At 44.4% G+C, this 57,671-nt stretch carries 42 protein-coding genes, 3 tRNA genes and 1 pseudogene (1 of these 46 running past the window's edge); 26 read left to right on the forward strand and 20 right to left on the reverse strand.

The window, feature by feature from the left end; all coding sequences use genetic code 11:
• Window positions 1-96: 96 nt before the first annotated feature.
• Window positions 97-170, reverse strand: a tRNA-Arg gene (locus tag ACU52_RS06030).
• A gap of 493 nt (window positions 171-663) precedes the next feature.
• On the opposite strand from ACU52_RS06030, the gene ACU52_RS15045 reads away from it, so the two are divergent.
• A tRNA-Cys gene (locus ACU52_RS15045) sits at window positions 664-734 on the forward strand.
• Window positions 735-1,043: 309 nt separating this feature from the next.
• On the opposite strand, the gene ACU52_RS06035 is transcribed toward ACU52_RS15045, so the two are convergent.
• From ACU52_RS06035 to sppA, 6 genes are all read right to left on the reverse strand, one after another.
• Window positions 1,044-1,116, reverse strand: a tRNA-Phe gene (locus ACU52_RS06035).
• A 235-nt stretch (window positions 1,117-1,351) separates the two neighbouring features.
• On the reverse strand, window positions 1,352-2,062 hold the full coding sequence (locus tag ACU52_RS06040) for a porin family protein (protein WP_053398125.1): 711 nt from the start codon (window positions 2,060-2,062) through the stop codon (window positions 1,352-1,354).
• Between the two features lie 692 nt (window positions 2,063-2,754).
• Entirely contained in the window at window positions 2,755-3,825 is a 1,071-nt protein-coding gene (gene thiL / locus ACU52_RS06045) for a thiamine-phosphate kinase (protein ID WP_021854020.1), read from the reverse strand.
• Window positions 3,826-3,930: 105 nt separating this feature from the next.
• Entirely contained in the window at window positions 3,931-4,740 is an 810-nt protein-coding gene (locus ACU52_RS06050) for a purine-nucleoside phosphorylase (protein WP_082335186.1), read from the reverse strand.
• Complete coding sequence (gene lpxK / locus ACU52_RS06055) at window positions 4,625-5,800, reverse strand: tetraacyldisaccharide 4'-kinase (RefSeq protein WP_021854018.1); 1,176 nt, start codon at window positions 5,798-5,800, stop codon at window positions 4,625-4,627. The genes ACU52_RS06050 and lpxK overlap by 116 nt, the downstream gene beginning before the upstream one ends.
• Window positions 5,801-5,880: 80 nt before the next feature.
• On the reverse strand, window positions 5,881-7,653 hold the full coding sequence (gene sppA / locus ACU52_RS06060; protein WP_053398127.1) for a signal peptide peptidase SppA: 1,773 nt from the start codon (window positions 7,651-7,653) through the stop codon (window positions 5,881-5,883).
• A 196-nt stretch (window positions 7,654-7,849) separates the two neighbouring features.
• Between sppA and ACU52_RS06065 the strand changes: the two genes are divergently transcribed.
• From ACU52_RS06065 to guaA, 8 genes are all read left to right on the forward strand, one after another.
• Window positions 7,850-8,587, forward strand: coding sequence for an SDR family NAD(P)-dependent oxidoreductase (locus tag ACU52_RS06065; protein WP_053398128.1), 738 nt, complete (start codon window positions 7,850-7,852; stop codon window positions 8,585-8,587).
• 6 nt (window positions 8,588-8,593) lie between these two features.
• Complete coding sequence (locus ACU52_RS06070) at window positions 8,594-9,922, forward strand: rhamnogalacturonidase (RefSeq protein ID WP_053398129.1); 1,329 nt, start codon at window positions 8,594-8,596, stop codon at window positions 9,920-9,922.
• 847 nt (window positions 9,923-10,769) lie between these two features.
• Window positions 10,770-11,042, forward strand: coding sequence for a co-chaperone GroES (locus ACU52_RS06080; protein ID WP_021854014.1), 273 nt, complete (start codon window positions 10,770-10,772; stop codon window positions 11,040-11,042).
• A 115-nt stretch (window positions 11,043-11,157) separates the two neighbouring features.
• Window positions 11,158-12,786, forward strand: coding sequence for a chaperonin GroEL (gene groL / locus ACU52_RS06085; protein ID WP_021854013.1), 1,629 nt, complete (start codon window positions 11,158-11,160; stop codon window positions 12,784-12,786).
• Between the two features lie 499 nt (window positions 12,787-13,285).
• The gene (locus tag ACU52_RS15050; RefSeq protein ID WP_021854012.1) at window positions 13,286-13,477 is read left to right on the forward strand and encodes a hypothetical protein; all 192 of its coding nucleotides are present in this window, start codon (window positions 13,286-13,288) and stop codon (window positions 13,475-13,477) included.
• Window positions 13,478-13,481: 4 nt separating this feature from the next.
• On the forward strand, window positions 13,482-15,020 hold the full coding sequence (locus tag ACU52_RS06095; protein ID WP_053398184.1) for a RapZ C-terminal domain-containing protein: 1,539 nt from the start codon (window positions 13,482-13,484) through the stop codon (window positions 15,018-15,020).
• 27 nt (window positions 15,021-15,047) lie between these two features.
• On the forward strand, window positions 15,048-15,776 hold the full coding sequence (locus tag ACU52_RS06100; protein ID WP_053398185.1) for a nucleotidyltransferase family protein: 729 nt from the start codon (window positions 15,048-15,050) through the stop codon (window positions 15,774-15,776).
• Window positions 15,777-15,780: 4 nt separating this feature from the next.
• A complete protein-coding gene (gene guaA, locus ACU52_RS06105) occupies window positions 15,781-17,325 on the forward strand; it encodes a glutamine-hydrolyzing GMP synthase (protein ID WP_053398132.1) in 1,545 nt (514 codons plus the stop codon).
• Between the two features lie 701 nt (window positions 17,326-18,026).
• Here guaA and ACU52_RS06110 read toward each other — a convergent pair.
• Window positions 18,027-19,325: an alpha/beta hydrolase-fold protein gene (locus ACU52_RS06110; RefSeq protein ID WP_053398133.1), complete on the reverse strand. Its 1,299-nt coding sequence runs from the start codon at window positions 19,323-19,325 to the stop codon at window positions 18,027-18,029.
• 1,003 nt (window positions 19,326-20,328) lie between these two features.
• On the opposite strand from ACU52_RS06110, the gene ACU52_RS14715 reads away from it, so the two are divergent.
• The 7 genes from ACU52_RS14715 to ACU52_RS06145 all read left to right on the forward strand — a co-directional run bounded on the left by ACU52_RS14715 (window position 20,329) and on the right by ACU52_RS06145 (window position 27,635).
• Window positions 20,329-20,637, forward strand: a complete 309-nt coding sequence (locus ACU52_RS14715; RefSeq protein ID WP_239684881.1) for a hypothetical protein — start codon at window positions 20,329-20,331, stop codon at window positions 20,635-20,637.
• A gap of 512 nt (window positions 20,638-21,149) precedes the next feature.
• Window positions 21,150-21,908 carry a hypothetical protein gene (locus ACU52_RS06115; protein WP_147630790.1) on the forward strand — a complete coding sequence of 253 codons (759 nt, stop codon included), beginning with the start codon at window positions 21,150-21,152 and terminating at the stop codon, window positions 21,906-21,908.
• Window positions 21,909-22,201: 293 nt separating this feature from the next.
• Window positions 22,202-23,083, forward strand: coding sequence for an SH3 domain-containing protein (locus tag ACU52_RS06120; RefSeq protein ID WP_053398135.1), 882 nt, complete (start codon window positions 22,202-22,204; stop codon window positions 23,081-23,083).
• 61 nt (window positions 23,084-23,144) lie between these two features.
• Complete coding sequence (locus ACU52_RS06125) at window positions 23,145-23,621, forward strand: DUF4112 domain-containing protein (RefSeq protein ID WP_053398136.1); 477 nt, start codon at window positions 23,145-23,147, stop codon at window positions 23,619-23,621.
• A 127-nt stretch (window positions 23,622-23,748) separates the two neighbouring features.
• Entirely contained in the window at window positions 23,749-24,510 is a 762-nt protein-coding gene (locus ACU52_RS06130) for a hypothetical protein (RefSeq protein WP_053398137.1), read from the forward strand.
• Between the two features lie 446 nt (window positions 24,511-24,956).
• Entirely contained in the window at window positions 24,957-26,693 is a 1,737-nt protein-coding gene (locus tag ACU52_RS06140) for an ATP-binding protein (RefSeq protein ID WP_162207752.1), read from the forward strand.
• Between the two features lie 30 nt (window positions 26,694-26,723).
• Entirely contained in the window at window positions 26,724-27,635 is a 912-nt protein-coding gene (locus tag ACU52_RS06145; RefSeq protein WP_053398140.1) for a helix-turn-helix transcriptional regulator, read from the forward strand.
• 157 nt (window positions 27,636-27,792) lie between these two features.
• Here ACU52_RS06145 and ACU52_RS06150 read toward each other — a convergent pair whose 3' ends face one another.
• The 3 genes from ACU52_RS06150 to ACU52_RS06160 all read right to left on the reverse strand — a co-directional run bounded on the left by ACU52_RS06150 (window position 27,793) and on the right by ACU52_RS06160 (window position 32,186).
• Entirely contained in the window at window positions 27,793-28,230 is a 438-nt protein-coding gene (locus ACU52_RS06150; RefSeq protein WP_021853998.1) for a DUF6515 family protein, read from the reverse strand.
• A gap of 718 nt (window positions 28,231-28,948) precedes the next feature.
• A complete protein-coding gene (locus tag ACU52_RS06155; RefSeq protein WP_053398142.1) occupies window positions 28,949-30,610 on the reverse strand; it encodes a putative transporter in 1,662 nt (553 codons plus the stop codon).
• A 130-nt stretch (window positions 30,611-30,740) separates the two neighbouring features.
• Window positions 30,741-32,186, reverse strand: coding sequence for a sodium:solute symporter (locus ACU52_RS06160; RefSeq protein WP_053398143.1), 1,446 nt, complete (start codon window positions 32,184-32,186; stop codon window positions 30,741-30,743).
• A 536-nt stretch (window positions 32,187-32,722) separates the two neighbouring features.
• On the opposite strand from ACU52_RS06160, the pseudogene ACU52_RS15560 reads away from it, so the two are divergent.
• A pseudogene (locus ACU52_RS15560) lies at window positions 32,723-32,936 on the forward strand (TrpB-like pyridoxal phosphate-dependent enzyme); the annotation flags it as partial.
• 782 nt (window positions 32,937-33,718) lie between these two features.
• Here ACU52_RS15560 and ACU52_RS06165 read toward each other — a convergent pair.
• The 5 genes from ACU52_RS06165 to ACU52_RS06185 all read right to left on the reverse strand — a co-directional run bounded on the left by ACU52_RS06165 (window position 33,719) and on the right by ACU52_RS06185 (window position 40,302).
• Complete coding sequence (locus ACU52_RS06165) at window positions 33,719-34,666, reverse strand: DNA/RNA non-specific endonuclease (RefSeq protein ID WP_053398144.1); 948 nt, start codon at window positions 34,664-34,666, stop codon at window positions 33,719-33,721.
• Between the two features lie 164 nt (window positions 34,667-34,830).
• Complete coding sequence (locus ACU52_RS06170; RefSeq protein WP_021851667.1) at window positions 34,831-35,082, reverse strand: type B 50S ribosomal protein L31; 252 nt, start codon at window positions 35,080-35,082, stop codon at window positions 34,831-34,833.
• 105 nt (window positions 35,083-35,187) lie between these two features.
• On the reverse strand, window positions 35,188-36,840 hold the full coding sequence (locus tag ACU52_RS06175) for a choice-of-anchor J domain-containing protein (RefSeq protein WP_053398145.1): 1,653 nt from the start codon (window positions 36,838-36,840) through the stop codon (window positions 35,188-35,190).
• Between the two features lie 35 nt (window positions 36,841-36,875).
• Complete coding sequence (locus ACU52_RS06180) at window positions 36,876-37,739, reverse strand: DUF5689 domain-containing protein (protein WP_053398146.1); 864 nt, start codon at window positions 37,737-37,739, stop codon at window positions 36,876-36,878.
• A gap of 13 nt (window positions 37,740-37,752) precedes the next feature.
• On the reverse strand, window positions 37,753-40,302 hold the full coding sequence (locus tag ACU52_RS06185) for a TonB-dependent receptor (RefSeq protein ID WP_021853989.1): 2,550 nt from the start codon (window positions 40,300-40,302) through the stop codon (window positions 37,753-37,755).
• Between the two features lie 914 nt (window positions 40,303-41,216).
• Between ACU52_RS06185 and ACU52_RS06190 the strand changes: the two genes are divergently transcribed.
• The 3 genes from ACU52_RS06190 to udk all read left to right on the forward strand — a co-directional run bounded on the left by ACU52_RS06190 (window position 41,217) and on the right by udk (window position 43,541).
• The gene (locus ACU52_RS06190) at window positions 41,217-42,266 is read left to right on the forward strand and encodes an endonuclease/exonuclease/phosphatase family protein (RefSeq protein ID WP_053398147.1); all 1,050 of its coding nucleotides are present in this window, start codon (window positions 41,217-41,219) and stop codon (window positions 42,264-42,266) included.
• The gene (locus ACU52_RS06195) at window positions 42,263-42,841 is read left to right on the forward strand and encodes a uracil-DNA glycosylase family protein (protein WP_053398148.1); all 579 of its coding nucleotides are present in this window, start codon (window positions 42,263-42,265) and stop codon (window positions 42,839-42,841) included. Before ACU52_RS06190 ends, ACU52_RS06195 begins: the two co-directional genes overlap by 4 nt.
• An 88-nt stretch (window positions 42,842-42,929) precedes the next feature.
• Window positions 42,930-43,541 carry a uridine kinase gene (udk, locus tag ACU52_RS06200; protein WP_021853986.1) on the forward strand — a complete coding sequence of 204 codons (612 nt, stop codon included), beginning with the start codon at window positions 42,930-42,932 and terminating at the stop codon, window positions 43,539-43,541.
• Window positions 43,542-43,635: 94 nt separating this feature from the next.
• Here udk and ACU52_RS06205 read toward each other — a convergent pair whose 3' ends face one another.
• Window positions 43,636-44,235 (reverse strand): DUF308 domain-containing protein, encoded by a 600-nt coding sequence (locus ACU52_RS06205; RefSeq protein WP_053398149.1) that lies wholly within the window; start codon window positions 44,233-44,235, stop codon window positions 43,636-43,638.
• Between the two features lie 393 nt (window positions 44,236-44,628).
• Here ACU52_RS06205 and ACU52_RS06210 point away from each other — a divergent pair, with 393 nt between their 5' ends.
• Window positions 44,629-45,135, forward strand: coding sequence for a histidine phosphatase family protein (locus tag ACU52_RS06210; protein WP_053398150.1), 507 nt, complete (start codon window positions 44,629-44,631; stop codon window positions 45,133-45,135).
• Between the two features lie 418 nt (window positions 45,136-45,553).
• Here the strand turns inward: ACU52_RS06210 and ACU52_RS06215 are convergent, their stop codons facing one another.
• Window positions 45,554-46,507, reverse strand: a complete 954-nt coding sequence (locus tag ACU52_RS06215) for a hypothetical protein (protein ID WP_053398151.1) — start codon at window positions 46,505-46,507, stop codon at window positions 45,554-45,556.
• Between the two features lie 269 nt (window positions 46,508-46,776).
• Here ACU52_RS06215 and ACU52_RS06220 point away from each other — a divergent pair, with 269 nt between their 5' ends.
• Window positions 46,777-48,348: a capsule assembly Wzi family protein gene (locus ACU52_RS06220; protein ID WP_053398152.1), complete on the forward strand. Its 1,572-nt coding sequence runs from the start codon at window positions 46,777-46,779 to the stop codon at window positions 48,346-48,348.
• Window positions 48,349-48,407: 59 nt separating this feature from the next.
• Entirely contained in the window at window positions 48,408-48,806 is a 399-nt protein-coding gene (locus tag ACU52_RS06225) for a lipocalin-like domain-containing protein (protein WP_162207753.1), read from the forward strand.
• Between the two features lie 398 nt (window positions 48,807-49,204).
• On the opposite strand, the gene ACU52_RS06230 is transcribed toward ACU52_RS06225, so the two are convergent.
• Window positions 49,205-50,332, reverse strand: coding sequence for an MraY family glycosyltransferase (locus tag ACU52_RS06230; protein WP_053398154.1), 1,128 nt, complete (start codon window positions 50,330-50,332; stop codon window positions 49,205-49,207).
• 307 nt (window positions 50,333-50,639) lie between these two features.
• On the opposite strand from ACU52_RS06230, the gene ACU52_RS06235 reads away from it, so the two are divergent.
• Complete coding sequence (locus tag ACU52_RS06235) at window positions 50,640-51,929, forward strand: T9SS type A sorting domain-containing protein (RefSeq protein ID WP_147630792.1); 1,290 nt, start codon at window positions 50,640-50,642, stop codon at window positions 51,927-51,929.
• Between the two features lie 1,062 nt (window positions 51,930-52,991).
• The gene (locus ACU52_RS15270) at window positions 52,992-53,468 is read left to right on the forward strand and encodes a carboxypeptidase-like regulatory domain-containing protein (protein ID WP_262503054.1); all 477 of its coding nucleotides are present in this window, start codon (window positions 52,992-52,994) and stop codon (window positions 53,466-53,468) included.
• A 73-nt stretch (window positions 53,469-53,541) separates the two neighbouring features.
• Here ACU52_RS15270 and ACU52_RS06245 read toward each other — a convergent pair whose 3' ends face one another.
• Window positions 53,542-54,222, reverse strand: coding sequence for a hypothetical protein (locus ACU52_RS06245; protein WP_021853976.1), 681 nt, complete (start codon window positions 54,220-54,222; stop codon window positions 53,542-53,544).
• A 331-nt stretch (window positions 54,223-54,553) separates the two neighbouring features.
• Here ACU52_RS06245 and ACU52_RS06250 point away from each other — a divergent pair, with 331 nt between their 5' ends.
• Window positions 54,554-57,671, forward strand: partial view of a pectinesterase family protein gene (locus ACU52_RS06250; protein WP_147630794.1) — the 5' portion only. The gene runs 71 nt beyond the window's last position; 3,118 of the gene's 3,189 nt are visible here — the first part of the coding sequence; the start codon lies at window positions 54,554-54,556; its stop codon lies off the right edge, out of view.

The raw sequence follows: 57,671 nt of genomic DNA on the forward strand, positions 1-57,671 counted from the left end.
TAAATTTCTACTGCCTCGGGCTTTGTGATTTCTGTGGTCCGGTTTTAAAGTTTGGATACAAATAAAAAAGTCATCTCAGTATTGAGATGACTTTTGTGATCCCGACAGGATTCAAACCTGTAACCTTCTGATCCGTAGTCAGATGCTCTATTCAGTTGAGCCACGGGACCATTTCTTAAATGCGATGCAAAGGTACGCATATTTTTTAATACAGCAAAATTTTTTCGGATTTTTTTATCAGATTGTTTTGATTTTATTGAATATTGCCTTTATAATGCAGAAAAGATGATTTAAAACAATAAAATATGATGACTTGTTTGCTTAGTTTGCCAGACAATGAAATGTGTGGAGTGTGGATTTATGGAGTGTTATATATTAATAAGTGTTATATATTAATAATATTGTACCATTTACTTCATATTTGTTTTTTAATATAAAATTATGTTGAAAGTGTTTTTTGCTTTTTTAGTTATGTGGTATACATACTAAAATGGTGTTCCTTCTTTGTTGTAATTTATAGCTTCTATTGATTCGCCTTGCCGTATTATGGAAGAGCGGAATTGGATAAATTATGGTATATGATATTTTTTTTAAAGAAATATTCTTGAAAATTTGCACGTATAAGAAAAAAGTATTACCTTTGCAGCGCAAAAAGCGAGAAATGGTACCTTGGCCGATCGGTTAGGTAACGGTCTGCAAAACCGTGTAGAGCAGTTCGACTCTGCTAGGTACCTCTTAAAAGGCAACATTCATGTGAATGTTGCTTTTTTTATATATTTACGATTTGTTTGGTGCTGCCGAAATTTCTACTGCCCCATAAAAAGCTTTTTCTCTTTAGAATCGCAAAGCTCTACGGATACCCCCATTAAATTTCTACTGCCCCATGATGCCAATGTTGATTGTTACGTGTTGTAATTGTTTTTCGTTAAATATTTGAGTCTGTGAGAATCGTGCTAATTTAATTTTGCTGTATATAATAAGGTGTGGGGTATATAAAAGAAAAACCCTGACGCTTAAACGTACAGGGCTAATGAAAGGAGGAGTGGTACCACCAGGAATCGAACCGGGGACACAAGGATTTTCAGTCCTTTGCTCTACCAACTGAGCTATGGCACCATCGTTGTTCTTTTTTGCGATGCAAAGGTACGCAAAAGTTTTAAAATAAAAGATTCATTACGTGATAAAAGTATTCTTTTTAACTTATTTTTGGAAATTAGCTTATAAAAACGAATAAAACATGCATAATTGTGCAGAATACACCTTTATGCATGTTTTATTTTGCGTATTTATTGCATTAAAGCAGTTGTGCGCTGTGTGATGATTTTATTTGTTTAGCTGCACTTTTTCTGTATTATAAAGTGAAACCATAGCCTACTGTCAGCGAGAAACTGCGGTTGCATATGTTATCATCGTAATATTTATATGGGTTTTTCAGGCCGAACAAGTATCTCAGGTCGATGCTTATATTGTTGTATTCGTAGGCAACTCCTACAGGGATGCCGATGTCGAAACGTTTGAATATTCCGGTTGTGGTGTTGCTTGCCTCTCCTGATTGTTCCGCGTCAGGTATATATTGGCCGTTTTCAATAGTTCCGTTCTCGTAGTCACCGCTTCCTTTTGCCGACAGAAGGTATCCCGCCTGCACTCCGGCTTTTATCGAGAAGCCGCTGTTGCCGAAATAGCAGATGGCCATTACGGGTATTGTGAGATAGTGGAGTGTCTGCTTCGAATCGGTTATCTTGTTATAGTATTGCTCATTGCTATAAGTATAGTCTGAATATTTGGTGCCGTACATCGCGTAGAGCAGACCTGCGCTGAAGCCAAAGTCATTGTTTTTAAATCTGTGTCTTACCTCGGCTCCTGCCGTTATGCCAAATTTATATTTTGGCTTAAGCTCATCGCCCTGTCCGTTTCCTGCGTCAGTGAGGATTATGTCGTTGTTCATCTTAGATAAGGTGAGTCCGAACATAGGGAAAATCTTTGTTTCGCCTCCTGCTGTTTGTGCTGTTGAGTTTTGTGTCATCGTCAACAGCACGAGCATTATTATTACCAGTTTTTTCATGTTATTATGTTTTTTCTGATATAACGTTTTTTGCATTTTTTTATTGTTACTTTCCGTTCATATTTAAATATGTGCTTTCAGTCTATGAATATGTTGCTGTCTGTGTCCTTGTTTTGTTGATGTTGGCTGAAAAGTTTTTTGTAGAAACTCATCACTCGTCACATTCGCATGTAATTTGTTGATATTCAGTTGCTTGCGGTGTGATGAGTTGTCGTGCAAACTCATCACACAAAGATTTAGCCGTTCTTTTTTGTCCTGATTTTGGTTGATTTATGCCTGATGTGATGAGTTCGCATGACAACTCGTCACGCCATAATGCTTTGATTTGCAGTGCCTTATGCCGTGTTGTGACGAGTGATGAGTTTCTTCGAAAAACTTTTTTGTTCATTCATTCCGTTATGGATTTCTTTTCATCTTTCTTTTTGCTTTGTGTCGGATGCATGTCAATATCCGTCTGAAAGCATATCTTTTGCATCATGAAAGGCCTTGTTTTGTCATGTAAAAGCATGCCTTTCGAAAAGCTATTTGATGCCTTCTGCTGGGGCTTAACGTGATGGAGCATGCTGGTTATGTGATTAGATGCCATCACTGATCTTAGCTTTTGTGTTAGTCTTCAGTAGTAACTGTTTTAACAAAAAATGTTCAGACTGCCGGCAGCCTGAACATTCCTGTATGATGAATAATTTATTGTCTTAGTCTTTTAAGGGATTCCAGCCCTGAGCTTTCAGCTCAAACTCGTTGTTGTCGCGGCTTACGAGCATGTGGCCCAGTTCTTTCTTTGTGATATGCCCTATGAGCTTCACGTCTTTCATGTCCTCAATCTTCTCATGGTCGCCTATGGGCACGGTGAACAGCAGCTCGTAGTCTTCGCCGCCGTTGAGCGCACACGTAGTTACGTTCATGTTCATCTCCTCAGCCATCACAGCCGTCTGATAGTCAATGGGGATGTTCTTTTCGTAAATTCGGCACCCGCAGTTGCTCTGGTTGCAGATGTGCAGCAGTTCGCTGCTCAGTCCGTCGCTTATGTCCATCATGGCCGTGGGGTGTATGTTGCGCTCGCGCAGTGCTTGCAGAATGTCGCCTCTTGCCTCCGGCTTTAGCTGGCGCTGCAGCAGATATTCCTTTCCGGCAAAGTCAGGCTGAAAGTGGGCCAGCTCTTCGAGCGCACGCTTGTCGTTCTTCTTCCTTGCCTCGTTCACCTGCTGATAGTAGACGCTCTTTTCGCGCTCTAGCAGTTGCAGGCCCATGTATGCCGCGCCGAGGTCGCCGCTGACGCATATCAGGTCGGTGTCCTTAGCGCCGTTTCTGTATACGATATCCTCCTTTGCACATTCGCCGATGCACGTTATGCTTATGGCCAGTCCGGTGTACGACGACGTCGTGTCGCCGCCCACAATGTCTACGTTCCATTTTTCGCAGGCCATGCGCAGGCCGCTGTAGAACATCTCCATGTCCTCAACCGTGAAGCGTTTGCTCAGCGCAATGCTTACAATGAGCTGGCGCGGTGTGCCGTTCATGGCGAATATGTCGCTTATGTTCACCATTGCCGACTTGTAGCCAAGGTGCTGCAGGTCGATGTATGTAAGGTCGAAGTGGACGCCTTCCATAAGCATGTCTGTCGTAACGAGCACTTCCTTGTCGGGATAGTGCATCACGGCGCAGTCGTCGCCTACGCCGTATATTGTCGATTCGTTTTTGGGGGCATGTCCGTCTGTGAGGTGACGGATAAGTCCGAATTCGCCAAGTTTCGCAATGTCTGTCATTCTGCTTTTAGTTTTTTCTTTGTTATATTTCGATTTAAGGAGCTAAGAATACGCCTTTAGGCAACATTCTTAACTCCTTGTATCCTATAATCCGGCCGGCACAGGTTATGCACGGTTGATCATCTCTCTCATTATTTCAGTCATCAGCGGCTGAGCCTTGTTGGCTGCAATCTGCACCTCCTCATGGCTTACCTCAACCGGTGTGTCCTCGAGTCCGAGGTCGGTGATGATGCTTATACCGAATGTCTTTATGCCGCAGTGATGTGCCACGATAACCTCAGGCACCGTGCTCATGCCTACGGCGTCTCCGCCAAGGCGGTGATACATCTTATATTCTGCCGGAGTCTCAAACGTAGGACCCTGCACGCCCACATAAACGCCGTGAACCACGCGTATGCCCTTTTCGGCGGCAATGGCGTCGGCCTCTGCTATGAGCTTCTTGTCGTAAGTCTCGTGCATGTCTGGGAAGCGCGGGCCTGTGGGGAAGTTCTTTCCGCGCAGCGGATGCTCCGGGAAGAAGTTGATGTGGTCTGTGATTATCATCAGGTCGCCGATCTTGAACTCAGGGTTCATGCCTCCCGAAGCGTTGCTTACGAAGAGAGTCTTTATGCCGAGTTCGTACATTATGCGTATCGGGAACGTAACTTCCTTCATGTTGTAGCCTTCATAATAGTGGAAGCGTCCTTCCATAGCCATTATGTCAACGTTGCCGAGCTTGCCGAAAATCAGTTTGCCGGCGTGTCCCTCTACTGTAGAAACGGGGAAGTTAGGTATTTCAGAGTAAGGAAACTCGTAGCTGTCAGTGATTTCTGAAGCTAATTGTCCTAGGCCTGTTCCCAGAATTATTGCCGTTTTTGGGCTTGTTGTCATCCTTTGCTTTAGCCAGGATGCTGTTTCTTGAATTTTTTCGTACATAACCAATTATTTTTTCGTTAAATTCCTCTTCCTGACCGAGCATGAACTTTATCCTTATGGGCAGCATGTATAGATTTTGCCTTACCTCTTCAGAAAGTCCGTCCATTCCGGCCAGTCTCGAGTTGTCTTTTTCTGTAGTGATTATTATTTTGGGCGACGGCATCTTGTCGAACGCCTCGTTTATCCGTTCAATGTCCCTTCCGGTAAACTGATGGTGGTCGCCGAATGTCAGCGGCACAACGTTGCCGGCGTAAGGCTTCAGGTCGTAAATCATCTGTTTTGGCGACGCTATGCCTGTGAGCAGCAACACGTTCTCCTTATTCTTTCTGATGCTGTCGAGCGTCTTTGTCCTGCTGCCGAACACGGCCTTAAGGTCTTCATACTCGAGAGTGGAGAAGAACAGCTGCTGATATGGAAACAGGTTCATTGCCTTTATTATCACGCGATACTCCATGGGCTTTAGGTCCTTGGGGCATTTTGTTATAATAACGATGTCGGCCCTTGCCTTTCCGCTTAGCGGTTCGCGCAGTCGGCCGGCAGGCAGCAGCTTGTCGTAGATGATGAGCCTGTGATAGTCAACGAGCAGAATGTTGATTCCCGGTTTGACATATCTGTGCTGAAAGGCGTCGTCGAGCAGTATCACGTCGGTGTCTTTCGTCTCTTCGTCGCCGGTTATGCGGTCAATGCCGTGACATCTGTTTTTGTCTACAGCCACGTATATGTCCTTGAATTTCTGCTTCATCTGGTAGGGCTCGTCGCCAATCTTTCTCATCTCAGTGTCGTCCTTAGCCAACACGTAGCCCTTGCTCTTGCGCTTGTATCCGCGGCTCAGCACGGCCACCTTGCCCTTGTCTTTGAGCAGGCGGATGAGATATTCCACGTGGGGCGTCTTGCCCGAGCCGCCCACGGTGATGTTTCCTACCGATATTACCGGAATGTCGAAGCTGCGGCTTTTAAGAATGCCGAGCTCAAAAAGCTGGTTGCGCAGCCTTACGCCCAGGCCGTAGAGCCAGCTCAGCGGAAGCATCCATTCGTTTATCTTTATAAAGTCGCCTTCCATTCCTTTACTGAATTCATTATATTGTTTGTCGTTATATGCAGCAGGCGCGCCGGCAGCTGTGCCTGTGGCGCCTGCTTTGTTTATCTGATGTTAAGTATGAACGGCACACGTGCCTGCACGGCGTTCTGTCTGTTCATGCTTCTGATGAGCATGAACGGCTCGTAGTATTCGCCAAGTGTGAGGCGCAGCTGATTGTCGATGTAGCTGCCCTGCGATGCCTTGTTGAGCAGTTGCTCCATCCAGTCGCTTTTTCCGGGATAAGGAGCCGTGTGATATTCCTTCAGGTTAGCCAGACTTGCAGCCTTTGCCACAGCCTCGTTGAGGCCTCCGAGCTGGTCTACCAGCTTATGCTTGTATGCATCCTGTCCGAGCCATACATGGCCCTGAGCCACTTTCTCTACCTGTGCAATGCTCAGCTTGCGGCCTTCTGCCACACGTGAGCGGAACAGCTTGTAGCCGCGGTCGATATAGTTCTCGATGTATGCCATCTCCTCTTCGTTGAAAGGACGTGCAGGCGTGCCCAGACCGCTGTTCTTGTTGGTCTTCACCTCGTCGAACTTAACGCCGAGTTTCTGCGTGAGCAGTCCGCTGAAGTCGGGGAACATGCCGAATATGCCGATGCTGCCGGTCAGTGTTGTGGGCTCAGCCACAATCCAGTTGGCGCCGCTGCTGATATAGTAGCCGCCCGATGCAGCCATGCCGCCCATAGACACAACCACGGGTTTCTTCTTTTTCAGCATTTCAACATAGTGCCATATCTGTTCTGAGGCATAAGCGCTTCCGCCTCCCGAGTTGATGCGCAGCACCACGGCCTTTACGTTATCGTCGTCGGCCAGAGCCTGCAGGTCTTCGCAAACCTTCTTGCCCACGATGTTGTGGCCTTGGCTCATCATGCCAGTCTCCTCGCTGTCAACAATGTTTCCGTAAGCATAGTATACAGCAATCTCGTCTCCTTTGCTGCTGTTGTCAGCCAGAAGCTTCATCTCTGCCAGTCCTGCCGTGTTGATGTTGTCGTCGGCATCCTTTTTCATGAGCTTGTTTATTTCGGCCTTTATGCCGTCAGTGTATATAAGCTTGTCCACCATCTTGCGCTTGACAAACTCTTTCGGATCGTCGAAGGTTATCAGTCTGTCGGCATATGCGTTAAGCGAGTCGACGCTGATCTTTCTGCTTTCAGACACATCCTTGCAGATGGTCTGCCATATTCCGCTAATATAAGCCGTAACCTGTTCGCGGTTGGCGTCGCTCATCTTGTCGGCAGTGAACATTTCGGGAGCGCTCTTGTATGTGCCCACTTTAGCCAGCTGCATCTTAACGCCAAACTTTGCCAGCATGTCTTTAAGGAATATCGGCTGCGAAGCCAGACCATGCCAGTCTATCTGTCCGCTCGGATTCAGGAATATTTTGTCGGCAACCGATGCGATATAGTAGGTGCCCTGTGTGTATACGTCGCCGTAAGCCACAATCCATTTTCCGCTCTTCTTGAAGTCTTTCAGCGCGTTGCGTATGGCCTGCATCGACGCATAAGAGTCGGCGCCGAACATTCCTGCCTCAATATATATACCTTTAATCTTGTCGTTGTTCTTGGCTTTTTTAATGGCATCGAGTATGTCGTCGAGTCCCATGTTTCCAACCGTACTTCCGCTCAGCTGGTCCATGATGCTTTCTTCAGAGCGTTCGTTGAGCACTCCCGACAGGTTGAGCACCATTACCGTGTTGTCGCTCACGTCCTTTGCCGAACTTTCAGAGGCAATCATGCCTGCGATACACATCACTCCGAGCACGCCTGTTAGCAGGGTGAAAACTATCAAGCCGACAACCGTGGCGGCCATGTATTTAAAAAAGTCCTTCATAAAATATGCTTTACGTTTAAAAATTTCAGAAAAATGTTTTTATTCAATGTCGTGAGGCATGCTCCATGGCGGAATATGTTGCGCCGTGTGCCGCATTGCCACTTACCAACTGCAAATATAAGCAATTTTATTTTATTTTGTCTGAAAACGTATGCAAAGTTTGACAGAATCGTCAAATATTATTATTTTCGCACTGATGAAACGAGCTGTTATTATAGGTGCTTCTTCGGGCATAGGGCGCGAAGTTAGCAAGATATTGCTGGCAGAAGGCTGGATTATCGGCATTGCCGCAAGGCGTGAAGACAAGTTGCTTGAGATTAAAGAGCTTAATCCTGCCATGGTGGAGGTGTGCGCCATGGACGTTACCGACAAGGAGGCGCCGCGCAGGTTGCTCGACCTTGTGGGGCGCATGGGCGGAGTGAATCTTTTTGTCTACTGCTCAGGTGTAGGACATCAGAATCCGCGGCTTGACGCAGACACCGAGCTTGACACGGTAGGCGTCAACGTGTTCGGATTTACGCAGATGGTCGACACGATGTTTAACTATATGGCTGACAATCTTGGCGGCGACATAGCCGTGGTGTCTTCAATAGCCGGCACAAAGGGACTTGGCGCGGCGCCGTCGTACAGCGCGTCGAAGGCATATCAGAACACTTATATCCAGGCGCTCGAACAGTTGTCCAACATGCGCCGTCTGCATATAAGATTTACTGACATCAGGCCGGGATTTGTCGACACCCCGCTGCTGTCGGGCAGCGGCAGCTATCCAATGCTGATGGACAAGACGTACGTTGCACGTGAGATAGTGAAGGCCGTAACGGCCCACAGGCATGTTAAGATTATCGACTGGCGCTACAGCATTCTCGTGTTCTTCTGGCGGCTGATACCGCGCAGGTTGTGGCGGAGGATGGATGTCACCAACAAGAAATTATAATTAGTCATGAAGTTTTCTCAGCAGATATTGACAGTAGTGTTTGCCCTTATGGCCTTTACTGCCAGCGCAGGAGCGTCGGGCGGCAGCTTTCCCGACGGAACGGACATTCCGGCATGGTTTAACGATACGTCGCGTATAGACATTGATACACTCGGACGCAAGTATGTCATCACGTCCTATGGCGTGAAAAACGACTCGACTCTGTTGCAGACAGAGGCAATACAGCGCGTCATCGACCTTGCTGCTGCAGAGGGCGGGGGAGTGATAGTGGTGCCCGAAGGCACGTTTCTCAGTGGTTCGCTGTTTTTCAAGCAGGGCACTCATTTGCATATTTGCCGTGGCGGAGTGATTAAAGGGGTTGATGCAATAAAATATTATCCGCTAGTCAAGACTCGAATGGAGGGGCAGACGCTCAACTATTTTGCAGCTCTGATAAACGCCGATGGGTTAAACGGCTTCACCATCACTGGCCCGGGAACGATAAACGGCAACGGACTGCGCTTCTGGGAGGAGTTTTGGATCAGGCGGAAGTTTAATCCCGACTGCACCAATCTTGAGGCTCTGCGTCCGCGTCTTGTATATCTGTCGCATTGCACTAACGTTCAGGTGCAGGACGTAAGACTGATAAACAGTGCTTTCTGGACAAATCATCTTTACCGCTGTCACCATGTTAAATACATCGGGTGCTATATCTTTGCGCCTACTTCGGGCGTAAAGGCGCCAAGCAGCGACGCCGTTGACATAGACAACTGTCACGACATACTGATAAGCGGATGCTATATGAGCGTAAACGACGATGCCGTAGTGCTGAAGGGAGGCAAGGGAACGTTTGCCGATAAAGACCCTGACAATGGTCCTAACTATAACGTCATCGTGCAGGACTGCACTTATGGCAAGGTGCACGGCTGCCTGACGCTCGGCAGCGAGAGCCTGCACAACCGCAACATCGTTATGCGACGCTGCATATTCAATGATGCCAACCGTGTTCTGTGGCTAAAGATGCGCCCCGACACGCCGCAACATTATGAGTATGTAAGCCTTGAAACGTTGAGCGGACGTTGCGGAAGTTTCCTTGTCGTTCGTCCTTGGACACAATTCTATAAGCCCGAACAGCGCGACGACATGCCGATGTCTGTTTGCAACAATATATCAGTAAGCAATGTTGACGCTACGTGTGACAACTTTTTTGACGTAGGAATGTCAGATAAATACCGGCTGACAGACTTCTCGTTTGTCAACTGCAATATCACTGACAGCGCCAATTCTTTTGATAAAAGCGTGATAGAAAATACCAGGATAAAGAATCTTGTTATAAACGGAAAAAAGCAGAAATGACGTCTGGCTTATTTCGTTATGTTGAAATACAACATGTAAGTAGTTAACCGAAATTGCTTACATGTTGATTTTGTATAACCTCACAGAATCGCGTTGCTCAAAAAGATAAAATATTTTCGGCTGAAAATTACGGCTTTTTGTGTGCAGCCGTAATGTCCTGAATAGCTATGTGTTATGAGAGATTTCCGATAAATGTGCATCGCTTATGTCTTAAAACTGCCGTAATTTAAGGCTTTTCGGCCTTATGAATAAGTGTGTTTTGTATTGTAAAAGCATAGCTTTGGCAATGTAAAAGACTAGCTTTTGAAATACAAGTGCATGTCTTTTGCAGTGAAATCCTTGTTTTGTTGCCGTTTTGATGCCTGTATGTGCCGCCTGAATTTCTATTTCATTAAATTTTACTGACATTTTCTTTATGTCATAATGTCGCCTGTTAGACAATAATTCAAGCATTTTGAATGTTCGTCAGGCGGCATGTCTTGTAGCTGGATATAAGTCAGAAACGGCATAAGTTGAAAATATCGTGTGCATAAAGATATATTCAGAGATAATCTCTGTGGTATTGACGGCAAAACACCTTTGCCTTTTTTCTAACGGCTGCGCCTTCCGTGTAGCGTAATTTTAAAGCACGTTATACATATTTATATATAAGGACATATGGGCTTGTCTCTTCTTTGTGGTTTTCTTGGCAGTGTGTCATCAATGTGTTATGACTGACACGTTTGTCATACACTGACAACCAAAGACTGACATTTTGGCTTTTGGCACGCTTTTCGCTATTGTGTTTGCGGATGCTCAAAGCATCGGTAATATAAAACGTATAAATAACAGTTTAAATATAAAGATTATGAACATTAAACCATTAGCAGACAGAGTGCTGGTACTTCCTGCACCGGCAGAAGAGAAAATCGGTGGTATCATTATTCCTGATACAGCAAAAGAAAAACCTTTGCACGGCACTATCGTTGCTGCTGGCACAGGCACTAAGGATGAGGAAATGATTCTTAAAGAAGGTGATGAGGTTCTTTACGGCAAGTATTCAGGCACAGAGCTTGAGTATGACGGCGTTAAGTATCTTATGATGCGCCAGAGCGACGTTCTCGCTGTTATAGTAAAATAATATATTCAGATCAATAATTTAAAAACAACCCTATGAGGCCACCGGCACGCAGGTAGGCATTATGACTACGGACAATGTGCCCTAAATGTGGCCTTCATATAAAAATAAAATCATCATGGCTAAAGAAATAAAATTCGATACAGACGCCCGCGAACTCTTGAAGAGAGGCGTTGACCAGTTGGCAAATGCAGTGAAAGTAACACTCGGTCCTAAAGGCCGCAACGTTGTTATTGAGAAAAAATTCGGTGCTCCGCAGATAACAAAAGACGGTGTAACCGTAGCAAAGGAAGTTGAGCTTGAGGACCGCTTTGAGAACACAGGCGCACAGCTTGTTAAGAGCGTTGCAAGCAAGACTGGCGACGATGCAGGTGACGGTACAACAACAGCAACAATCCTTACACAGGCTATTGTTACTGAAGGACTGAAGAACGTTACAGCAGGTGCAAACCCGATGGACCTGAAGCGTGGTATAGACAAGGCCGTTGCTGCCGTTGTTGAATATATCAAGAACAACGCTGAGAAGGTTGACGACAACTATGACAAGATTGAGCAGGTTGCTACTGTCAGCGCAAACAACGATCCTGAAATAGGTAAACTGCTGGCTGACGCTATGCGTAAGGTTTCTAAGGACGGCGTTATCACTATCGAGGAGAGCAAGAGCCGCGACACACACATCGGTGTTGTTGAGGGTATGCAGTTCGACCGTGGTTATCTGAGCGGATATTTCGTAACAGACGCTGACAAGATGGAGTGTGTAATGGAGAATCCTTACATCCTTATCTACGACAAGAAGATCAGCAACCTGAAAGATTTCTTGCCTATCCTGCAGCCTGCAGCTGAGAGCGGACGTCCGTTGCTCGTTATTGCAGAAGATGTTGACTCAGAGGCTCTTACAACATTGGTTGTAAACCGTCTGCGCAGCAACCTGAAGATTTGTGCTGTTAAGGCTCCTGGCTTTGGCGACCGCCGCAAGGCTATGCTCGAGGATATCGCTGTACTGACAGGCGGACTCGTAATCAGCGAGGACAAGGGCTTGAAGCTTGAGCAGGCTACTCTCGAAATGCTTGGTACTTGCGACAAGATCGTAGTTTCTAAGGACAACACAACTATCGTAAACGGTGCAGGCGAGAAGCAGCTCATAGCTGACCGCGTTGCTCAGATAAAGAACGAGATAGCAAACACAACAAGCAGCTACGACAAAGAGAAACTGCAGGAGCGTCTGGCTAAGTTGGCAGGTGGTGTGGCAGTGCTCTACGTTGGTGCAAACAGCGAGGTTGAGATGAAAGAGAAGAAAGACCGCGTTGACGATGCTCTCTGCGCTACACGTGCAGCTATCGAGGAAGGTGTTGTTGCCGGAGGTGGTACAACATACATCCGCGCTCTTGAAGGTCTGAAGAACCTGAAGGGTGACAACGCAGACGAGCAGACAGGTATCAACATCGTTGAGCGTGCAATCGAGGAGCCTCTCCGTCAGATTGTTGCCAACGCAGGCGGCGAAGGTGCTGTTGTTGTTCAGAAGGTTAAGGAAGGCGAAGGCGACTTCGGTTACAACGCACGTACAGATGTTTATGAGGATATGCGTAAGGCCGGTGTCATCGATCCTGCCAAGGTTGCCCGCGTAGCTCTTGAGAACGCAGCTTCAATAGCAGGCATGTTCCTCACAACAGAGTGCCTGATCGTTGACAAACCTGAGGATAAGCCTCAGATGCCTATGGGCGCTCCCGGAATGGGCGGAATGATGTAATTTGTAAACTACAAATAACAAAATGGGAGGCTGCTTAACGGGCAGCCTCTTTTTTTTGCGGTATAGATGTTTTTTTGCGCAATTTTTTTTGAAAATGTTTTGTCACGAATTATAAAATGTCTATATTTGCATGTCAACAGATAGATACGTTATGGATAAAGATCCTAAAGTAGATATTTTTTTGATTTGTTTTAGTAGATTAGTTTTTAAGTAGTTTGTTTTTTGAAAATCGCTTGTCGTGAGGACATGCGATTTTTTTTATGTCCTTACGTTTGTCAAAAATAAACACCATTATTTCATATTGTCTTTGATTTTGCTTATCTTTGCACCGAATGTTATTCGGCTATAGCATCTTAGCCCCGTTTGTTGAGGCTGCGTGATGGTTGTCGGGCAAGTTTTCGCCGTTGGGCGGGCCGATGTCCTGCTGCACTTTCAGCCCTGTAGATTAGTTTGGCATAAGCTGATGGCCGGGTTAGTTTCGAGTCAAGAAAAATACTTTATGGACATTAAGGATTTTAAAATAAAGAAGTCGCAGTGGCTTATTTTCATCGTACTTTCTGCCGGACTGATGTATATTACGGAGTCGTGGCTGATGTCTCTTGGCATAATACTGCTGCTCATGGTGCTGGATTTTGTCCTGGCCGAGTTTATAGGAAAGAAACGGGGCAAGAAGGATGATAAAATGTTTTGACGTCATGCAGAAACTTATAGAACTATATAGACAATGGCACGGCTCTGAGCCGGTGAGCACAGAGAAGCTGCCGCAGGCCGGAAGCAACCGCGAATATTACAGAATGACAGGCGACGACGGCAGTTCGGTGATAGGTGCAATAGGCACAAGCCGCGACGAGAATCACGCCTTTATATATCTTTCGGGCCATTTCCGCAAGCGCCAGCTGCCCGTCCCCCGTATATTGTCAGTGTCAGACGATGAGTTGAGATATCTGCAGGAAGACCTCGGACGTGTGTCGCTGTTCAGTGCAATAAGCGGCGGACGCGAAGCCGGAGGACGATACAACCAAAAGGAGAAGCAGTTGCTGATAAACACGATAAAGGAACTGCCGAACATACAGATACGCGGCGCCCGCGGCCTCGACTGGTCTAACTGTTATCCGCAGCCGGAGTTTGACGAGAACAGCGTGCTCTTCGACCTCAATTATTTTAAGTATTGTTTCTTAAAGCCTGCCGAGCTCGATTTCCACGAACTTAAGCTTGAAGCCAATTTCAGGCTTTTTGCAAAAGACCTCGTTGCAGAAAAGACAGACAGCTTTATGTATCGCGACTTTCAGGCGCGCAACATAATGCTCGACGCTTCAGGACGTCCGTATTTTATCGACTATCAGGGCGGACGCAAGGGACCTTTCTATTACGATCTTGCCTCATTCCTTTGGCAGGCTTCGGCAAAATACCCTCATAAGTTGCGCCGCGAGCTGATATACGAATATTATAATTCTCTGAAAAATTATACCGAAGTGCCTTCTGTCAGACACTTTGCCGAGCGCCTTAGCCTGTTCGTGCTTTTCCGTACGCTTCAGGTGCTTGGTGCATACGGCTTCAGAGGATTCTTTGAGCGCAAGAAGCATTTCATTGACAGCATACCGCCTGCAATGCAGAATCTGCGCGAGCTGCTTAAGCTTAACGTGTTTACATATCCTTATCTTATGGATGTGCTGAAGAGGCTCACGGAGCTTCCGCGTTTTGCAACTCTCGAAGAGCCGGCATTGAGCCGTGCAGACGGGTTTAAGATATCAGACAGCAAGGTGTTTGCGGCACATCCTTCAGATGGTCCGGCCACATTCTCAAAATATGACAACAAAGGTCCGCTTGTGGTACGCGTCTACAGTTTCTCTTATCACAAGGGAATACCTGAAGATGAGTCGGGCAACGGCGGTGGTTATGTGTTCGACTGCCGCAGCACTCATAATCCCGGGCGGTATGAGCCGTACAAGAAACTTACGGGACTTGACGAACCTGTTATACGTTTCCTTGAGGACGACGGAGAGATACTGACATTCCTCGACAGCGTGTATAAACTTGCCGATGCTCATGTGCGCCGCTATATCCAGCGCGGATTCACGAGCCTGATGTTCTGTTTTGGATGTACGGGCGGACAGCACCGCAGCGTCTATTCGGCACAGCATCTGGCAGAACATATCAACAAGAAGTTCGGCATAGAGGTACACATCATTCACAGAGAACAAAACATAACACAGACGCTTGAGGCGTTGAAATGAAATAAAAGCTCAAAAAATATGCTGAAGATGCAGGCTATGATATTTGCAGCCGGACTGGGCACAAGGCTCAAACCGCTTACCGACGCAATGCCGAAGGCACTTGTAAAGGTAGGTGGCAAGCCGCTGATAGAGCGCGTTATTGAAAAGCTGAAAGATGCCGGAGCCGACCGCATTGTGGTTAACGTTCATCATTTTGCGTCGCAGATTGTCGGTTATCTTAAAGACAACGATAACTTCGGCACAGACATCAGAGTGTCTGACGAGACAGACAAGCTGCTCGACACGGGCGGAGGCATAAAGAAAGCCGCGCCGCTGTTCGACAGCGACAAACCAGTGCTGATACATAATGTAGACATATTGAGCAACGTTGACCTCACACATCTGTACGCCATGCACGGCGACAGCGCCGCGACGCTCGTGGTAAGCAGCCGTAAGACAAAGCGCTATCTGCTCTTTGACGACGACATGAGGCTGAAAGGATGGACAAACATTGAGACGGGCGAGGTAAGAAGTCCATACCCAGACTTGAATGTTGCCGACTGCCGCATGCTGGCGTTCTCGGGCATACATGTCATCTCGCCGTCTATGTTCGGCCTTATGGACGAATTCCCCGACAAGTTCGGCATAATAGACTTTTATCTAAAAGTGTGTGACAAAGTGGTGATAAAGGGATACGACAAAACCGACCTGAGGCTTATGGACGTAGGAAAACTTGACACACTTGCAGAAGCAGAAAATTTTATAAACCAATTATAATAATATGCAACAGAAAATTATTATTCTCGATTTTGGTTCACAAACCACACAGCTGATAGGCCGTAGAGTGCGTGAGCTCGACACGTTTTGCGAAATCTTGCCTTACAACAAGTTTCCGAAAGACGACAGCGACGTTATCGGTGTGATTCTGAGCGGATCGCCTTATTCTGTTCATGATGAAGAGGCTTTCAAGGTAGACCTCAGTCAGTTTGTAGGCAAATATCCGGTGCTCGGCATCTGCTACGGAGCGCAGTTTATTGCCAACTCTAACGGCGGAAAGGTTGAAAAGACCGGCACACGCGAGTATGGACGTGCCAACTTGAGGACATTCGATGCCGACAATGCTCTGTTTAAAGGCTTCGAAGAGAACTCTCAGGTATGGATGAGCCACGGCGACACCATCACCGCAATACCGGCCGACTGCCATGTGATAGCTTCAACAGCCGACGTTAAGTATGCCGCTTATGCAAGCGACACCAACCCATTGTGGGCTGTTCAGTTCCACCCTGAGGTGTTCCACACAACACAGGGCAAGCTCTTGCTGAAGAACTTCGTTGTTGACATTTGCGGAAGCAAGCAGCAGTGGAGCCCCGCTTCGTTCGTTGACTCTACGGTGAGCGAACTTAAGGAGCAGCTGGGCAACGACCGCGTAATTCTCGGTCTGAGCGGCGGCGTCGACTCTTCAGTTTGTGCTACATTGCTTAACCGTGCCATCGGAAAGAACCTTACATGTATCTTCGTTGACCACGGAATGTTGCGCAAGAATGAGTTCCAGAAGGTTATGGAGGCATATCAGGGACTCGGACTCAACGTTATCGGCGTTGATGCAAGCGAGAAGTTCTTCAAAGATCTTGAAGGCGTTACCGACCCTGAGCAGAAGCGCAAGATTATAGGCCGCGACTTTGTTGAGGTGTTCAATGCTGAGGCAAAGAAGATTACTGATGCAAAATGGCTTGCACAGGGCACAATCTATCCTGACCGCATTGAGAGTCTGAGCATAACAGGTATGGTTATCAAGAGCCATCACAACGTTGGCGGACTGCCGGAGGAGATGCATCTGCAGCTCTGCGAGCCGCTGAAGTGGCTGTTTAAGGACGAAGTGCGCCGCGTAGGCTACGAGCTTGGCATGCCCGAGCGCCTCATCAAGCGTCATCCGTTCCCCGGACCGGGTCTTGCTGTTCGTATTCTCGGTGACATCACACGCGAGAAGGTGCGCATACTTCAGGATGCCGACGACATCTATATTGAGGCAATGCACAACTATATCTGTGAAGACGGCGAATGTCTTTACGACAAGGTTTGGCAGGCAGGAACGGTGCTTCTCTCTACGATACGCAGCGTGGGAGTCATGGGCGACGAGCGCACTTACGAGCATCCTGTGGCTTTGCGTGCCGTAACGAGCACAGACGCCATGACAGCCGACTGGGCACATCTGCCTTACGACTTTATGGCTAAGGTTTCTAACGAGATTATCAATAAGGTGAAAGGCGTCAACCGCGTTTGCTATGACATCTCGTCAAAGCCGCCTTCGACAATCGAGTGGGAGTAAGTCTGGCTGACAGAATAGGCTCTTTGCGCGGCATCGTCTGCGCATCATTATAGTTAACCTGCAAGGGCAAATGCATCATATAGCATTTGCCCTTGTTGCGTAATATAGGCAGGCCTGTGATATTGGTGCTAACATGCATGGTTATTCGTTTTGTCTGGCAATGTCAAAAGTCTGTTTATATTATTATAAACCATATAATTTTTTTGCAAGAAACTCATCACTCGTCACATTGCGGTTTAACACGCTGATTGTCAATGAGATATGGCGTGATGAGTTGACTCTATCATTCATCACGCTTGGCTGTTTGGGGTTTAATGTGCCTTTTCCTGATTTAGGTTGACCCTGAATGTGATGAGTTATAAATGTAACTCATCACAGCGTAAACATCTTATTATCAGTAGCTTATGTGTAGATGTGACGAGTGATGAGTTTTTATGAAAAATATTTCCATTGTTTTTCCATGTTATGATAAATGCATTTGGCTTATGCCACGTCAGCTACAGGTTTTTCTCCTCATTCCATGCAAAAGCATACCTTTTGTGTGCCGAAAGGCGTCCTTTTGATACCCGAAAGATGGCCTTTTATAAGGTAAGATGCCGTTAGCTGTTGATAAAAGATTATTGGTATCTTCATTTGTGTTTGACAAATCAGATTGAGAATACCGTTTCATGACAGCCAATAGACAGTTTTTTCTGTAGCCGCTATTTATGCTGTTCGAAGAGCCAGTCCTGCACGCCCTTTATTCCGTAAGCCACGAACCATGTAGCGCGGTGGTTGCCGCCTGTGAGATGTGTGAAGAGCAGATGGTTGCCTTCGGCCCTCATTTTGTCGGCTTCGTCAGAGAGCGCTTCTGGTGTCTGTGTCATGTCCCATGTAGCTTCAGACACTTTGCTTCCCTTATTTCGCCATATCTCAACAGCCTGTCCTTGCAGTGAGTTGGACGAGCTGTCGCCCTCACATGATATAATCCATATATTCTGTTTGTCAAGGGGTGCCATGATAGACGGAAGCCATTTGCCGGCAACAAGCAGGGCTCCGGCAAACATGTCGGGTTCTTTGAGCATCATCACGATAGACGACATGCAGCCCATCGACTGGCCCGTGGTGTATATCCGGCTGCTGTCTACAGAATAGCGTGTCTGCAGGTCTTTCAGCAATGCTATTGTCGCGTCGAGATGGTGACTGTAGTTCCAGTTGTCGTCTACTGTTATATAAGGATATTCGGGTGCAACCACAATGCATCTGTGCCGTGCCTGCGCCTCAGGCTCAGCCCATGACGTGGCGCCGTTGCCTTGATATAGAGGCTGCTTTACCTGAGAACTTGCCACTCCGGCATCGTGAATGAACAAGACAAGAGGATATTTTTTTGCGGGGTCGTAGTCTTCGGGCAAATATATGTTATATGGCAGCACCTGTCCTGTATACGGGCTGACGAATTCTTCTTGCCTGAAGTCGTCTGCTACAAGGCACTTCTCTTCAGTGCTGTTTATCTGTGTGTCGCTGGCCTTATAGGTTTTTCCTCCGGCAGTTTTTATATCCTTTATCTGCACCACGACAGCATTGCCGGGGTATTCGTCGTCTCCTCCAGTGCTCCATCCGGCCCTCAGTCTAGGGCCACCCTGCATCAGGTCGCGCTCTTTTTTCTTTTCCAAGTCAGCATTTGTGGGCTGTTTTGGCTGTGCGTATAAGTCAACTTCAGCTTTCACCTCAATGACGACATATTTTCCGTCTGTGCCTTTCTCTGTCTTTTCCGGCACATTATTGGCATATACGTCTGTAACCTCCTTGCCGACGACTGCATAGCTGCCGGCCGACAGGCTCTTGTTGCTTATAGGAGTGTCGTATTCCAGAATTACTGTTGCCACCTTGCGTCCGTCACCAAGCACTTTGCTTACAGCTGTTACAGATTTTATATGCTCTAAAGATGTGGAGTTGTTTTGGGCTTGTGCCAAGCCAAGGAATCCTGCCAGAACCATTGTGAAAATTGCTTTTTTGTTCATAACAATACAAATTGAAATGATATTTGTCACATTGATTGGATTTTGCAAATATACATATATTTTGGTAAGAAAAGCTCTTGATATGTGTCATTGGTTTGTTTATTTTGTGATTTTTATCACTTTGTGTCGTATGCATTAACTTAAATTTGAATTATGAGAATGATGTTGCAATATAGTTTTATGGCCGAAGAGGCTTTATGACACTTTTATTGCCTTTGACCTCTGACTTGTCATATGATATATGTATTGGTTATTATGGCATATCTGCTACAGGCTTTTACTGCCATTCAATGTAGAAGCATTTGTTTTGATGCTCAGAAAGAATCTTCTATAAAATGAAATTGTTCATGATGTAATATTATTAATTGCCGGTTATCGGCCATAATTATGGCATTATCATCAAACATATGCTCTATGTTGGCATAACATTGCCCTATATTTGTTTGAAAAATAGAAAATGAAAGAGGACGGCACAAGTTTTCAGACAAAAGGTTTGAATGTTGATGAAAAATTAATATCTTTGCCTTTGACATATTGTGTGCAGAAAAATGCGCACAGACAGAAGTACTTGTGTACACGCACAGACAGTGACGTTCAGGGAGTAGAATCTGGCAGTTCAATCCTGATAGTAATGAATGATTGTCTGAGCGAGTTCACACCATGCTATTGGTGTGGATTCCTCTTTCATGTTTTCTTTATTATCGGGTTTTGCCAGAACCTTACTCTCAGAAAGCGTGGGGGAGTGAGTTCACACCGCTTTTTGTAAACTGAAGACGTAACTTGATGGTTGGTTGCATGGCATCTGATTATTTGTTGTAACGTGTTACATAATGCAAAAACACAAGAACACTCTTGGGTTAATAATTGTGAAGTGAACCATTGTGAACTTGATTGGCAGATTTAAAAGCTCTATTTTTGTTAAATAAATATTGAAGGACACAAATTTGATAAGATAATAATGAAAAACAAAATACCGACTATATCTATAACCGCTATATGTCTTTTGGCATTAATCGTATTGTCATCCGGTATTCAGTCGGAGAAAGGAGGAAAAATGCAGCAGAAATATTATTATTGTGAGTATTGTGGTCATCGCTTTCCGTCAGTGCGCCTGCTGACATCAGCCCCGTGTGTCCGCCATCCCGACGGCCCGAACAAAGGTCGCCACAAGCTGTATGAAGGCACGGAGAAGAGCGAATACACCTGTAAATATTGTGGTCGGAAGTTCCCGTCGATAATGATGATGACAGCAGCACCGTGCGTAAATCATCCAAAAGGTGCGAATAAGGGCAATCACTCTCCGGCGCTGTGAAAATAACATGGCTCTTTAGTTTTACTGAAATTTTCGTTCAAGTTATTGACCTTATGCTTTAGTATGGCATATCATAGGCGTATCTTTGGAATTGAAAATTAATGTATAACGTAAAAAATAAAGATTATGTTAAGAGGATTTATAAAATTTCATTGCACCGAGTGTGGTAATAACTTCATAGGTCTGGATATAGAATATGCTGCAACCATATTTTCAATGCCACTGCGATGTCCAAAATGCCAAAGTATCAGGACTTTGCCAAAAGGTTATTTAACTCAGCCTAATAATCTTAAATTTTATAAGAGTATTTGGGATAGATGGGAGAATAAGTAATTTTAAACTAAAATAAATTATTATGAATATTAAAGTTGTAACGTGCAGTAAATGTCATAAATCATTTACTATTTATAGTTCTACAGGAGTATGCCCATATTGTCAGCATGTTTATGTTGATTATGCGGATGTTGTTGTAAAGGGTGTGAAAATATTATCAAAATTTTTAAATAAGAAATATGGCAAATGAGGTGTCTATTTGGAATAAAGTCATGTCATCAGCAATGACTGTTCCTGGAGTAAAGGTGGATAGAGAGTCTTTTTTGAGAAAAGAATTTTCATTATATTGTTCTGCGGAACAATTGGATAAGGTTATTTCAATAAGACCGTCTGAAGTATTATCAAAAAATATTATTGATAGAGTTGCAAATTCTTGTATAAATAGTCATACAACAAAAGTGACAGCATTGTCTACTCTTGCAGGCATTCCTGGTGGTTTGACCATGGCAGCAACAGTCCCGGCTGATATGGCACAATATTATTGGCATGTTTTTGTGTTAGCACAGAAATTAGCATATTTATATGGTTTTCCTGATTTGAGAGATGAAAATGGTGATTTATCTGACTCAGCCTGTGATATGTTAACTATTTTTGTAGGTGTAATGATGGGGGTTGCCCAAGCAAATATGGCTATTAGGATGCTGTCTGAAAAATTTGCTAAGGAGGTAATAAAACGACTCCCTCGAATGGCATTAACAAAAACTGCAATTTATCCTCTTATAAAACAAATTGCGAAATGGATAGGAATAAGTCTGACAAAATCAAGCTTTGCTAAAGCTTTAGGTAAGGTAATACCTATAGTGGGAGGTGCTATATCTGGTGGATTAACTCTTGCAACATTCCGACCACAAGCAAAGAGATTACAAAAGAAATTGCAAGAGCAAATGTGTGTATTGAATAGTAACGCATCTGAGTATAATAAAGAAGACTTGAGATGAAGTATATTCATCGTGTCCACTAAAAAGTAAAGAGGTCACTGAAATTATTGATAATAAAATCGTTGTAGAGATTTTTCTAGTTAGTAAACTTGAATTTTGATTTTCGGTTTTATAATAAGTCACATATGTTTAAGGATACGTTTATTTGGGCTCAACTTATAGAATTTTTTGATAGAAATAGCTAGGTGGTCTTGACCAGTATGCTTGATTATGTTTCGTTAATTTTGGTATCTCCACTATTTTAGTGGACATTAGTGATAAGGTATTTAAAATAAATGTTTAATTGATATATTATGAAATTTTTAAAATTATTTTTATTGACAATTATTGGTGCTTTGTTAACATCATGTAACTCAAATGAGCGAGCTTTAAAGAAATTTGAGAGTAGATTGAATGCAGAAGAATATGCTTGTGCTTCAGTTTATATATATGATGGAGATTTACCTTCTTTTTCATTTTTTGTAAATGAAATAAAAAAGAAAAATCCTAATTTATTAATAAAATTAAAGGAAAGTGAAACCGTGGAGGTTTCTGGGAAGAAAGTTGTTATTGCAGACTTTGAATTGGTTAATTCTAGTGATCAGGTACGCAATTATTTTACAAATTTAGGCTATGATATTGTAAATGATACTTTTAAAGATACAATTTATATTAGACAATCCAATGAGGGAGAAAAGTTGTCATTTAATTGGGGCTTAAGAAGTTCAGATGAAAATCATTATTGTTTAGCAGAATTAGTAGGTAAAGATGTTAATTCTTTAAATATTAGAAATCGTCCTACAACAAGCTCTAAAGTAATAGGTACTTTAACAAAGGGGGAAGATTTATTAGTGGAAAATAATAATGACAATAAAAAATGGAAACATTGTTATATGGTAAATGATGATGGTAAAATAATAGAAGGATATATTTATAATAAAAATTTAAATTATCAAACTTCTTCTTTTTTTAGTTTGGGAGTTTTTGATTCAATGACGCTTACAGTTGCAATTATTATTTTAGTCGTAATATGCGTATTTTTTGCTTTTGGAAGTTCTATTTTTTTAATGATTTCTGCAATACCTGTTGGTGGAATAATAATTGTAGTTGGCTGTATTTTAGGATTGCTATACACGGTTTATCAATTATTGGAAAAAATTTTATTTGAAATGTTTATTATAAATTTGCCGTATTAAATTAAAAAATGATATATAAATAGTCATTAGTGTTTGATGTCGTTTTTTATACTTATATATAATGAACAAAGATTTAGTTGAAATAAAGTCATCCAAGTCATACCAACTTGCAGAAAGGATTACGCGGTTGATGGATAAATATTATCTTGATGCTGTGTTGGGCTTTTTGCTTGAAGGATTTGGCGACTTGCTCACACAGTTGCTTATGCTGCCTTACATTTATGTCAGTGCAGTTAAGATACGGTCGGTGCCGTTGACATTGGCGGTGATTTATAATGCGCTGTGCGATATTGCGATGGGACTTATTCCATTTTATATCGGTGATGTCATTGACGTGTTCAACAAGTCGTTTGTCCGAAATTTTAAACTGATTGTCGGATTTGTTGAAGGCGACAAAAAGGTTATAAGTGAGATAAACCGCAAGGCGGTGAGGATGGCTGTTCTCATAGTTATGCTGTGCGTAATTATTTATTTCCTTGTGTTGCTGACAATAAAGGTGATGACATGGTTTTGGCACGTTATTGCCGGGCTGTTTTAGTTAAACTGAAAATAGAATAAGCCATATGATTTAGAATGGAAACATGCGGAGATTTTAATATAATTTCTTTTGGCCCATTTTAATTTCAGTATGGCTCATAAGTTAATTCAAATATGATTTATAGAAAATGAATTATAAGCAATTTGAAGATAATATTTTTGCTGAATGGCTGAAGCGTTCTGTCGCCAACGGTGATGGCTGCGAACTAGCACCTGACGGACTGCTTTATCGTGGACGGTTTGTTTATAAAGACGGCTATTGGAGCCGTGAACCGGGCAATGAGAATGCTATATGGGAGCGTGCCAAGAGGCGTGTGTTGATACTGACCAAAGACCTTAATGATGAGGAAGCGTGGGACATACGTGCGGAGACAGGGCGCAGCAACTTCTCTGGCGAGAATAATGTCGTTGTTTCTGCACCGTTCTATAAGAACCTCATGCGCTGGGTTTACGGATTGCTGACGATCGACGCCAACGGACATGCCAAGAAGTTTGCAGAAATAGACAGACAAGATGTTTATCGGCCATTTTACGACCAGGCACCCGTAGCCCGTGTAAACTGCAAAAAACAAGTAGGTACGAGCAGCATTGAAACTTCTGTGTTGAAGTCGTATATGGAGCGTTATAAAGACTTGCTGGTGAAACAGATTGCTGCCTACGACGCAAATATACTTTTGTGTTGTGGCGCTTCAGGAGCAATAAAGGATTTTGTTGCAGAGAATTATCTTATAGACTTGCTAAAACTGAATAACTGGATATATTATTCTCCACGAACCCGTAAGATGGTTATTGACAGCTGGCATCCAACCTATACAGGCGATACGCACGAAAAAATGTATTCAGACATGATGTCGGACGTTGAAGAAGCGTGGAGCCGGATTAAGCTTTAAGTTATAAAAGTAATATTATCATGAGACTTGTCTGTCAGTGTTTCAGATTGTATGTTGTTGACAGTGTGTACAACACCTTACTTTCCGAAATGCTGACAGATTTTTTTGATGCCGAACTACGGCATTATGTAAATTACGACAGAGATTTTTGAAATAAGAAAATCTTGAAAGACAATATGTTACAATATAGCAAATTCTTTAGGTATCACTGCCAGCATGTTGATGTAATCTTGGTGATATCGAGCATGTAAAAGTAGAAAAATATTTTGGTTGTGCTTTATTTTGGCATAGCTAATGGCAATCTTTGCATCCGTAAAACATAACTGTGTGGCTTGGATGTACACGGAAAGGCTGCTAAATAGGTAGCTTTGTCTGAAAAAGGCGGAACAGACACCAGGCTTATACAGTTTGGAGATGATAAAGTAAAAACATAAAGGATGCATAAGATGGGAGAATTAAAAGTGAAAACAGAAACAGGCGAACAGACAGAAAAGACAGAGAAGAAAGAAAAGCTGACATTGATGACGGCCATGGATAATATCGTAGAACTCTCTGAAGGTTCAAACCTGAGCGATGAGTTTTATGAGAAGGCAAAACGTTATATCAGTTATGTGTGCCGTAAATTGTCCGTGAACAAAGTACAAGCCGTGCTGCTGTCGCTGTTTGTAGACAACTGCTGGGACAGAGATGTCGAACTCCGAACTTTGGCAGAATATCTGAAATGCCGTATGGTAAGGATGATAAACTACAGCACTGAGATTGACGAGCTTTTAAAAAGAAAGATGATACGCATAAAAAACAGACGTGGTGAAACAACATACGCCATGGGGCCTGATGTGATAGATGCGTTTAAGCATAATGAGGCATTTGTGCCGGCTGAGCCCAAGCTTCTTACTTGCGATGAGTTGTTTTGTGAAATTTATAGTCTGTTTGAATCTCGTGTTTATGATTATTTGCCGTATGAAGAATTTATTTCAGAGTTGTTCAGTTTGCTTGAAACAAACAGAAATCTCGAGTTTGTAAAGCAGTTGCGTACCTATAAACTTATCTGTGACAATATAGTTAATGACGAAGGCATAATATTTGTTTTCTGGGCAAGTCGTTTGGTTTGTGACAACGATTACAACCTGGACACGCAAAGTTTTGGAGACTTATTCAAGAATAGGGCTATTGCAAATAAGCTGAAGGGTAAGCTCTCTCGAGGCGAAAGCATGCTGCAAAAGAACGGACTGATTCAATTCTGTAATGAAGACGGATTGGCCAATCACGAGAAATATAACCTGACGGTAAAGGCTAAACAGGAGTTTCTGTCAGAGCTGAACATGAATTTGAACACTACGACCAGATTCAAAGAACTGATAAAGCATGAAGACATAACGGAGTGCAAGATGTACTATAACAAACGCGAAAGCCGTCAGGTCGAACAGCTGAAAGAGTTGCTCACCGAAGAAAGATACACCAAAGTGTGCAGCGAATTAAAGAGAGTAGGCATGCGCTCTGGCTTTACGTGCTTGTTTTATGGCGCACCTGGAACGGGAAAGACAGAAACTGTTATGCAGCTGGCTAAGGCAACACACCGTGATGTGATACAGGTGAATTATGCTGAACTGAAAAGTTGCTGGGTTGGCGAGAGCGAGAAGAATGTGAAAAACCTTTTTGACCGTTACCGCGCGTTGGTAAACTCCTCAGATGTAACACCAATCCTGCTTTTTAATGAGGCCGACGCTCTGATTGGCATCAGGCAGAAAGGTGCCGACCGGGCTGTGGAAAAGATGGAGAACTCAATACAGAACATAATTCTTCAGGAGCTTGAACAGCTCGAGGGTATATTTATAGCCACGACGAATCTTACGGAGAATCTGGACAAAGCCTTTGAGCGCCGCTTCCTTTATAAGATAGAGTTCGAAAAGCCGAGCATTGTGGCACGATGCGGCATCTGGAAGAGCATGATACCTATAATCAGTGACGAAGATATATGCTATCTGGCTTATCATTATGATTTTAGCGGCGGGCAGATTGAGAACGTTGCGCGCAAGCAGGCCATCGACCTCATTCTCTATGGAAAAGAGAAAATGAGTCTGGAATATATAAAGGAGAAATGTGACGAGGAACTGATACACAAAAATCCGATGCCGAGAGTGGGATTCATTAGTGATGCAGAAATATCACGAAAGACATCGTAATATAAATTGACATTTAAATAAAAATAAAATATGACACAAGATCTTTTTGACAAATACATCTGGCTGGTTGATACCATCTACCGTGCCCGGAACATAACCTTCGAGGAGATAAACGAGCGGTGGCTGCGCTCGCAGCTAAGCGAAGGCGTAGACCTGCCTCTGCGCACGTTTCATAACTGGCGCAAAGCCATAGAGAAAGTGTTTGACATAAATATTGAATGCGACCGCCGGCACGGCTACTATTATTACATCGAGAATGCCGAGGACATGGAGCGTGGCGGCATACGCAACTGGCTGCTCAATACGTTTGCGGTGAACAATCTTATAAATGAGAGCCATCATCTGAAGCGGCGCATATTGTTTGAGGAAATACCGTCGGGCCGGGATTATCTTGCACCGGTGATAGAGGCTATGCGCGACAGCCTGAAGATAGAGATAAGTCATAAGGGATACTTTGACGGCGAGGCTAAGGTTTATACCATAAGTCCTTATTGCGTCAAAGTGTTCAGGCAGCGGTGGTATGTCGTGGGACTATGCGACGAGCGCAATGCCGTAAGGACATTCTCGCTCGACAGGATATTAAGGCTTGACACCACAGACAATAAGTTTACATATCCAAAGGACTTCGACCCTGAAGCATGGTTCTCAAGCTGTTTCGGAATAATAACCGAAGACATCAAGCCGGAACGGGTACGCATCAAGGTGTACGGCCGTCAGCGTATGTATCTGCGTTCGCTTAGACTTCACTCTTCGCAGACCGAGACAGAAACATATTCAGACTATTCCGTATTTGAGTATTACATAAAGCCGACGTTCGATTTCCGTCAGGAACTGCTTTCACGCGGCGGGGCGGTCGAGGTGTTGTCGCCCGTATGGTTTCGCGACGAGATGGCTGACGAAGTGGCAGACATGGCTGTGGCTTACGGGCTGATAAAAAAATAGCAGCATATTTATGAAAACAAAAGTATGAACGCGCATGGGGTTGTTGCAGCGTTCATACTTTCTTTTTATATTCAAAATTAAAGCATTATTTAGGGTTTCCAGGTTTATATCATTTTAGGTCTTGGGGTTATATCATTTTAGATTTGGAATTTATTTTTTATAAGAAACCTACAATTTTGAACTTAAATGCTCCGTTAGAAGTAATTTTCTCGTAAACCACTCCGCCGAATGCATAGCCTATTCTGCCGTGCGGACGCTTAACCGTTACATAGCCGGTGGGCAGACTTGGCACAATCATTCCGATTGACGGCTTTACCACAACGTATGTGCCGCCCCTGTCGCAATAGTAACGTCCGTGTGAGTAGATGTACGGCCTGTGGTTATGATGTATCACCACTCCAGGCGGGCGTCCGTGCGGCGGCGGAGCAGGGCGCTTTTTGTGATGATATTTTTTATGTGGCGGTGCCTTGTGGTGATGTTTCTTATGGTGTTTGGGCTGAGTTATATACGATGTCTCAGTCAGTGTAGAGGCTCCTGTTGTTGCGCATGTGAGCGTCAGAAGCATTAGCAGCGATAATAGTCTGAATCTTCTCATAGCGTAGTCTCCTTTTATTTTGTTGTTATTATTTCTTTTTTGCCGGTCTAAGCCTCTGTCTCCAGTATGCTCAGGTATTGGTTTTAATTATTTTTCTGTTGCAAAGATAGGCATTAAATATCTGCCGGCAGAATTGTTTTCCCTACAAGTGGTTAGGGATTTCCCTAAGTTTGATATGGATTTAGGTATTTTGTGTGCATTTCCCTATGACAGTGTTTTGTCCGTTATATAGAGCAAAATGTTATTTGATTTATGTCCGGATTTTACGGCAAAATAGAAATACATTGGATGTAAAACGCATTTCTCTGATAAAGAATATTTACAAAGTAAGAAAAAACGTATGCTTTTTCATCGTAAACGATATGGTTCTGACTCGAAAGTGGCCGCTTTTTGAGTGCCAAAACGGTTGTTTTTAACTCTGTTTTATGGGCTTTTTGGGGCGTTGTTTATCAAATTTTATTGCACACAATGCTGTAGATTCTCTGTAAAATGCTGTTGACAGTGCAGTTGCGTTTGCACACTTATTTCAGCGTATTTGCGGACAAAATATTTTATTTTTAAAATAACTCAGTTATGGAGCGTCTGCGGTTTTCAGATAGTAAGGGTATATAAAGAAATTGCAGCAAAGTGAAAATCCTTCTTTGCTGCAATTTTTATGTTAGTAGCGGTGCATGTCATTGCGCCTGCATACTGCTTTTACCATATTTATTGGTTTGTCCTATACAAGGAACATCACCAGCACTTGGGCTATGACCACACGGACAAACATGCCCAGCGGATAAACCGACGTATAGCTGATAGATGCAGAGTCGCCTTTCAGCGTGTCGTTGGCATAGCTTAGGGCCATCGGGTTGGCCATAGAGCCGCATAGGATGCCGCATATAGTGCCGAAGTCATATTTGCGTGTAAGCAGGGCGGCTGCTCCTATTATCAGCACCGGTACCACAGTCAGTGCGAAGCCTATGCCTATCCACAGCAGACCTTCGGGGCGCACCACGGTTTCGAAGAACTGATAGCCGGCTTCAAGGCCGAGGCAGGCAAGATAGAGCGACAGGCCCAGCTTGCGCAGCATGAGCGATGCCGACGGCGTGGTGTAGCTTATGAAGTGGGCACGAGAGCCGAGCGAGCCTACCAGTATGCCCATGATGATTGGGCCTCCGGCTATGCCGAGTCTTACGGGGGCGCTCATGCCGGGCAGGCTGAGCGGTATGGTGCCGAGAGCCAGACCGAGCATTATGCCCAGGAATATGGCCGCAAGATTGGGCTCGTTGAGCGTCTGTACGGCGTTGCCCAAAAATCCTTCCACGTGGTTTATGTCCTCAGGTGCGCCAACAACTGTTACGCGGTCGCCATACTGCAGCCTGATGTCGTCGGTGGCCAGCAGCTTTATGTCGCCTCTCTGTATGCGGCTGACGTTCACTCCGTAAGTGTCGCGCAGGTGCAGCTGTCCGAGGTGCTTGCCGTTGAGCACACGGCGTGACAGCACTATGACGCGGCTTTCCACCTGGGCGTCTATGGCATTCCAGTCTATTTTCTTTTTGTTCCAGTCGGTTTCAATCTTCTTTCCCAGCAGAATCTCTATCGACGGAATCTCGTCGGCCATGGTGACCACCAGCACATTGTCGTTGATGTGCAGTTGGGTGTTGGCCAGCGGCATTATCACCTCGCCGTTGCGCCAGATGCGTGAAATGATAAACTTGATATGCGATTTCTGCGATATTTGTGAAAGCGTTTTGCCTTCTAGGGCCGGATTGATAACGACAAACTGCGCCACGTATGTGTTGTCTTCCTCCATGGATATGCGCGGCTCAAGGTCGGCCGGCTTAACCAGCAGCTTTCTGATCAGTATCATTGCCAATATTACGCCCACTACGCCAAGCGGATAAGTAACGGCGCATCCCAGGGCAGCCCCTCCGCTAGGTTGTCCTGCAGCCTCGAGTGCCTGTTGTGCAGCTCCGAGTGCGGGCGTGTTGGTTGTCGCTCCGCACAGTATGCCTACCATGTCGGGCAGGCTGACGGGCAGGACAAGGCAGAGGCCGAGGGCCATGACGGTGCCTATGACTATGACGCCAAGGCTCCACAGGTTGGCGGCTATGCCCTCGTGGCGCAGCAGTCCGAAGAAGTTGGGGCCTACGTAGAGTCCAAGTGTATAAACAAACACGGTAAGTCCGAATGTCTCGGCAAAGTCGAGCATGCTCTTGTCGGCGCTGAGCTGGAAGTGTCCGGCCACGATGCCTACGAAAAATACAAAGGCAACGCCGAGTGATATGCCTTTGACGTGGAGCTTGCCCAATGCTAGTCCGGCCGCTATGATTAGCGACAGCAGTACCATTGTCTGCAGGGCAGAGTGTGTGGTGAAAAGTCCGTTAATCCATTCCATGATATTACCTGGAAAAATTTTTACCTTAAAACTGATTTGCGGTGCAAAAATACAAAACAAATTTAATAAGCAGGCGCATAATCATGATAAAAAGATGTTTCGTGCCTGCAGATTGTTCTTTTATGTCTTTTTATCTTATGTCTTTGCCTGCATTCTGATTTTTGCCGATTCCGCTTATCCATAGTCCGCAGAAGGTTATGAGCCCGTTGAGAAGCAGCAGTTCGTAGCCGAATTTATATCCCGTAGCAGCCGGCACGATGTAGTTGGCGGCAAGACATATCAGAGGTGATGCCACGGCGATATACGGCGCGGCTGTGTCGCTCGCCTTTCTTTTGGTGAGCAGACCGAAGGCAAACAGACCGAGCAGAGGGCCGTAGGTGTAGGAGCAGAGGATGAATATGGCGTCGATCACGCTTGTTGAGTTTATCATCCTGAACAGTAGTATGAACACTGCAAATATCACAGCTATGGCCACATGCACGCGGCGGCGCAGGCCAACGTCGGCCGGACGCTCCTTAATGTCGACGCAATAGCTCGTGGTGAGAGCCGTAAGCGACGAGTCGACAGTGCTGGCTGAAGCTGCCACAATGCCAATGATGAACAGCACCACCACGGCTGAACCCAGCTCGCCCGTGGCGGCAAACATGGGCAGCAGTTCGTCGGGACTGTCGGGCAGGGCCATGCCTTTGCGCCCGGCAAGCATCATGAGCAGAATGCCGAGAGAGAGAAACAGCAGATTGACGGGCACGAACGCAAAGCCGTAAGTGCACATGTCCTTGCGTGCCTCGGCAAGAGTCTTGCACGTAAGGTTCTTCTGCATCATGTTCTGGTTAAGTCCTGTCATGACAATCACGATGAAAGCTCCGCTGACAAGCTGTTTCCAGAAGTTTTGCGTGCTCATCCAGTCGTCAAACACAAACATGCGGCTGTGGCTGTCGGCAACAACAGCCTTTGCTGCTTCGCCTAAGTTCATGTCGAGCTCTCCGGCCACCTTTATTATTATCAGCACCAGCGCACCTAGCATGCATGCCGTCTGCACAGTGTCGGTCCATACCAGAGTCTTTATTCCGCCCTTGTGAGTATAGAGCCATATAAGGAACATCAGCACGGGCACAGTTACGGCAAAGGGCACATTATAGGCATCGAGCACAAAGCGCTGCAGGATGATGCACACGACGTAGAATTTCACTGCCACGGCCGTTAGGTCAGACAGAATGAAAAATGCGGCTCCCGTCTTGTACGACCGCGTCCCGAGGCGTTCGCGCAGGTACGAATATATTGTGGTAAGATTTAGTCTGTAGTATACAGGCAGCAGGATGAAGGCTATGGCAAAATATCCCAGTATGAATCCGATGCACGTCTGCATGTAGGTCATGTCCATGTGCATCGCCATGCCCGGCACAGAAACGAAACTGGCACCGGACACCGATGCGCCAATCATGCCGAAGGCAACCATGTACCATGGCGATTTGCGGTTGGCGCGATAGAATGTTTCATTGTCGGCCTTGCGTGATGTTAGCCGGCTTATGCCGAAGAGGACGGCAAAATAAATCAAGACAGTAATCAGAATAAGCATGATGCAAAGGTAGTGTTTTTTTGTAAACAACAAAGATACTTCAGTGTTTTATTTGTAACCGGCAGAGCTTGTTCGCAGTTAATTTTGTCACAAAAATCCGTTTATCGGCCTTTTTTGCCGTTATATAATAAGGTATGGAATCATATTGTAAGTTTTTTGAATAAATTATTTGAAATTTTCTTGTTTTTTATAAAGAAAAATATTAAATTTGTCGTCGTAAGATGTTGAGAGTAACAAACGGAAATATAAATTGAGATATAAAGGGGCATAAGAGGTCTATTCTGCAGGAAAAGGAGATGCCACACATGGTGGTATAATATCTAGATAGACGTGGTTGGCAAACCGCTGCAGCCTCTTAATCTGGCAACAAAAGAGCCATTGAAAAACTTTTCTCGTGTTCTGTGAATAGTGTTGCAGATAGAAGTTTGACAATAAGCATGCATGGATGGACATCCCCGACGAGGTGCTCGATATGCGTAAATATTAACGTTCAGCACCACTTGAGGATATGCGCTTGAAAAGGCGCTCGATATTCGGCTCCTGATATCTGCCACGCCATGGCGGCAAACATACGTGAGGCAGCTAAGTGCAGATAGAGGAGAACAGAAGGTGATATTGCTTAATCTAAGCGGCCACGGCCTAATAGACATGACTGCTTATGATCAGTATCTCAACGGAGACCTGATTAACTGTTCGTTGTCCGATGACGATATTAAGAAAAACATAAATGCTCTTGATTCCATAGGCTGAAATGCTTAAATATTGTCCGGTCATGCGGATTGATGAAAATGACTTGATGATTATTTATAATATGGTTGATGGAATATAGAGACAAAGTTGATGGATGTTGAAATTTAGGTTGATATAAATTATTGGGAATAAGTTGTGTATAGCCGAATCTTGCAGTGATGCAAGCGGCACAGTGTCTTTATATTCAGTTGTAGTAAGGAGGGACTTGCATAAAAAACATTTATGGCGAGACGGGTGCTGATAAACAAAACACGGATTTACCATACAATGTAATTTTACTCATAGTCACAATTATGCAGTTGTTAGTCATTATGTTTTTTTGCATACTCTCTTTACAATGATAATAAATGGAAAATGATTGATTTTCAGATGTAACACTCGGCTCAAATCCAATTCTGATTTGAGCCGATTTTTGTTTTATAGAATCTGTATCAGCCGCGATAATGCTGCAACTATATTTGAATTTGCTCTTAAATTGGCAGGATGTTTCTTGTCTGTATATATTGTTCTGTTTGACAATAAGTAATGACGGAATAAAAATAGATATTGATGATAATATCATTAAGGATACATTGGTAGGATAAACTTGCAGAATCGTAAATATCTAATGAATTTATTTGCTATTGTGTCTATTTTAGGTCTTTAAGGCGATATCCACGTTTGTATTTTCATGCTATATCTAAGCCGAGTCAGTCTTGACATGATAAATGTGAAGAGCCATATCAATCTCTGCATTTTGGGGTGATGATATGGCTCTTCAGATATTTAAATGATGTAATCGGTTATTTCAGTCCCCATGCTTTAATGGCTATGCTGCTTTCCACCTTGTTCTCCGTATCGTCAGGCAGATTGCAGAAGAAGTCGATGCCCGTAAGTTCTTCGAGCCGGTCTATCGTAACTGCATATAGTGAAAGCGGGTCGTCTGTCCGCCATTCGTCTTTTTTCTGTTCGGCCCAGAATCCTATAGCTCTATAGCCCTCGCTGTTTTTTAGAAGGCATGCCATGAAGAAATATTTTGGTACGATAAGTTTACCCTGTATTCTTGAAATTATCTGGTCTTCATTGTCTATTGTTCCTCCTTTACAGACGTATAGCGTATCAGTCTTTGCTCTGGGAGTCCATGAACGTACCTGATCCTCCATTCTTACCCATAGGCCTTCGCCTTGATCCTGACCACTGTTTGTGTAGCCGTTAAATTTGTGATATTGCGGCTGCATGTTGGTCATATAGAAAGTTTGGTAGTTTGCATCATAAGAAAATTTCCTGTCTGCGTTAGGGCAGATGTGCCCATGCTCATATCCGGAGCCATAATAATAGTCTTCAGCCCAATAATACTCTGAGTCGAGGTTGGTGTCGTTATGATAGCTGTCAGTCACACGGCTGTAATTTCCGGTGTAGCCTTGGTGCATCTGATAGCACGACCAGCGCTGCGATTTCTTGCTACAGTCCCATTCGACACAATAGTTGATTTCGTCTTTGTCATACTGTTTATCGCCTTTGGTCCTGTATATGAGAACTATGCTGTTGCCTCCTTTCAGGCGTGGAAATTCAAGTCGGGTGACAGCCTTGTCTGTGGTAATCTCATTCTTATTGAGATTTATCTCTTCTTTTCCGTTCCCTCCGTTGTCGTTGTCGTCATTGCTGCATGAGACTGTCAGCAGAATAAATGACGGCAGAATTATTGCGAGTTTGAGCAGGGCTGTTTTGCTAAAAATACTTTTTACAGACATAAATTTACTAATAACTATGATGGTATGATAATGAACAATCCGCATAAGCCAGCAAGAAAAAGATGCGGAAAGAGTAGAAATGTCTTTAGACAAAAAGTGCGCTTAAACGTATATGCAACTACGCCCAAACGCACTTTGTATGTTAATCGAAATATGGTAATCTATTATTTGCGAGCTTTACCATAGCGGCTCATGAACTTGTCTACGCGACCAGCTGAGTCAACGAGCTTGCTCTTACCTGTATAGAACGGGTGAGATGTGCTTGAAATTTCGACTTTTACCACCGGGTAAGTTTCGCCTTCAAATTCTACTGTCTCTGTAGTCTTGCATGTAGAACGTGTAAGGAACATATCGCCGTTGGACATATCCTTAAATACGACGGGGCGATAGTTTTCTGGATGAATACCTTTTTTCATTTTGTTCTTAAATATTGTTGTTAAAAATATAATTACACATTACAGGCTGCAAAAATACGAAGATTTCCGCAGCCTGCCAAATGTTTTGGTAATAATTTTTATAAATTATTTTATAATGACTGTTCCTCCCATGCTCAAGGTGAAGTCGTCGATGAGGACATCTCCGCCAGGATTCTTAGAGTTCATAATCACTACGCAATATGTTCCGTCTGCATCAATAGTAAAGGTGTGTGTAACTTTTACCCATTCGCTGCTTGTAATGTCATTTGTGTAGTCGCCATAGAAATAGTTGCCTACTTTTCCGTCTGTAACAGGTACGTATCCCGGACGTACTGATGCTCCTGCAGATGTGGCAGCCTTGGCATAGAATGTCATTGTGTATTCACCGGCTTTGAGCTCTATTTCTTTGTATGATATACGCTTGTTGTATTTTGAATCTCCGGCAACTTTTACTGAATATGAACCGCTGTGAGCGTCTGTACTCATAGAGAGTGTTGCATTTCCGGCTGTAGATGTTGTCGACCAGTTGTTGGGAAGACCTGACACCCATGCCTCAAAGTCGCCATTGGGAGCTGTAAGATCGCCTGTGTCTCCGCCCGGCTGCTCTTCAACAGAACCGTCTTTTACAGAAAGTTTCTTAACTTCCCATGTTGATGACTGCTGGTCGTTGCATGTATGGCGCAGTGCTATAACAACCTTGCTTCCAATATACTCAGCAGGAATGTTGACGCTCTTTTCCATAAATGTGAAGCTTGTGCCTAAGCCGTTTGTGTCATATTCGAGCATCTTCCATGTTGCTGTCTTTACGTCGCCGTTGTAATCTTTGCTTATAACGATAGAGTTGTTGGCGTTGATGTCACCCTTCTCATAGTTGATGGCATGATTAATGGTGATATATGCCTCTGTTGTGCTTGTAAGGTCGATTACAGGGCTTACGAGATATGTAACACCTGCCTGGTTCTCTTTAGAGCCGTCTCCGTTGAAATCCTGGAAACCTGTAACCATGGCGCTTGAGTAGTCGTTATACCATTTAAGGCTTCCGCTTGCAGACTGTGATGTAAATGAACCAAGTGAAGAAGAGAAATCCTGGTCGATATATGTGCCGTCAGGGGTTTCGCTGCCGCCTTCTTCAGGTGCCTTGCCTTCCTGAACCTTGATGCTCTTAACCTCCCATGTTGATGACTGGCTTTCTGAGCAGGTGTGGCGCAGTGCGATAACAACCTTGCTTCCCATGTATGATGCAGGGATGTTTACGCTCTTCTCGCAGAATTCGAAACCTGAGTTCAGACCGTCTGTATTGTAGCTTAACGGCTCCCATGTGGCTGTGTTTACGTCGCCTGAATAATCCTTGCTTATCAGGATAGTGTTGTTTGTATTGATGTCGCCTCGTTCGTAGTTAAGCGCATGGTTGATGGTTATGTATGCGTTTTCAACACCTGTGAGGTCGATTTCGGGGCCAACAAGATATGTAACTCCGGCCTGGTTCTCTTTCTGACCGTCGCCATTGAAGTCCTGGAATCCTGTAACCATAGCGCTTGAATAGTCGTTGTACCATTTGAGCGAGCCGCTTGCTGATACAGATGTGAAGCTGCCTAACGAGTTGGTGAAGCTTTGGTCGAGCAGTACGCCCTCAGGCAAAACTACCTCACCACCGCCGCCTGCGTTGGGATCGTCATAAGGAGCGGGAACGTCTTCGCAACTTGTGAATGAGAATGCTGCCATAGCAAGGGCAAGCACTGAAAATAATATCTTTTTCATAACTGTTGTTCTTTTATTGTTTTGTTAAATGTTTTTTATTCTGATATTTTGAAGTCTGAGTCAGAACGCATCAGTATCTGCCATGTGTTGCTGTAGCGTGTGAAGATACCTGTTATGTCAAGTTTCTCCTGTGGCATTACTGTTCCGGCAAAGTCGGCATACGTGCTTGAGCGTACTACGAATTCGTTTGAAGAGAATCCTTCTATTGGACGGCTTACGCCGTTGCCGCCGTCTTTCTCTGATTCAGGTGCAAAAGTCTTCACGCCGTCGGCATCTTTGAGTCTTACACCCTTTACAACCATGAGGCGTCCGCAGTTCTCTTTCATGTAGCTGGCGTCTTTTGCCTTGCTGATGTCAAACTCGAGAGTGTCTATCTTTGACGCATCAGCTGCGCCCATCAGCTTGAAGTGCTGTTGCCATACAGTCTTGTTCATTCTGCTCGGGAATGTCTTTCCGCTTGCATTGGTATACGGAGTGCCGATTTGCGGCTGGTAGCCGTAGGTTCCGATATAGAGGTCTTTCAGGTTTACAAGTATTTCCTGACCTACAGGCAGAAATCCGAAGAGTCCGCCCTGAGAGATGCAGATAAGTATTGCTCCTGTGCCGTCGTCGACAGCCACTTCGCTATAGATGTTTCCGCCAATGTCGTTTCCTGTTACGCGGGCCTTTATCTGCAGGTCGTCTGTTATGCGCGCCGTGTCGTTCTGGTTGGCCAGGGTTGATGCATATTTGGCTTTTAGGTCGGCAATAGATATTACGTTTGTCTCCTGTATGTCGTTATTGCCGTAGGGCGCGGTGTCTCCTGTCGGGTCGCTCCAGTCTTCGTCCATGCATGATGTAACTGAAAGTCCGAGGGCCAGCGTGAGCATTATCAGTTTTATATATTTAATTTTTTTCATCGTCTTTTGATTTTTAGAATCTGTAAGTAATGTTCAGCATGCCGTTAGTTCCGTAAGCATAGAATTTCATCGGGTTCTTAGAGAAGCGGTATGCGCGGATGTTACCAGAGCTTGTGTAGTCGCTTCTGCTCTGCTCATATCCTCCGGTGCAGAGGTTCTGGTTGTTCAGGATGTTTGTAACCATGAGGTTGATAGAGAGCGATCCTCGTTTCAGATATATGCTTCGTCCGATTGATCCGTCGAGCATGAATCCGCCGTGGCCCTGTGCCTGCTCTAATGCAGATGCGCGCACGTTGCCTTCATTGTCGTAGATGTCGCCTACAGCCTCCTGACGTGCGTTGAGTGTGCTCTCGTATCTGTAGCATGGAGAATAAGAGAGGTAGATGCGGTCGTAGTAGTTGCAGCTGAGGTCGAGATACCATCCGCCGCTGTGATAGCTCAAGCCGAGGCTTGCTGCCGTGAGCGGTGTGCCAGAGTCGCGCATGCCTTTGTTGTATACTATTTCGTCGGTGTAGAGCGCGCTTGTTGAGTTCATGTAGCGTACATGAGCGTTGTTCTTGATTTTGGCGTCGCTGATAGTACCGATAAGCTTGATGTCGAATGCGCTTGTAACCTTGAACTTAAGTCCGGCTTCAACTCCGTAATACTCTTTCTTCATGCCTGTCAGAGATACGTATGAGAACGAGTTGATATCGTCGAAGTAGAAGTTCTGCCAGTCGGTTACGTTTGTCAGATAGCTATAGTAAGCGTTGATGTTGGCATGCAGCCATGATGTCTGCAGCTGATAGCCGATTTCGGTGCTGAACACGCGCTCGTTCTTGAGGTTGAGCACGAAGTCGTTGTTGATTTCAGGAGATGCAAACGCATTTCTTGCCTGAGGTGCGCGGTGCTCATATCCGGCTCCGAAGGTCAGCGTGTTGCCGCGTCCGAGATTGAAGCTTGTGCCGAGCTTGAAGCCTCCGTCGAGGAACTGGGCTGTCTTGCTCTTGCCGTAAGAATTGTTGGCTGCCATACCGTTACGCATTCTACCGTCGCGCTGCATGCTGGTGTATCCCAGTTTTGCTGCTATGGTGTAATGCATAATGCCGAAGTTCTCGCTGTAGCTCGACCATATTTTGCCGTTGTTTACGAGCAGGTTGTAGTCGTAGCCGAATCTGTCGCCCTCTCTTACCACACCGTTGCGGTTGTTAAGGTCGTACTGTATTTCGTCGGCGTTGCGGTCGTATGTTCCCAGGGCGTATGTGTTTATGTTGTGATATGTGGTAGCTCCGAGCAGGTCTTCCATCGTCTGATAGTGCATGCCTTTGTTTGTAGATGCGATGATACCTAAGTTGAGCTGACTGTTCTTGCTGAGCTGCTTGTTCAGCGTTGACGCGAGTGATACTGTCAGCGCGTCGTTGTGCTTGGCCTGGATGTAGTACATGGCGTCGGCTCCCTGTGCTGAAACCTGGCGGTTAGAATAGTACAGGCGGTCCCAGTTTATCTGGCGGTTGGCCTTCGACGAAGTCCAGTAGTCGTATGCCGTGTTCCAGTCAGCCAGGCATTGCTCAGTGCGGTTGGTGGCGTCGGTCTCGTCCCATACGTCATAGTAGCTGCTCGGCATGTTCTTCCAGTAGTTGGGGTGTGGGTTATCAGCATTGTTGTAGTTGAGCTTTGTGCTCTTATACATGCTGTATTTTCCCATGAGCGACGTGGTGAGCTTTGTCTCGTCGTCAATTTTCCAGTCCCATGTCAGCAATGCTGTAGGTGCAAAGTCTGTCACGATGCGCGAGTTGCGCTTCTTGCCGTTCTGATATCCCCAATAAGGGTTATAGTAGCGGTCGTTTGCCAGCCAGTACATCTCGTCAGTACCTGCACCCTGTGATGCACGCTCCGTGGGGTTGCCCCATGTTACTAACGAAAGCGAATGTGCGCCGTCGCCGAACACCTTCTGTACGCCGAGGAAGTAAGAGAGCGAGTTGTAGAATGTTCCCTCAACATATCCCTCGTTGGCCCAGCGGTAAGTTACGTTGCCCGAGAAGGCCCATCCCTTGCTGTTGAGTCCTGAGTTGAATGTGTACATTCCGCGCAGGGTGTAGTTGCGGTTTGCGCCGCTCAGCGTCAGCCTGTGGCCTGTGGGCATGGCAGCCGGGCGGAAGTTATAGTTGTTTGCACCGCCCATTGACGGCATGGCAAAGTTGTTGCTCTCAAAGGGCAATGAGAATTCCATATTGCGTGTCTGTTGGTTGAGTCCGCCTACGACCGAATAGCGGAACTGTCCAGACTCGATGTCGTTCATCGGTACGCCGTTAATGTAGATGTCGTTGAATTTCTGGTCGAATGCACGGTAGCGGAAACGCATAGGTGAGAACAGATATCCAACCTCGCTTGCATAGATGTTTGAGTTAGAGTTCACTATGGTTACGTTTTGTGACATGTCATCGTCTTCGCCCAATTGTGCCTCCGTGAATGTGAATGCCGACTCACTCAAGACGGCACCCCTTTGCCCTATGGAATCGCTTTGCGCATGCAGCAAAGGCGTATAGCATAAAGCAATCACTGCTAATTTCAGCTTTTTTTGCATAATAATGGTTTTAGGTAATAAACTTTTGGCAAAGATAATTTTTTTTAGATAAACATCAAAAATAAAACAAAAAATAATCTTTTTGCTTGCTTCTTTTTGTGTTAAATTTAATCAGAGTGTAATATCTCCACGTTCATTGGCCTTGAATAGCCCGTTTTTACTAGCTTTATGCAACTTTAACAAGCGGTGTTCTTGCAGTTTGCTTTTTTGTTCTATTTTTCGCATGCCACGGTTTTTATGCAGTTTTAGCCTGCGTTTTTTCCAATGCAGTTTTTGTATTCTTTCGTGCAGTTTTTTGTCCGTGTATTATGGTTGGCAAAATGCCGTTTTGCAAAAGGTGTCTTTTGGCTTCCGAAAGACCATCTTTTACATTGCAATATGCCACCTTTTGCAGCCTAAAAGAATACCTTTTACAATGCCGTTTGTAACTTATTGTATGTCAGTGTGTTATCTCTTTGTCTGCGAGCGCCGTGCGCACGGCTGTCTTTGTCCGGCTGTGGGCTTGTGCGTATGTGCAGTTTGGTCAGCGTGTTCCATGCAGATGTTGAGCTGCGTTGAGGCTTGCCGTGATGTTGCCGGTTGCGGCAGTCTTGGGCCGATGCGTTGTTTTGGGCCGGCGCGGGCTTTAAGTTGCAATATGGGCACATGCTGGCGTGCTGTGACGTATCCTTCAGGTTTCTCCCGGTTGGCGCTGATGTGGGTTTTTGGCGCAGTGTGTCATTATTGTTACTTGTTTTCTACAAATTTGTTTCAAAATCCGGATAATCAAAAAATAAAGTATCTAATTTTTTGAATTATCTTTAAGTTGCATTATCTTTGCAAAAATAACCACCACCTCCGAAAAGCCATGCTTTCAGCATTGCCATGGGGGATAAATCAGAAAATTGTATTGAAGAAACAATGATTTTTATATTATGAAAAAGTTTAATCTGTTAATTGTTTTGTCTCTCTGGCTTGTTGCCGTGAGCAGTTTTGCACAGAAAAAATACTCAGTGTATGCCGTAGGTTTCTACAATCAGGAAAACCTTTTCGACACATGTCATGATGAAGGCAAGAAAGACTATGAGTATCTGCCCACAGGTTCGTCGCGCTGGAACGGTCTTAAGTATTCGCATAAGTTGCGCAACATGGCCAAGGTGCTGGCCGATATGGGCACCGACGTGCTGCCTGACGTGGGATGTGCTGTGATAGGACTGTCTGAGGTTGAAAACGCCAATGTGCTCAACGACCTTACGGCGCAGGAGCCTCTTCGCGCGCGTGGATATAAATATGTACATATTGAAGGACCCGACAGCCGCGGTATCGACTGTGCGCTGCTCTACAATCCGTCTATGTTCACAGTCAATAAGTCTACACTGCTGCCATACATTCCCGACGAGACCATGCCTGCCAACTTCCGCACGCGCGGATTCCTCACCGTTACCGGCGAGCTTGCCGGCGAGCCTGTTACGGTCATCGTGTGCCACTGGCCGAGCCGTTTTTCAGGATCTTCATATCGTGAGAGGGCTGCACAGCTCGTCAAGAATATCAAGGATTCGCTTGTCAGCGAAAACCCGGCAATGAAGGTGCTCGTTATGGGCGACATGAACGACGACCCGACAAACAAGAGCATGAAAGACATATTGGGAGCAAAGGCCGAAGTGAAGGACGTAAAGGACGGCGACATGTATAATCCGTGGTATAACATCCTGACAAAGCAGGGCGTGGGCACGCTCTCATATCAGGGCTCATGGAATCTTTTCGACCAGATAGTGCTTACGCCAAACATGCTTAACCGCGACGGCAAGAAAGACTTCTCGACACTGAAGTTCTGGAAGAATCAGATATTCCGCCGCGACTATCTCTTCAACAATGAAGGAAAATACAAGGGCACGCCTAAGCGTACACACGGAGGAGGCATCTGGCTCGACGGATACAGCGACCACCTGCCTGTTGTTGTTTACTTGGTAAAAGAGCAGAAATGAGCGTTACAGAAGAACATCCGCTAAGGCCTTTTCTGCCTGAAAACACACGGTTGCTGATGCTCGGCAGTTTTCCGCCGGCACGCAACCGTTGGTGTATGGATTTCTTTTATCCCAACTTCATCAATGACATGTGGCGCATATTCGGCCATATCTTCTTCGGCGACAAATTGCATTTTGTAGACAGTGATGCGAAGATTTTCCGACGTGAGGACATCATCAGTTTCCTTAACGAAAAGGGCATAGGTCTCTACGACACGGCGTGCAAGGTGTGCCGCACAAAGAATACGGCATCAGACAAAGACCTTGAGATTGTTGAAGCCACCGACCTCGGCTCGCTGCTGGACTCAATACCAACATGCCGCGCCGTGATAACCACGGGACAGAAAGCTACGGACACATTTGCCTCTTACTTCGGAATAAAGCAGCCGAAGGTGGGCGAGGGCGTCAGCTTTTCTGCCTTAGGCCGCAGTCTGACGCTATACCGCATGCCGAGCAGTTCGCGCGCATATCCGATGAAGATTGAGCGTAAGGCCGAATATTATGAAAAAGCCTTCAGGCAACTTGGCCTTATTTAAGCAATAAAGTTATTAACCATAAATCCGCAGGGCATATCCACCTTATTAAATATAAGACAACTGCCTGCGACTAAAAAACATATAGAGTATGACCATTATTGGAATAGCCGGTGGAACAGGTTCGGGCAAGACCACCGTTGTGAGAAAGATAGCCGAGGCGCTGCCGCCGCATCATGTGGTTGTGGTTCCGCTCGACTCATATTATAACGACACGTCGCACATGACCGAGGAGGAGCGTCATGCCATAAACTTTGACCATCCGGACGCTTTCGACTGGAAACTGCTTATCAAGCAGGTTAACGAACTGAGAAACGGACAGGCCGTTGAGCAGCCCACATATTCGTATATCAAGTGTAACCGCCTGAAAGAGACGCTGCACGTTGAGCCGAAGCCGGTGATAATCATTGAAGGCATCATGACTCTGCTCAACAAGAAACTGCGCGACATGATGGACCTGAAGATATTTGTTGACACCGACTCGGATGAGCGTCTGATACGCAACATACAGCGCGACGTGCTCGAACGCGGGCGCACCGTAGACATGGTTATCAGCCGTTATCTCGAAGTGCTTAAGCCCATGCACGAACAGTTTATCGAGCCTACAAAGAAGTATGCCGACCTCATAATTCCGCAGGGAGGAGAGAACCATAAGGGAATAAACATCCTTTGTAAATACATTGAAAGTCTTGTAAACGTTTAATGCCTCTTCATTGTAGCGTTGACGGCATTAAACCTCATTCTTATAACAAAACAATAAAGGCTGCCCGACATTGTCACGGCAGCCTTTATTGTTATTAGTCTTTGTCTTTTATTGTCATATTTGTCTCGATGCGCTTGCGCTCACGGTGAATCTTAAATGCGTTGACGCATTCCGTTGCGCCGTACAGCAGCAGGCACCATCCTATGATAAGCAGCGGCAGCGATGCCGTTTCCATTGGCTTAATCAGTACAAGTAATCCTGTGAGGAATATCACCGACGGGCATATCCAGAACCACAGTGGCACGCGGAACATCCTTTTGGCATTGACCAGAACCATAAACTGGTTTATGGCTCCGAGGATGATTATGGCTCCGAGAAAGTACATCAGCGACTTGACAAACAGACCCGGCACTATGGTCAGTATCAGACCGAGCAGCACGCTGCCTATTCCTACAATAGGGAATGTAGGCTTGCCCGTTACAATAAGTCGTCCCTGAGCGTCGTAAATTTCAGTGTCTGATGCGTGCGTCCTGGCGTTCAGATATACCGCACACGATATTGCACCCGACACGAGGAACAGCAGTCCGATGGCAATGGTTATGCCTTTCACGGTGTTGTCGGGATTGTTTATCAGCAGTATGCCGATAATTATTGCGCATATAGCGCGAAAAACAGAACTTTGCAATACTTTCATGTCTGTAGATTTTATTTAGATTTTCTTTTATATATAGTCCTTAAGGATTATTATTGTCATGCAGCCTTTATGCTGTTTTATTCTTCCTGCCGGCCATGCGGCATTCTGGCTGTAAGTTCTTTGCTCTTTCTTACAAAGATAGTGCGTTTTGTCTTTGTTTACAATAAGTTTAACTTATTTTATACAAAGAATGATAACAAAGTGATGCTGGCCGTGTCCGGCTTGACTTTATCCCGCTGCCGGCACTGTATATTGGCGCTGTTAATATGCATGCAAAGGCTTTCGTGTCCTGCCGTCAGCTAAAAAACAGATAACATCAGGCTTAAGCTGACTTTTATTTTGTTTTGTTCTCGTTATGTGTTACCTTTGCATTGATTTGAAAACTAAAGAAATATGACAACGCTTTATCTTGTAAGGCACGGCGAGACTGTGGGCAACGCAAACCACATCATGCAGGGACAGACGCATGGCGAGCTTAACGACAAAGGACGTGAGCAGGCCCGCGAACTGGCTGTGCAGATGTCATCCGAGCATATAGATGTCTTTGTGGCGAGCGATTTGTGGCGTGCTGTTGAGACATGTAGAATATTGGCAGAGCCTTACGGGGCTGAAGTTATTAACACGGAACTGCTCAGAGAGCGCGACTGGGGCAGCTTTACCGGACGTTACATACCTGACTTGAAGGATGTTGAATGGCCTGATGACATAGAGACAATTGACGCTTTGAAATCAAGGGCAAGGCGCTTTATTGATTTTATACGTGAGAATTTTCCTGAAAAGAGAGTGCTTGCCGTTGGGCATGGCATTATAAACAAGGCCATTCAGGCTGTGTTTTATGACAAGGAAATGAAGGATATTGCGCCTATGCGCAATACGGAGGTAAGACAGTTGATGCTTTAGTCCTGGCAGGCTATAAGTCTGCCGGGCGCTTATGGCAGTTCATCTGATTGTTGCCTGTTGCCGTCAGATGTTCTCCGTAGGCGCAGTATTGTCTGTATTATGCGATTGCATAAGGCACTGATTACGGCAAAAAACATAGGACCGACGAGGATTTCTCCTGTCGGTCCTGGTGTTTTTGGACTGTTGAAGACCATGTATCTTGCTGTTTAAGAAGTAGTCTTTATTGTAGGAATTGCAGATTTCAGTCCTCAACAGTCACTTATTTTGTTATCAGTTTTAATGTTTCTTCCTCTTGTCGGCAGCATTACTCTTTGTTAACGTCCCTGTTTGTTGTTTATGTTTGCGGCAAATTATTCTGTCGTGTCAATGATGCCGGGCTCATGCTGTTATGATATTGTCTGTTTGCATGGCTTTGCTTTTATCTTCGTCCGCCAAAGTGTCTGCCGCTGTTTCCGCCAGATGAGCTTTTTCGGCTGCTGCTTCCGCTGCTCTTAAATGAGCGTGTGGGAGTGCTTCTGTTTCCGCTGAAGCTCTTGGTTGACCTCTGTGGACTGAAAGTATTGTTGGGAGTCTTAATCTGGCGGCTGATGCCTTGCCTCCTGTTCCTGTTGAAGTTCATGCTTCCGTTGCCGTTTGGTCTCGGTCTTGCTGTTGTCCGCGTACTGCTTTCACGGTTGTTCCTTCTGAAACTTTTTTGTCCCTTCAGGTTGCTTCCGTTGATGTTCCCTTTTACATTCTGAATGGTTTTTATGTTTTCTGGTCTGCGGTTGAAGTTGCGGCCCCATCCGTTTTCTCTTGGCCGCCTGTTGTCTCTGTCTCTTCCGGAGAAAGCACCTTTATGGCCTCTTCCGTAGTCGCCGCGGTCAAATCTGTCTCTCATGCCGTGGCCTCTGTTTATACTTCCGTGGTTAAACGTGCGCCCTTTATACCAGCTGCATCCTCCGTTATGGTGCCAGCTGTGACCTCCGCGATATGATATGTATACAGTCGGATGGCTGAAGTAGAAGTAGTCGCGTCGGGGATAGCGGGCGTAAATTGCAAAGTGCCATACTCCGGAGGTCCAGTAAAGCGGGCGGTAGAAGTATGTTGCGGCGCAGAATGCCCTGTATTGCCAGTCGAGCAGAATGTAGCTGAAGTCGAGGTTGCGTTGTGTCCAGTATGTGCCATACAGGTCATCGTATGTGTTGATGCTCATCAGATAGTCGAGATTCACCTCGTATGCTGCATCATATTGCTCCTCGTTCAGGTTCAGCTCATAGGCCATTTTGTCCGTCAGAAACAGTGCCTGTTCGCGTGCCTGACTATAACTCATCGCCTTTGTTGCGGTGGTGAGTGTCAGCAGGGTTGTCAGTATTATTATAAACTTGTTCATGTCAAAGCCTTTCTGTTTTCTTTTTAACCGTATGCAAAGAAAGCTATAATTATTCATATGTAAAAAGGTTTTTCCCTAACTTCAAGGGGGAAAATCCCTATTTTGTGTTTATTCTGCATATAGATGCCGTATTTTTACGTTATATTCAGTGCTGTTTTTATATCTGATGGTGTGCCGTAAATTCTTTATTTAAAGACTGATATAAGTCTTTTGAATGGTAAATGTAATATTTTTTAATAAATGGCGTTATATATTAAAATTTGTTTTTGATGAAATCATTATTACTCGCTTTATTATTATTGTCATCTGCCGGTCAGGCTTTTTCACAAGGATGGGAAGAAGACAAGCCTGAGAAACTGCGTCTCGACAAGGGACTTAAATATAATGTTGAGATGCAGGCCGACTTCTCTTCGGGAAGTACGCCGCTTTGGCTCAATGCCAACAGATACGGACTTAGCTCGCTCGACGAAACTAACGGATATGTCAGGGCTGGTCTGTTCAGGCCTTTGCGCACTGATTCGGCCAGACGGTGGGGAGTAGGCTATGGCGTAGATCTTGCCGTGCCTTATAATTATACAAGCAATTTCGTTGTCCAGCAGGCTTTCGTTGAGGCACGCTGGCTTCATGGAGTGCTTACCGTCGGAAGCAAACAGTATCCAATGGAGCTGAAGGACGACCGCCTGAGCAGCGGTTCGCAGACGTTCGGCATTAACGCAAGACCTGTGCCACAGGTGCGTTTGGCTCTGCCTGATTATTGGACTCTGCCTTTTGCCAACGGCTGGCTTCACCTAAAGGGACACATTGCCTACGGAATGATGACTGATGACGGATGGCAGCATGACTTTACAGGAAAGAAGAGCAAATATGCCGACAATGTGCTGTATCACAGCAAGGCAGGATATTTGAAGTTTGGAAATGAGAATTTCTTTTGTCCTTTCTCGTTTGAACTTGGACTTGAGATGGCTTCAACTTTCGGCGGAACGTCGTATCAGCCTGACGGAAATGGAGGCATGACAGCCATAAAAGGCGACACCGGTTTCAGTGCATTCTGGAATGCTTTTATTCCAGGCGGAGCAGATGTTGGCGAGACTACCTATCAGAACGCCGAAGGCAATCAGGTAGGAAGCTGGCTCGTGCGCCTTAACTGGGAAGAAGACCTGTGGCGTTTCAGCATCTATGCCGACAAATATTTTGAAGATCATTCAGCCATGTTCCTGGTTGACTATGACGGATATGGCGAGGGAAGCGAGTGGCAGGAAAAGAAGAAAAGCCGCTATCTTCTGTATGACTTTAAAGACATTATGCTTGGTGCAGAGTTCAGAATGAACTATGACAGATGGGTGAACGGCGTGGTGTTTGAGTATATTTATTCGAAATATCAGAGCGGTCCTATTTATCACGACCATACAAGTACGATACCCGACCATATTGGCGGCAAGGATAATTTCTATAATCACGGAATATATACAGGCTGGCAGCATTGGGGGCAGGTGATGGGCAATCCGCTCTACCGTTCGCCGCTGTATAATTCTGACGGCACGATATGTGTGAAGGACAACCGCTTCATGGCTTTCCATCTCGGTATAGACGGATGTCCTATTGAGCGCTTTACCTATAGATTGCTGGCTTCGTGGCAGGAAGGCCTGGGTACTTATGACGACCCGTATGGCAAGAGCCGCCACAATTTCAGCTTTATGCTTGAGGGACAATACGCCTTTGGCGGCAAACTGCTGAAGGGATGGAGCGTTAAGGGAGCTTATGGCATGGATCTTGGCAGCATACTTGGCAACAATTACGGATTTCAGTTGACGGTGGCAAAGACCGGAATTCTTAATTTATAATTACGTATATGAAGATGAAACATTGTTACATAAATATTTTTATAGCTTTTGTTGTTTCCATGATGTTTGGTGCGTGTGAGATACGGACGCTTGACAATGGCGACCTTGACGGTATGTGGCATTTGACGCGAGTAGACACGCTGGCCACGTCGACCACAGCAGATCTTGGCAATGAGCGAATCTACTGGTCGTTTCAGGCCAGGCTGTTGCAGCTCGACGATAAGTCGGGGATGCATCAGAGCCTGTTGATGAGATTTGAACATAATGGTGCCACCCTTCGTCTTTATGACCCTTATATCTATGACCGTGAAAATGGTGACAAGCCCCTTGAGGACATTACGCTGCTTAATCCTTTTGGAATTGTGGCGCCTGACGAGACGTATACCATAGAAAGTCTTAGTGGAAACAAGATGATATTGTTGTCGGGTACTTATCGTATGTATTTCAAAAAATTGTAGTCAGGGTATAAACTTGTACTCCGTTAAGATACAAGTGTAAATATATTATCTGTGGTTTTGGGCCACCCTATTTGAGGGTTTGTGGGATATATACAATTGGTGCCACGCTTTTGGGTGATGTAAATTATAATTATTTGATATCTGTGGCATGAGCCGAGTGCCGTGATTTTGATGTTTCTTGATTTAGTATTTTGAACATTAAAATGGCATTTGCAGGCGGCTCATGCCACATTTTTATTTTTATGCAGTAATGGCTGCAGCGACATGTTTATCTTATCTATATTTTTCGTAGCTTGTAAAAGATTGTTTCCTGCATTTTAAAAGGTGATGTTATACAAATAAAAAAGCGTCCATTCGCATTGCAAATGGACGCTTTTAATAATCTTGATGATATTTGTTTAACTTTTAACTCTCTCAGAAACAACTTTTATATCGCCTACGTGCGAATGCTTTCTCATTATTATATAGTTGAGCGCAAGGTTCACGCCGATGTATATTAACACGTCTATGATAAACACAACAGTGTTGCTCATTGCCATAAGCATGAAGTGGTTGGCTGCAACATAAAATACAGCCAATAGCAATATTGCTACAAGAGCTTTGTGCTGAGTGCATCCGGCACTCATAAACTTATGGTGAATGTGTGTCTTGTCGGCAGAAAAAGGCGACCTCTTGTGGTAAATCCTCATCATGAAAACCCTGACAACATCAAACATGGGTACCAGAAGAAGGGTAAAGGCTATGATGAAGTCGAATTTGTGGTGAGACATAACAGCCGTATTGTTCATAGAATATTTTATACAGAGAAAACCGAGCAGGTAACCCAGCGTAAGGCTTCCTGAGTCGCCCATGAATATCTTTCGGTTGTTCTCAGCCGATCCGAACAGGTTGAAGTACATAAATGCCACAAGCACACCTATCAGGCCTGCAATCAGTATAGAATAGCTCCATACGTTCTGAACGATGAACATATAGAGAAAACCAGACAGGGCTATTATTGACAAACTGGCCGCAAGGCCGTCTATTCCGTCAATAAGGTTGATGGCATTGTCGATAAACACAATAGTAAGCACCGTCAGCGGAAAACCTATATAATAAGGGATCTCATGAATACCGAAAAAGCCGTACATATTGTTGATATACAGTCCAGACAAAGGCAGAGTGCAGGCTGCGATAATCTGCACGATAAACTTGATGAGCGGCGAAAGCCCCAAAATGTCATCAACTATGCCCATTACATATATCATCAGCATGCTCAGCAGGAAATAAATGCTCCACAGGTTGATTGTTACCTGCTTGTCGGTAGTGTTGATTACATACAACGCTGCGGCAAACGACAGCAGCATGCTGGGCATGAAGGATATTCCTCCAAGCCGCGGAATGGCGTTGTGATGTATTTTTCGTGCGTCGGGTATGTCATAAAGCTTACGCGACTTGCAGAAGTTAAGTATCAGCGGGATAAACAAAAAACCGCATATGGCACTGATGATGAATACCCCGATAATGCATAATATGTAGATGTTCATAAAATTTCGTTAGTGCGATTACTTTTTATAAAACCCTAATAATCTTAAAATATTGCATGACTGGATGAATTTATTTTAAATTTATATGACATTTATGCTGTCCCAATTGATGAAAACATTATTTTATCAGTTGATATAATATTTCCATTCTTCCTCTATCTGTCATACTTAATGCTCATAATTTACTTTTTGCATACCTCATTATATGCAATATGGTATAAAATTAATACAGAATGTTTTGTTTATGCAAAAATATAATTAGTTTTGCACAAATTACGGATGTATACAAGTTTACTTAATTAGATTTATGAGTAAAATCATTTTTACGATTTTGAGTTTGTTTGCATTTATGGTTGCAAATGCACAGGTGTGGGACGGTACTGCAAAGGCTTGGACAAAAGGAAGCGGAACCGAAGCAGACCCGTATCTCATTGAGACAGGAGAAAATCTGGCTTATTTGGCAGAGACTGTTACTGACGGAGAAACTTATGAGGGGGTGTTCTTTAAACTTGTAAACAGTCTTGACATGGGAGGTGGACTGCACAAGTTTTCGCCTATAGGTTTCTTTAACGAGTATGCTGATCTGGAAAATCCAGATCAGATGATTGACGAGTCAAAATATTTTTTAGGCGTTTTTGACGGCAATGGTAAAACCGTGGACAACGTGCACATATATTTTATAGACGCCCAAAACAGCGTAGGCGGCACAGGACTCTTTGCTTGTATATCAAAAAATGCCGTAGTGAAGAATCTTACAATAGGCAAAAATTCGGTTGTTGAAGGCACCGACGGCTCTGGTGCTGTTGTTGGAGCAATGACCGGCGGCAGGATTGAGAACTGCGTAAACAAGGCATCTATAGCAATAACCCAGGGCCTGGGGCAGGGTGGAATCGTCGGCACAATGTATGGCGGCACGGTGTCAGGCTGCATCAATGACGCTGATATTGCGGGCAGTACAGACTTAGGCGGCATTGCAGGATATGTAGACCGTGGAGGAGTAATCGAAAATTGTTATAACAGGGGCAATATAGTCTTTACCGGATTTTTTGCAGGCGGACTTGTCGGCTTCCTGGTAGACGGTACATTGAGAAACTGCTATAACTGTGGAGAGATATTAAGCGATTTTACTGGCAATGCTGTTGTAGGCACTACAGAAGACGGTGCTGTAATAGAAAATTGCTATTATCTTGAAACAGAAGAAGGAGCCACTGATGATAATGGTGCTGTTGTCAAGAAGACGGCAGACGAGATGAAGAGCGATGATTTCCTGTATGCGCTTGACAACGGACAAAATGCATGGAAGAAAGACGCAAACGGCATTAATAATGGATTTCCGCTACTAAGCTGGCAAGATGAAAGTACAGTATCTGTAGGCTCAGTCTTGCAGGAAGACAAAATCGGGCTTGTTGTGTCAGGCCATAATGTCTCAGCTTCTGTAGACGGCGCTTGCAGAATTGTGGTAACAGATCTTAGCGGGAAAACAATAGCAGACAAAATTATTGACGGAGGCTCATTGTATGTTCCGGTTAAAGGTCTTTATGTAGTAACGGTCTATGCGAAAGGAAAAAGCGAGAGCTGCAAGATTATCATAAAGTAGCAGGCTACATTGTGAACGCATAAATCCACAAACTGAGATATAATAGATGTCGGCGGACAGAACTTTAGATATGCCGTAAATGAGCGGAAGATGCATCTGGCAAAAAGGAGAATGTTTATTTTGTCCCGTGTTTGTTTGGTGCATATATCTTCTGCCGGCATGAAAAAGATATTTAAGTTAGCATTATAATTTGAAGATGTTCACGGAGCAGCATTCTCCGCTATAAAACATCTTAATGATTCATGGACGTTTTATAATATTTTTTACTGTCCGTTCTTGGCGATTAAAAGCATATTTCTCTTTGTTGAAGGAGAGGTATGCTTTTAATTATATAATAAGATGTTTAATTACCTTTCGGTCCGATTTTCTTTGTTTATTATATAAGTCTGTCATCATGCTATAAAAATAGTGATGGCTGTGATTTTTACACGATGAAGTGTTATAACTTTATGCGCATGTCAAACTGAAATCAAAGGTTAACTTTAATAAAGGCAGTGACAACCTGATTTGAATTTAAAAAAGATTTGGAAACAAATATAGTTTTAACACGGAGAATTGTCAACTAAATCCAGTATACTGCAAACAAAATTAGATATATTGTAAAATATCAAAAATAAACGATTGAGTTTTACATAAAAACTCGGCCATTTACGGTTAAAAAGTGGCCGAGTTACGATGCATAAACCGGCCATTAACAGTTTGAAAGTAAATGCGTGTTGGTTGCTTAAAGAATTTTTGTGTGACTATGCGTAAACGCTCTATTTGTAATCTTTAGTGATAGAAATGGTTACAGTTTTTTATGCTATATTTCTGCTGTTGGTTTAAATTGTGAAAAATAGTTCTCAAACAGATGCTTTTATCCGGATAGATAGTCTGGCTGATTTGTTATATTGAATATTCCTTTATATGGATATATGCATGTTGAATAACCTCATCTTGTTCATGGTCTTAATGGGCTTAAAACTACGTGAAAGTTTTATAATTGGTCGTCTGCCATGTTATTTCGAGCCTATAAAATTCTTATATTTGCATGAATTCCTTTTGAGGTTAAATATTGGATGTATGTTTCTTGTCAGACTTTTTGGCTGTCTCGTGTTATTGTTGATATGCATTGATGGCAGTGCACAAATAACAGGTGTGGTCTTCGATATGGAGACCAAACGTCAGATAGCCGGTGTAAGAGTGTATATCAATCCGAAAGGAACCGTGATTACCGATTCGAGAGGACGTTTTGTAATCAGTCAGCTGTGTAACGGCGTCACTTTTTCACATGTAAGTTATGAAAGCAGGGTATACAGCCGAAAGGAACTTTGTGACACAATATGGCTTATGCCCAAACTCAACCGGCTCGATGAGGTTGTCATTACGGCAAAGGCACCTATAGTGTGCATCAAAAAGGGTGAGGTGTCTAAATATGCAAAACAGTTTAAGGCCCCGTCGGGCTTGTTCTCGTTTGATATGTTCAAGCTCTTTGATTTTAAGGGGCATAAGCACGAAAAGAGACGCAAGCGTCTTGAAAAGATACTGGAGGATTATTGATCGTGTAAATAAAAAGGGACAAAGTCGTTTTGAGCTTTGTCCCTTTCATTTATTATAACGTAAACTATATTATTTACTTATTGATGAATTTTTTGCCGTTCTGGATAAGGATGCCTTTTGTTTCTTTGCTTACACGCTGACCGGCAAGGTTGTATACAGGAGCGTTGGCGTCAACGTTGTCTTTTGTTATGTCGTAGATGCCAGTAGATCCGCCTGTTGAGAAGATGAAGCCGTAGAAGCTCATCTTAGAACCTTTCATGTAAAGATAGTAAGTGCTGTTTGCCTTAACGTCGAAGTTTACATATCCGTAGAATTTCTCTGCGAGAGTGTTGTCCTCTGCAAGTTCAACAGTTTCGCCGTCTTTGTTAACCAGAGTGAAGTCTGTTCCGGGTGTCATATATGCGCCGTCGCATACTGCACGGAACTCTTTACCGTTACCGATAACGGCACCAACTTTCAGTGAGCCGTCTACTGCAGGCTTGAATTCATAGTATGTTCCAGAAACAGGAATTATACCATCTTCTCCGAAAGCAGCATTGCTGTTTCCTTGTGTGTAGGCAACAAATTCAGGAAGGTTAGTGTTGCTTTTGTTCTCCTTGAATCCGGTTCCGAGTGTGACAGTGATGTTCTCAACGTCTGTTATCACCATGTTGTCTTCAGGTGTTGAACCATCGTCTGGTACAGCGTAAGTTCCTTGCGCATTAGCACATACAGCCATCATAGCAGCTGCTACAAGAGTAAAAATTTTTTTCATAAGACTTAATTTTTTAGTTAATAATTTGATTTGTAAAAAAGATATAATATTTTATTCTATTCCACGTAGCTTGTTGTTTCGCTGCAAAGATAATAATTTATTTTAATAAGATGCTTCTTAAGGGATAAAAATCGAAAATATTTTATCTTTTTGCATGTTTTGAGTTAATGGTTTTAATCAGCATTTTCATTAAAGATGAAGTTGTCGCCATATTTTTATCAATTTTTATCGTATATTTGTTTTTTATTCATATCTTTGCACGCAACAAACGAACTTTATATAAGTATTGAAAAATAATTTACTAAAATATATTAACTAACCTAATTTAAATATGAGAAAATCGTTACAAAAAGTGACCCTCATGTGCCTTTTTGCGCTGTTTGCAATCGTAGCTAAGGCACAGAATGATGTTACTGCGTTGTGGGACTGGGAGCATAACAGTCCTTTAGGCATTTGTGCCAGTACGAATTTTGAAGGCAAGACTGGCGACCTGAAATCTAACGTTGATGGTGTTGTGCTGCATGTAGACGCCACAAACGGCAAATTGAACGCAGAGAAAAACAATTATGCACAGTTTAATCAGGGAACAATCCTGCAGGTTCCTGTAAAGTCTGTAAACGATGTTGTTACAGTGAAGTCTTATCCCGGTCAGTATAAGTTTACTGTGGGCGGAGTTGCTGCAACGTCAGATGTAACAACTTATAATGTTAAAAGTAAGGATCTGGAGAAAGGCTATGTTGAGGTAATAGCAACCGGAGGTTCTTATCTTTATAGTGTTCAGGTTAAATTCATCTCAAACATTCAGGAAAAGGAATTGTATTCTACCAATTTTTCTGAATGGGGAGATTATGAGACCGCTGCCAAAGAAGAAGAAACTGTTGTAAAGTGGAATACCAAGTACAGCCATGAGGAGATATCATTCTCAATCTTCAATACACAGATTGGTGCAAGCAACTTTAATGTTGGTAAATTCCCTGATTGGACTGGCGGTATGCTGATGGCCGCAAAGAGTGACAATCCTTATATTATTACTTCAAAACTTGCTTCTGTAACAAAGGTTCATTTTATACATGGTGCCACAGGCGGAAATCGTGGCTGGAAACTTTGGGCTAAAGGTGACGGCGATGCCGACTGGGTTATCCTGTCGGAAAGTGTGGCTAATCCGGCTGCCGGCTGTGAAGTTACATGTGATGTCAACAGAACAAACTGTCAGCTGAAGTTTACTAATATCACAACCAATCAGAATGCATATCTTCTGCAGCTTGACATTTATGGTAATGTAGACATGTCGCTTACTCCGTCTCTCGGAACTTTCTCTTACAATAACGAGACATACCATGCAGCTGATATCTTCGAAGAGACATCTGCCGGCGTGCTGACTACAACTATCGAGGTGCCCAATGCAACTCCACTGCCGTCTTTGGAGAATCCTGTAACAGATATAACTTGCGACAATGGTGAGGTTGACGGTGACGTTACATACGAAACTGTCGGTGAAACATCTGTCGTTACAATAAAGGTGAAGGCCAACGAGGACGTTATGACATATAAGATTACTTTCGTTCACAAGCCTTACTTCACCCTTACCTATTATAATATAGATGGAAGCGTGCTGGAAAATTCACAGAAAGTGGAGAAAGATGCAAGCATCGCTACATTGAGAGATGATGAAGGTGTTACTGTTGCTGAAGGAAAGAAATTCCGCGGCTGGTTTGCTGAGGCAGATGGTGGACGTAAGTTTACTATAGATGATGTCGTTACTTCTGACCTTAATCTTTATGCAGGTGTTACAGAAATAGAGACAGAAAGCACATCTGCACGCTATACATTCAATCTCACTGACGAATATTTCTATGATGAAGACCATGAGGCGTTTAACGCTGAGAAGGCCCAGTTCCACGATACTGCACACGGATGGACACTCGAGTCAAACGGCAAGATAGACTTGTTGGTCGGCGGTCATGCTTATATTATTGCAACACTGTGCCGTTACAGCAAGCAGGATGCTACACTCACTCTCTATGATGCAGAAGGCAATGAGGTTGCTACTGCTCCCGGATATGATTCAACAGACGGCAAGAGCGTTATGCTCGAATATAAAGGTCAGGCAGGAACTGTCACTCTTAAGTCAAGCAATGAAATTTATCTGCACAAACTCGTGATAGCAAATGTTGAAGATTCTCCTATTGAGATGAACGAGCAGGGCTATTATGTAGTTAAACCAAACGACGGCGGTAACTTCCTTACAACTCTTGAAATCGCAAACGCTGCTTCTTCTTCAGACAAGCGTACCTATGTGTTCGTGCCGGACGGAACTTATGATCTTGGCAATGCCGTGCTTACACCTATATCAGGAAACAATATCTCTGTAATCGGTCAGAGCATGGATAACACAATAATCGTAAACGAGGCTGAGCAGGAAGGTATCGGAGTTTCTGCAACATTCCTCATTACAGGTGAAAATACTTATCTGCAGGATCTTACCCTGAAGAATGCTTATGACTACTACAAACCCGGATTTGCCGGCCGTGCCGTTGTTATCCAGGACAAGGGTAAGCACACTGTCTGCAAGAATGTACGCATGCTTTCTTATCAGGACACATATTATTCAAACAGCAACTCAAACTTCTATTTCGAGAATTCTGACATTCACGGAACAGTAGACTTTATCTGCGGTGAGGGTGATGTGTTCTTTAACAACTGTACACTTACTGTAGAACCCCGCAATGCCGACGGCTCAGGTGAATGTACGCTTACTGCTCCTTCTACAAATTCATCAGAGGGAAACAAGTTTGGTTATGTATTCAGTGGTTGTACAATTGACAGCAAGGCAGAGAAGTTTAACTACGGCCGTGCATGGAACAACACCCCGCGCTGTGCTTACATAAATACAACTCTGCTGCAGCCGGAGCGTCTTAATGAAAACAGATGGACTCTCGGTGGAATGAACGTGCCTGCAGATAAATTTGTAGAGTATAACACTATGGATCAGAGCGGAAAGGTTATTTCGCCAGCTTCACTTGTTTGTACATTTACAAAGGACAGCAAGAGCAATACTTATGAAACAATACTTACAGCTGAACAGGCTGAAGAATACTCACTCGAGACTATCTCTAAATCATGGAACTGGTATCCGGCAACATACACAGCTCAGAAGAGCATGGACGTGCTGAAGGCTGACGGAAACAAACTTACATGGAATGCTGTTGACGGAGCTTTGGCTTATGCAGTGTTCAGAAATGGTGAGTTCGTCGGAATGACAACATCAGCTTCTTATGACATCACAGAAGGAAATGCTTCTGAGTATTCTGTACGTGCTGCAAATGAGTGTGGAGGTTTCGGCCCTGGTTCAACAACAACTACAGGTATCTCTGATTCTGTTGTTGCCGGTGGTGATGTTGTCCGCACATCATATTACAATGTGCAGGGTGCCCGTGTTGGCAGCTCTT

The sequence above is a fragment of the Xylanibacter rarus genome, assembly GCF_001275135.1.
Classification (GTDB): domain Bacteria; phylum Bacteroidota; class Bacteroidia; order Bacteroidales; family Bacteroidaceae; genus Prevotella; species Prevotella rara.

What these genes read in the sequence shown, in the direction of transcription:
- ACU52_RS06040 (WP_053398125.1), bottom strand. Translation starts at nt 2,062, where the DNA reads ATGAAAAAACTGGTAATAATAATGCTCGTGCTGTTGACGATGACACAA.
- thiL (WP_021854020.1), bottom strand. Translation starts at nt 3,825, where the DNA reads ATGACAGACATTGCGAAACTTGGCGAATTCGGACTTATCCGTCACCTC.
- ACU52_RS06050 (WP_082335186.1), bottom strand. Translation starts at nt 4,740, where the DNA reads ATGTACGAAAAAATTCAAGAAACAGCATCCTGGCTAAAGCAAAGGATG.
- lpxK (WP_021854018.1), bottom strand. Translation starts at nt 5,800, where the DNA reads ATGGAAGGCGACTTTATAAAGATAAACGAATGGATGCTTCCGCTGAGC.
- sppA (WP_053398127.1), bottom strand. Translation starts at nt 7,653, where the DNA reads ATGAAGGACTTTTTTAAATACATGGCCGCCACGGTTGTCGGCTTGATA.
- ACU52_RS06065 (WP_053398128.1), top strand. Translation starts at nt 7,850, where the DNA reads ATGAAACGAGCTGTTATTATAGGTGCTTCTTCGGGCATAGGGCGCGAA.
- ACU52_RS06070 (WP_053398129.1), top strand. Translation starts at nt 8,594, where the DNA reads ATGAAGTTTTCTCAGCAGATATTGACAGTAGTGTTTGCCCTTATGGCC.
- ACU52_RS06080 (WP_021854014.1), top strand. Translation starts at nt 10,770, where the DNA reads ATGAACATTAAACCATTAGCAGACAGAGTGCTGGTACTTCCTGCACCG.
- groL (WP_021854013.1), top strand. Translation starts at nt 11,158, where the DNA reads ATGGCTAAAGAAATAAAATTCGATACAGACGCCCGCGAACTCTTGAAG.
- ACU52_RS15050 (WP_021854012.1), top strand. Translation starts at nt 13,286, where the DNA reads ATGGACATTAAGGATTTTAAAATAAAGAAGTCGCAGTGGCTTATTTTC.
- ACU52_RS06095 (WP_053398184.1), top strand. Translation starts at nt 13,482, where the DNA reads ATGCAGAAACTTATAGAACTATATAGACAATGGCACGGCTCTGAGCCG.
- ACU52_RS06100 (WP_053398185.1), top strand. Translation starts at nt 15,048, where the DNA reads ATGCAGGCTATGATATTTGCAGCCGGACTGGGCACAAGGCTCAAACCG.
- guaA (WP_053398132.1), top strand. Translation starts at nt 15,781, where the DNA reads ATGCAACAGAAAATTATTATTCTCGATTTTGGTTCACAAACCACACAG.
- ACU52_RS06110 (WP_053398133.1), bottom strand. Translation starts at nt 19,325, where the DNA reads ATGAACAAAAAAGCAATTTTCACAATGGTTCTGGCAGGATTCCTTGGC.
- ACU52_RS06115 (WP_147630790.1), top strand. Translation starts at nt 21,150, where the DNA reads ATGGCAAATGAGGTGTCTATTTGGAATAAAGTCATGTCATCAGCAATG.
- ACU52_RS06120 (WP_053398135.1), top strand. Translation starts at nt 22,202, where the DNA reads ATGAAATTTTTAAAATTATTTTTATTGACAATTATTGGTGCTTTGTTA.
- ACU52_RS06125 (WP_053398136.1), top strand. Translation starts at nt 23,145, where the DNA reads ATGAACAAAGATTTAGTTGAAATAAAGTCATCCAAGTCATACCAACTT.
- ACU52_RS06130 (WP_053398137.1), top strand. Translation starts at nt 23,749, where the DNA reads ATGAATTATAAGCAATTTGAAGATAATATTTTTGCTGAATGGCTGAAG.
- ACU52_RS06140 (WP_162207752.1), top strand. Translation starts at nt 24,957, where the DNA reads ATGGGAGAATTAAAAGTGAAAACAGAAACAGGCGAACAGACAGAAAAG.
- ACU52_RS06145 (WP_053398140.1), top strand. Translation starts at nt 26,724, where the DNA reads ATGACACAAGATCTTTTTGACAAATACATCTGGCTGGTTGATACCATC.
- ACU52_RS06150 (WP_021853998.1), bottom strand. Translation starts at nt 28,230, where the DNA reads ATGAGAAGATTCAGACTATTATCGCTGCTAATGCTTCTGACGCTCACA.
- ACU52_RS06155 (WP_053398142.1), bottom strand. Translation starts at nt 30,610, where the DNA reads ATGGAATGGATTAACGGACTTTTCACCACACACTCTGCCCTGCAGACA.
- ACU52_RS06160 (WP_053398143.1), bottom strand. Translation starts at nt 32,186, where the DNA reads ATGCTTATTCTGATTACTGTCTTGATTTATTTTGCCGTCCTCTTCGGC.
- ACU52_RS06165 (WP_053398144.1), bottom strand. Translation starts at nt 34,666, where the DNA reads ATGTCTGTAAAAAGTATTTTTAGCAAAACAGCCCTGCTCAAACTCGCA.
- ACU52_RS06170 (WP_021851667.1), bottom strand. Translation starts at nt 35,082, where the DNA reads ATGAAAAAAGGTATTCATCCAGAAAACTATCGCCCCGTCGTATTTAAG.
- ACU52_RS06175 (WP_053398145.1), bottom strand. Translation starts at nt 36,840, where the DNA reads ATGAAAAAGATATTATTTTCAGTGCTTGCCCTTGCTATGGCAGCATTC.
- ACU52_RS06180 (WP_053398146.1), bottom strand. Translation starts at nt 37,739, where the DNA reads ATGAAAAAAATTAAATATATAAAACTGATAATGCTCACGCTGGCCCTC.
- ACU52_RS06185 (WP_021853989.1), bottom strand. Translation starts at nt 40,302, where the DNA reads ATGCAAAAAAAGCTGAAATTAGCAGTGATTGCTTTATGCTATACGCCT.
- ACU52_RS06190 (WP_053398147.1), top strand. Translation starts at nt 41,217, where the DNA reads ATGAAAAAGTTTAATCTGTTAATTGTTTTGTCTCTCTGGCTTGTTGCC.
- ACU52_RS06195 (WP_053398148.1), top strand. Translation starts at nt 42,263, where the DNA reads ATGAGCGTTACAGAAGAACATCCGCTAAGGCCTTTTCTGCCTGAAAAC.
- udk (WP_021853986.1), top strand. Translation starts at nt 42,930, where the DNA reads ATGACCATTATTGGAATAGCCGGTGGAACAGGTTCGGGCAAGACCACC.
- ACU52_RS06205 (WP_053398149.1), bottom strand. Translation starts at nt 44,235, where the DNA reads ATGAAAGTATTGCAAAGTTCTGTTTTTCGCGCTATATGCGCAATAATT.
- ACU52_RS06210 (WP_053398150.1), top strand. Translation starts at nt 44,629, where the DNA reads ATGACAACGCTTTATCTTGTAAGGCACGGCGAGACTGTGGGCAACGCA.
- ACU52_RS06215 (WP_053398151.1), bottom strand. Translation starts at nt 46,507, where the DNA reads ATGAACAAGTTTATAATAATACTGACAACCCTGCTGACACTCACCACC.
- ACU52_RS06220 (WP_053398152.1), top strand. Translation starts at nt 46,777, where the DNA reads ATGAAATCATTATTACTCGCTTTATTATTATTGTCATCTGCCGGTCAG.
- ACU52_RS06225 (WP_162207753.1), top strand. Translation starts at nt 48,408, where the DNA reads ATGATGTTTGGTGCGTGTGAGATACGGACGCTTGACAATGGCGACCTT.
- ACU52_RS06230 (WP_053398154.1), bottom strand. Translation starts at nt 50,332, where the DNA reads ATGAACATCTACATATTATGCATTATCGGGGTATTCATCATCAGTGCC.
- ACU52_RS06235 (WP_147630792.1), top strand. Translation starts at nt 50,640, where the DNA reads ATGAGTAAAATCATTTTTACGATTTTGAGTTTGTTTGCATTTATGGTT.
- ACU52_RS15270 (WP_262503054.1), top strand. Translation starts at nt 52,992, where the DNA reads ATGTTTCTTGTCAGACTTTTTGGCTGTCTCGTGTTATTGTTGATATGC.
- ACU52_RS06245 (WP_021853976.1), bottom strand. Translation starts at nt 54,222, where the DNA reads ATGAAAAAAATTTTTACTCTTGTAGCAGCTGCTATGATGGCTGTATGT.